This window comes from Halogranum amylolyticum, from assembly GCF_900110465.1.
In the GTDB taxonomy this organism is placed as follows: Archaea; Halobacteriota; Halobacteria; order Halobacteriales; family Haloferacaceae; genus Halogranum; species Halogranum amylolyticum.
This window is the reverse complement of the sequence record NZ_FODV01000001.1, coordinates 444,076-497,590: the sequence shown is the minus strand read 5'-3', so window position 1 is coordinate 497,590 and position 53,515 is coordinate 444,076. Positions and strand designations below refer to the sequence as shown.

At 64.7% G+C, this 53,515-nt stretch carries 63 protein-coding genes and 2 tRNA genes (2 of these 65 running past the window's edge); 14 read left to right on the top strand and 51 right to left on the bottom strand.

Annotated elements, in window-relative coordinates:
* A protein-coding gene (locus tag BSG17_RS02485) for a prenyltransferase (RefSeq protein ID WP_244531467.1) crosses the window boundary here: on the top strand, positions 1 to 754 show its 3' portion. Its footprint begins 80 nt before the window's first position; only the last 754 of its 834 coding nucleotides appear in the window; the start codon falls outside the window, past its left edge; the stop codon is at positions 752 to 754.
* Positions 747 to 1,622 (top strand): bisanhydrobacterioruberin hydratase, encoded by an 876-nt coding sequence (gene cruF, locus BSG17_RS02480; protein ID WP_089820871.1) that lies wholly within the window; start codon positions 747 to 749, stop codon positions 1,620 to 1,622. The genes BSG17_RS02485 and cruF overlap by 8 nt, the downstream gene beginning before the upstream one ends.
* 26 nt (positions 1,623 to 1,648) lie before the next feature.
* On the opposite strand, the gene BSG17_RS02475 is transcribed toward cruF, so the two are convergent.
* The 3 genes from BSG17_RS02475 to BSG17_RS02470 form a co-directional block, all read right to left on the bottom strand.
* Positions 1,649 to 2,602 carry a phytoene/squalene synthase family protein gene (locus BSG17_RS02475; RefSeq protein WP_089820870.1) on the bottom strand — a complete coding sequence of 318 codons (954 nt, stop codon included), beginning with the start codon at positions 2,600 to 2,602 and terminating at the stop codon, positions 1,649 to 1,651.
* Between the two features lie 183 nt (positions 2,603 to 2,785).
* Positions 2,786 to 2,917: an HVO_2523 family zinc finger protein gene (locus BSG17_RS28195; protein WP_280141151.1), complete on the bottom strand. Its 132-nt coding sequence runs from the start codon at positions 2,915 to 2,917 to the stop codon at positions 2,786 to 2,788.
* Positions 2,918 to 3,355: 438 nt separating this feature from the next.
* Positions 3,356 to 6,445 (bottom strand): adenosylcobalamin-dependent ribonucleoside-diphosphate reductase, encoded by a 3,090-nt coding sequence (locus tag BSG17_RS02470; RefSeq protein ID WP_089820869.1) that lies wholly within the window; start codon positions 6,443 to 6,445, stop codon positions 3,356 to 3,358.
* Between the two features lie 382 nt (positions 6,446 to 6,827).
* On the opposite strand from BSG17_RS02470, the gene BSG17_RS02465 reads away from it, so the two are divergent.
* Positions 6,828 to 7,049 (top strand): DUF8029 family protein, encoded by a 222-nt coding sequence (locus BSG17_RS02465; protein ID WP_089820868.1) that lies wholly within the window; start codon positions 6,828 to 6,830, stop codon positions 7,047 to 7,049.
* Positions 7,050 to 7,127: 78 nt separating this feature from the next.
* Here BSG17_RS02465 and trpG read toward each other — a convergent pair whose 3' ends face one another.
* Genes trpG through trpD form a run of 4 tightly spaced genes read right to left on the bottom strand, consistent with a single transcriptional unit; the run spans position 7,128 to position 11,078 of the window.
* Positions 7,128 to 7,754, bottom strand: coding sequence for an anthranilate synthase component II (gene trpG, locus BSG17_RS02460; RefSeq protein ID WP_089820867.1), 627 nt, complete (start codon positions 7,752 to 7,754; stop codon positions 7,128 to 7,130).
* Positions 7,751 to 9,415, bottom strand: coding sequence for an anthranilate synthase component I (gene trpE, locus BSG17_RS02455; RefSeq protein WP_394327942.1), 1,665 nt, complete (start codon positions 9,413 to 9,415; stop codon positions 7,751 to 7,753). The genes trpG and trpE overlap by 4 nt, the downstream gene beginning before the upstream one ends.
* Positions 9,412 to 10,059 (bottom strand): phosphoribosylanthranilate isomerase, encoded by a 648-nt coding sequence (locus tag BSG17_RS02450; RefSeq protein ID WP_089820866.1) that lies wholly within the window; start codon positions 10,057 to 10,059, stop codon positions 9,412 to 9,414. The genes trpE and BSG17_RS02450 overlap by 4 nt, the downstream gene beginning before the upstream one ends.
* Positions 10,059 to 11,078, bottom strand: a complete 1,020-nt coding sequence (gene trpD, locus BSG17_RS02445; protein WP_089820865.1) for an anthranilate phosphoribosyltransferase — start codon at positions 11,076 to 11,078, stop codon at positions 10,059 to 10,061. Before trpD ends, BSG17_RS02450 begins: the two co-directional genes overlap by 1 nt.
* 281 nt (positions 11,079 to 11,359) lie before the next feature.
* On the opposite strand from trpD, the gene BSG17_RS02440 reads away from it, so the two are divergent.
* The 4 genes from BSG17_RS02440 (at position 11,360) to BSG17_RS27445 (ending at position 12,938) form a co-directional block, all read left to right on the top strand.
* Positions 11,360 to 11,434: transfer RNA gene (locus BSG17_RS02440), tRNA-Val, on the top strand.
* Between the two features lie 41 nt (positions 11,435 to 11,475).
* Positions 11,476 to 11,550 (top strand) — tRNA-Val (locus BSG17_RS02435).
* A 248-nt stretch (positions 11,551 to 11,798) separates the two neighbouring features.
* Complete coding sequence (locus tag BSG17_RS02430) at positions 11,799 to 11,996, top strand: hypothetical protein (protein ID WP_244531466.1); 198 nt, start codon at positions 11,799 to 11,801, stop codon at positions 11,994 to 11,996.
* A gap of 6 nt (positions 11,997 to 12,002) precedes the next feature.
* Positions 12,003 to 12,938, top strand: coding sequence for a hypothetical protein (locus tag BSG17_RS27445; protein ID WP_211609042.1), 936 nt, complete (start codon positions 12,003 to 12,005; stop codon positions 12,936 to 12,938).
* A 14-nt stretch (positions 12,939 to 12,952) separates the two neighbouring features.
* Here BSG17_RS27445 and BSG17_RS02420 read toward each other — a convergent pair whose 3' ends face one another.
* Both BSG17_RS02420 and BSG17_RS02415 read right to left on the bottom strand, forming a co-directional pair.
* Entirely contained in the window at positions 12,953 to 13,966 is a 1,014-nt protein-coding gene (locus BSG17_RS02420) for a DHH family phosphoesterase (RefSeq protein ID WP_089820863.1), read from the bottom strand.
* An 811-nt stretch (positions 13,967 to 14,777) separates the two neighbouring features.
* A complete protein-coding gene (locus BSG17_RS02415) occupies positions 14,778 to 15,989 on the bottom strand; it encodes an RNA-guided endonuclease InsQ/TnpB family protein (RefSeq protein ID WP_089820862.1) in 1,212 nt (403 codons plus the stop codon).
* 392 nt (positions 15,990 to 16,381) lie between these two features.
* Between BSG17_RS02415 and BSG17_RS02410 the strand changes: the two genes are divergently transcribed.
* On the top strand, positions 16,382 to 17,524 hold the full coding sequence (locus BSG17_RS02410) for a CBS domain-containing protein (RefSeq protein WP_089820861.1): 1,143 nt from the start codon (positions 16,382 to 16,384) through the stop codon (positions 17,522 to 17,524).
* A gap of 217 nt (positions 17,525 to 17,741) precedes the next feature.
* Here the strand turns inward: BSG17_RS02410 and radB are convergent, their stop codons facing one another.
* On the bottom strand, positions 17,742 to 18,440 hold the full coding sequence (radB, locus tag BSG17_RS02405; RefSeq protein ID WP_089820860.1) for a DNA repair and recombination protein RadB: 699 nt from the start codon (positions 18,438 to 18,440) through the stop codon (positions 17,742 to 17,744).
* Between the two features lie 88 nt (positions 18,441 to 18,528).
* Between radB and BSG17_RS02400 the strand changes: the two genes are divergently transcribed.
* The gene (locus BSG17_RS02400; protein ID WP_089820859.1) at positions 18,529 to 19,314 is read left to right on the top strand and encodes a hypothetical protein; all 786 of its coding nucleotides are present in this window, start codon (positions 18,529 to 18,531) and stop codon (positions 19,312 to 19,314) included.
* A gap of 8 nt (positions 19,315 to 19,322) precedes the next feature.
* Here the strand turns inward: BSG17_RS02400 and larC are convergent, their stop codons facing one another.
* Positions 19,323 to 20,684 (bottom strand): nickel pincer cofactor biosynthesis protein LarC, encoded by a 1,362-nt coding sequence (gene larC / locus BSG17_RS02395; RefSeq protein ID WP_089820858.1) that lies wholly within the window; start codon positions 20,682 to 20,684, stop codon positions 19,323 to 19,325.
* Positions 20,685 to 20,883: 199 nt separating this feature from the next.
* Here larC and BSG17_RS02390 point away from each other — a divergent pair, with 199 nt between their 5' ends.
* Both BSG17_RS02390 and BSG17_RS02385 read left to right on the top strand, forming a co-directional pair.
* Positions 20,884 to 23,109, top strand: a complete 2,226-nt coding sequence (locus tag BSG17_RS02390; RefSeq protein ID WP_089820857.1) for a CDC48 family AAA ATPase — start codon at positions 20,884 to 20,886, stop codon at positions 23,107 to 23,109.
* A gap of 324 nt (positions 23,110 to 23,433) precedes the next feature.
* Positions 23,434 to 23,655, top strand: a complete 222-nt coding sequence (locus BSG17_RS02385; protein ID WP_089820856.1) for a dodecin family protein — start codon at positions 23,434 to 23,436, stop codon at positions 23,653 to 23,655.
* A 185-nt stretch (positions 23,656 to 23,840) separates the two neighbouring features.
* On the opposite strand, the gene phoU is transcribed toward BSG17_RS02385, so the two are convergent.
* The 5 genes from phoU to BSG17_RS02360 form a co-directional block, all read right to left on the bottom strand.
* Entirely contained in the window at positions 23,841 to 24,521 is a 681-nt protein-coding gene (gene phoU, locus BSG17_RS02380) for a phosphate signaling complex protein PhoU (RefSeq protein WP_089820855.1), read from the bottom strand.
* A gap of 135 nt (positions 24,522 to 24,656) precedes the next feature.
* Positions 24,657 to 25,517 (bottom strand): phosphate ABC transporter ATP-binding protein PstB, encoded by an 861-nt coding sequence (pstB, locus tag BSG17_RS02375; RefSeq protein WP_394327945.1) that lies wholly within the window; start codon positions 25,515 to 25,517, stop codon positions 24,657 to 24,659.
* Between the two features lie 18 nt (positions 25,518 to 25,535).
* On the bottom strand, positions 25,536 to 27,161 hold the full coding sequence (pstA, locus tag BSG17_RS02370) for a phosphate ABC transporter permease PstA (protein WP_089820853.1): 1,626 nt from the start codon (positions 27,159 to 27,161) through the stop codon (positions 25,536 to 25,538).
* A 40-nt stretch (positions 27,162 to 27,201) separates the two neighbouring features.
* Complete coding sequence (gene pstC, locus BSG17_RS02365) at positions 27,202 to 28,122, bottom strand: phosphate ABC transporter permease subunit PstC (RefSeq protein WP_089820852.1); 921 nt, start codon at positions 28,120 to 28,122, stop codon at positions 27,202 to 27,204.
* A 102-nt stretch (positions 28,123 to 28,224) separates the two neighbouring features.
* The gene (locus BSG17_RS02360; protein WP_089820851.1) at positions 28,225 to 29,259 is read right to left on the bottom strand and encodes a PstS family phosphate ABC transporter substrate-binding protein; all 1,035 of its coding nucleotides are present in this window, start codon (positions 29,257 to 29,259) and stop codon (positions 28,225 to 28,227) included.
* A gap of 313 nt (positions 29,260 to 29,572) precedes the next feature.
* Between BSG17_RS02360 and BSG17_RS02355 the strand changes: the two genes are divergently transcribed.
* Positions 29,573 to 30,574: a phosphate signaling complex PhoU family protein gene (locus tag BSG17_RS02355; protein ID WP_089820850.1), complete on the top strand. Its 1,002-nt coding sequence runs from the start codon at positions 29,573 to 29,575 to the stop codon at positions 30,572 to 30,574.
* A 64-nt stretch (positions 30,575 to 30,638) separates the two neighbouring features.
* Positions 30,639 to 31,505, top strand: coding sequence for a ZIP family metal transporter (locus tag BSG17_RS02350; protein ID WP_089820849.1), 867 nt, complete (start codon positions 30,639 to 30,641; stop codon positions 31,503 to 31,505).
* A gap of 15 nt (positions 31,506 to 31,520) precedes the next feature.
* Here the strand turns inward: BSG17_RS02350 and BSG17_RS02345 are convergent, their stop codons facing one another.
* The 4 genes from BSG17_RS02345 to BSG17_RS02330 form a co-directional block, all read right to left on the bottom strand.
* Positions 31,521 to 31,982 carry a hypothetical protein gene (locus BSG17_RS02345; protein ID WP_139246543.1) on the bottom strand — a complete coding sequence of 154 codons (462 nt, stop codon included), beginning with the start codon at positions 31,980 to 31,982 and terminating at the stop codon, positions 31,521 to 31,523.
* Between the two features lie 112 nt (positions 31,983 to 32,094).
* Positions 32,095 to 33,405 carry a phosphoribosylamine--glycine ligase gene (locus tag BSG17_RS02340; RefSeq protein ID WP_089820847.1) on the bottom strand — a complete coding sequence of 437 codons (1,311 nt, stop codon included), beginning with the start codon at positions 33,403 to 33,405 and terminating at the stop codon, positions 32,095 to 32,097.
* A gap of 57 nt (positions 33,406 to 33,462) precedes the next feature.
* Complete coding sequence (locus tag BSG17_RS02335) at positions 33,463 to 33,771, bottom strand: DUF8060 family membrane protein (RefSeq protein WP_139246542.1); 309 nt, start codon at positions 33,769 to 33,771, stop codon at positions 33,463 to 33,465.
* Positions 33,768 to 34,778: a DUF7490 domain-containing protein gene (locus tag BSG17_RS02330; RefSeq protein WP_089820845.1), complete on the bottom strand. Its 1,011-nt coding sequence runs from the start codon at positions 34,776 to 34,778 to the stop codon at positions 33,768 to 33,770. Before BSG17_RS02330 ends, BSG17_RS02335 begins: the two co-directional genes overlap by 4 nt.
* 73 nt (positions 34,779 to 34,851) lie before the next feature.
* On the opposite strand from BSG17_RS02330, the gene BSG17_RS02325 reads away from it, so the two are divergent.
* Positions 34,852 to 35,253, top strand: coding sequence for a universal stress protein (locus BSG17_RS02325; RefSeq protein ID WP_089820844.1), 402 nt, complete (start codon positions 34,852 to 34,854; stop codon positions 35,251 to 35,253).
* A gap of 11 nt (positions 35,254 to 35,264) precedes the next feature.
* On the opposite strand, the gene BSG17_RS02320 is transcribed toward BSG17_RS02325, so the two are convergent.
* From BSG17_RS02320 to BSG17_RS02170, 31 genes are all read right to left on the bottom strand, one after another.
* A complete protein-coding gene (locus BSG17_RS02320) occupies positions 35,265 to 35,591 on the bottom strand; it encodes a hypothetical protein (protein WP_089820843.1) in 327 nt (108 codons plus the stop codon).
* A gap of 135 nt (positions 35,592 to 35,726) precedes the next feature.
* Positions 35,727 to 37,010, bottom strand: a complete 1,284-nt coding sequence (locus BSG17_RS02315; protein WP_089820842.1) for an ornithine cyclodeaminase, nickel-pincer nucleotide-dependent — start codon at positions 37,008 to 37,010, stop codon at positions 35,727 to 35,729.
* A gap of 102 nt (positions 37,011 to 37,112) precedes the next feature.
* Positions 37,113 to 37,553: a hypothetical protein gene (locus tag BSG17_RS02310; protein ID WP_089820841.1), complete on the bottom strand. Its 441-nt coding sequence runs from the start codon at positions 37,551 to 37,553 to the stop codon at positions 37,113 to 37,115.
* A 104-nt stretch (positions 37,554 to 37,657) separates the two neighbouring features.
* Positions 37,658 to 38,617 carry an alpha/beta hydrolase gene (locus BSG17_RS02305; RefSeq protein WP_089820840.1) on the bottom strand — a complete coding sequence of 320 codons (960 nt, stop codon included), beginning with the start codon at positions 38,615 to 38,617 and terminating at the stop codon, positions 37,658 to 37,660.
* Complete coding sequence (locus tag BSG17_RS02300; RefSeq protein ID WP_089820839.1) at positions 38,614 to 38,991, bottom strand: DUF8159 domain-containing protein; 378 nt, start codon at positions 38,989 to 38,991, stop codon at positions 38,614 to 38,616. The genes BSG17_RS02305 and BSG17_RS02300 overlap by 4 nt, the downstream gene beginning before the upstream one ends.
* A 137-nt stretch (positions 38,992 to 39,128) precedes the next feature.
* Positions 39,129 to 39,476, bottom strand: a complete 348-nt coding sequence (locus BSG17_RS27720) for a hypothetical protein (RefSeq protein WP_089820838.1) — start codon at positions 39,474 to 39,476, stop codon at positions 39,129 to 39,131.
* Positions 39,477 to 39,581: 105 nt separating this feature from the next.
* Entirely contained in the window at positions 39,582 to 39,779 is a 198-nt protein-coding gene (locus BSG17_RS02290; RefSeq protein WP_089820837.1) for a SymE family type I addiction module toxin, read from the bottom strand.
* Positions 39,780 to 40,002: 223 nt separating this feature from the next.
* Positions 40,003 to 41,478, bottom strand: coding sequence for a preprotein translocase subunit SecY (secY, locus tag BSG17_RS02285; RefSeq protein WP_089820836.1), 1,476 nt, complete (start codon positions 41,476 to 41,478; stop codon positions 40,003 to 40,005).
* A gap of 191 nt (positions 41,479 to 41,669) precedes the next feature.
* Complete coding sequence (locus BSG17_RS02280; protein WP_089820835.1) at positions 41,670 to 42,158, bottom strand: uL15m family ribosomal protein; 489 nt, start codon at positions 42,156 to 42,158, stop codon at positions 41,670 to 41,672.
* On the bottom strand, positions 42,158 to 42,622 hold the full coding sequence (locus tag BSG17_RS02275) for a 50S ribosomal protein L30 (protein WP_089820834.1): 465 nt from the start codon (positions 42,620 to 42,622) through the stop codon (positions 42,158 to 42,160). The genes BSG17_RS02280 and BSG17_RS02275 overlap by 1 nt, the downstream gene beginning before the upstream one ends.
* Positions 42,619 to 43,272 (bottom strand): 30S ribosomal protein S5, encoded by a 654-nt coding sequence (locus tag BSG17_RS02270; protein WP_089820833.1) that lies wholly within the window; start codon positions 43,270 to 43,272, stop codon positions 42,619 to 42,621. Before BSG17_RS02270 ends, BSG17_RS02275 begins: the two co-directional genes overlap by 4 nt.
* Positions 43,269 to 43,823, bottom strand: a complete 555-nt coding sequence (locus tag BSG17_RS02265) for a 50S ribosomal protein L18 (RefSeq protein WP_089820832.1) — start codon at positions 43,821 to 43,823, stop codon at positions 43,269 to 43,271. Before BSG17_RS02265 ends, BSG17_RS02270 begins: the two co-directional genes overlap by 4 nt.
* Complete coding sequence (locus tag BSG17_RS02260) at positions 43,824 to 44,285, bottom strand: 50S ribosomal protein L19e (RefSeq protein WP_089820831.1); 462 nt, start codon at positions 44,283 to 44,285, stop codon at positions 43,824 to 43,826.
* The gene (locus tag BSG17_RS02255) at positions 44,282 to 44,995 is read right to left on the bottom strand and encodes a 50S ribosomal protein L32e (RefSeq protein ID WP_089820830.1); all 714 of its coding nucleotides are present in this window, start codon (positions 44,993 to 44,995) and stop codon (positions 44,282 to 44,284) included. Before BSG17_RS02255 ends, BSG17_RS02260 begins: the two co-directional genes overlap by 4 nt.
* Positions 44,996 to 45,532 (bottom strand): 50S ribosomal protein L6, encoded by a 537-nt coding sequence (locus BSG17_RS02250; protein WP_089820829.1) that lies wholly within the window; start codon positions 45,530 to 45,532, stop codon positions 44,996 to 44,998.
* Between the two features lies 1 nt (position 45,533).
* Complete coding sequence (locus BSG17_RS02245) at positions 45,534 to 45,926, bottom strand: 30S ribosomal protein S8 (protein WP_089820828.1); 393 nt, start codon at positions 45,924 to 45,926, stop codon at positions 45,534 to 45,536.
* Positions 45,927 to 45,928: 2 nt separating this feature from the next.
* Positions 45,929 to 46,105: a 30S ribosomal protein S14 gene (locus BSG17_RS02240; RefSeq protein ID WP_089820827.1), complete on the bottom strand. Its 177-nt coding sequence runs from the start codon at positions 46,103 to 46,105 to the stop codon at positions 45,929 to 45,931.
* Complete coding sequence (locus BSG17_RS02235; RefSeq protein WP_089820826.1) at positions 46,102 to 46,626, bottom strand: 50S ribosomal protein L5; 525 nt, start codon at positions 46,624 to 46,626, stop codon at positions 46,102 to 46,104. The genes BSG17_RS02240 and BSG17_RS02235 overlap by 4 nt, the downstream gene beginning before the upstream one ends.
* Positions 46,623 to 47,354, bottom strand: coding sequence for a 30S ribosomal protein S4e (locus BSG17_RS02230; RefSeq protein WP_089820825.1), 732 nt, complete (start codon positions 47,352 to 47,354; stop codon positions 46,623 to 46,625). Before BSG17_RS02230 ends, BSG17_RS02235 begins: the two co-directional genes overlap by 4 nt.
* The gene (gene rplX, locus BSG17_RS02225; protein WP_089820824.1) at positions 47,351 to 47,707 is read right to left on the bottom strand and encodes a 50S ribosomal protein L24; all 357 of its coding nucleotides are present in this window, start codon (positions 47,705 to 47,707) and stop codon (positions 47,351 to 47,353) included. Before rplX ends, BSG17_RS02230 begins: the two co-directional genes overlap by 4 nt.
* Position 47,708: 1 nt before the next feature.
* Positions 47,709 to 48,107, bottom strand: a complete 399-nt coding sequence (locus BSG17_RS02220; protein ID WP_089820823.1) for a 50S ribosomal protein L14 — start codon at positions 48,105 to 48,107, stop codon at positions 47,709 to 47,711.
* Positions 48,107 to 48,508, bottom strand: a complete 402-nt coding sequence (locus tag BSG17_RS02215) for a 30S ribosomal protein S17 (RefSeq protein WP_089820822.1) — start codon at positions 48,506 to 48,508, stop codon at positions 48,107 to 48,109. The genes BSG17_RS02220 and BSG17_RS02215 overlap by 1 nt, the downstream gene beginning before the upstream one ends.
* Positions 48,499 to 49,029: a ribonuclease P protein component 1 gene (locus tag BSG17_RS02210; RefSeq protein WP_089820821.1), complete on the bottom strand. Its 531-nt coding sequence runs from the start codon at positions 49,027 to 49,029 to the stop codon at positions 48,499 to 48,501. Before BSG17_RS02210 ends, BSG17_RS02215 begins: the two co-directional genes overlap by 10 nt.
* A 3-nt stretch (positions 49,030 to 49,032) precedes the next feature.
* Complete coding sequence (gene rpmC / locus BSG17_RS02205; RefSeq protein ID WP_089820820.1) at positions 49,033 to 49,239, bottom strand: 50S ribosomal protein L29; 207 nt, start codon at positions 49,237 to 49,239, stop codon at positions 49,033 to 49,035.
* On the bottom strand, positions 49,239 to 50,183 hold the full coding sequence (locus BSG17_RS02200; RefSeq protein WP_089820819.1) for a 30S ribosomal protein S3: 945 nt from the start codon (positions 50,181 to 50,183) through the stop codon (positions 49,239 to 49,241). The genes rpmC and BSG17_RS02200 overlap by 1 nt, the downstream gene beginning before the upstream one ends.
* Positions 50,184 to 50,642 (bottom strand): 50S ribosomal protein L22, encoded by a 459-nt coding sequence (locus BSG17_RS02195; protein ID WP_089820818.1) that lies wholly within the window; start codon positions 50,640 to 50,642, stop codon positions 50,184 to 50,186.
* Positions 50,643 to 50,645: 3 nt separating this feature from the next.
* Positions 50,646 to 51,068 carry a 30S ribosomal protein S19 gene (locus BSG17_RS02190; protein ID WP_089820817.1) on the bottom strand — a complete coding sequence of 141 codons (423 nt, stop codon included), beginning with the start codon at positions 51,066 to 51,068 and terminating at the stop codon, positions 50,646 to 50,648.
* Positions 51,068 to 51,799 (bottom strand): 50S ribosomal protein L2, encoded by a 732-nt coding sequence (locus BSG17_RS02185; protein WP_089820816.1) that lies wholly within the window; start codon positions 51,797 to 51,799, stop codon positions 51,068 to 51,070. Before BSG17_RS02185 ends, BSG17_RS02190 begins: the two co-directional genes overlap by 1 nt.
* Before the next feature lie 3 nt (positions 51,800 to 51,802).
* Positions 51,803 to 52,054 carry a 50S ribosomal protein L23 gene (locus BSG17_RS02180; RefSeq protein ID WP_089820815.1) on the bottom strand — a complete coding sequence of 84 codons (252 nt, stop codon included), beginning with the start codon at positions 52,052 to 52,054 and terminating at the stop codon, positions 51,803 to 51,805.
* Positions 52,051 to 52,797, bottom strand: coding sequence for a 50S ribosomal protein L4 (gene rpl4p / locus BSG17_RS02175; protein ID WP_089820814.1), 747 nt, complete (start codon positions 52,795 to 52,797; stop codon positions 52,051 to 52,053). The genes BSG17_RS02180 and rpl4p overlap by 4 nt, the downstream gene beginning before the upstream one ends.
* A gap of 3 nt (positions 52,798 to 52,800) precedes the next feature.
* Positions 52,801 to 53,515, bottom strand: partial view of a 50S ribosomal protein L3 gene (locus BSG17_RS02170; RefSeq protein ID WP_089820813.1) — the 3' portion only. 302 nt of this gene lie beyond the right edge of the window; only the last 715 of its 1,017 coding nucleotides appear in the window; its start codon lies off the right edge, out of view; its stop codon occupies positions 52,801 to 52,803.

The following is a 53,515-nucleotide window of genomic DNA, read 5'->3' as shown; positions in this document are numbered from 1 at the left end:
CGCCTTCGCCGCCGAGCGACCCGAAGAGCTGTTCGTCCCCGAAGCCCTCACGCTGTTCGCCTACTTTCTCCTGCCGGCAAACGTTCTTCTGTACGGCGTCAACGACATCTTCGACGCCGACGTCGACGCGGCGAACCCGAAGAAAGACGAGAAAGAGGTTCGGTATCGGGGCGACCGTACCGTCGTCGCCGCCGTCGTCGTCAGCGGGCTGCTCGGTCTCGCGACGTTCGCGCTAACGCCGTCCGTCGCGTGGCCGTGGCTGGTCGGGTTCTTCCTCCTCGGTGTCGAGTACAGCGCCCCGCCGCTGCGGTTCAAGACGACGCCGTTCCTCGACTCGCTGTCGAACGGGCTGTACATCCTGCCCGGTGTCGCCGCCTACGCGACCGTCGCGGGTGCGAATCCGCCGCTGGCCGCCGTCGTCGGCGGGTGGCTCTGGACGATGGGGATGCACACGTTCTCGGCCATCCCCGACATCGACCCCGACCGCGAGGCGGGCATCCAGACGACCGCGACCTACCTCGGCGAGACGCGCACCTACTGGTACTGTGCGCTGACGTGGCTGCTCGCCGCCGTCGCCTTCGGGACGCTCGATCTCCGACTCGGGGCGCTCATGCTCGCCTACCCGGTCGCCGTCTTCGGCATCACGCGCTCCGACATCGACGTCGAACGCGCCTACTGGTGGTATCCGGTGCTCAACACGGCTGTCGGGATGCTGCTGACGCTGGGTGGCCTCTTGGAGGTCGTCTATGGCTGACCTGACTGCCTTCGAGTCGGTCCCGGAGACGCGACGAGAGGCTGAGGCGTGGCTCGACCGTCTGATTCGAGAAAACCGCTTCACCGTCTCGGTGTTCTTCCCGCTGAACGGGGCAGTGTTGCTCGTCGCGAGCGCGATGGGGTGGCTCCCCGACCCGCTTTCGTTCAACCCCCTCCTCGTCCTCTTCGGGACGGTCGTCATGCGCGCGCCGCTCGTCGCCGGCGTCGTCCCGACGATGGGGAAGAAGGCGCTCGCCGGGGTGCTCGCGCTCGTGGGTTACGCTTACGCCATCGAGTACGTCGGCGTCCACACTGCGTGGCCCTACGGCGAGTTCTACTACGGCGTCGAGCTCGGCCCAACGCTCGGCGGGATTCCGCTGGCGCTCCCGGTGTTCTTTCTCCCCCTGGTGATGAACGCCTACCTGCTCTGCTTGCTCCTGCTCGGTTCGCGAGCGGACCGAATGGCGGTTCGACTGCCGGCCGTCATCGCCACCGTCCTGCTGATGGACGTCGTACTCGACCCCGGCGCGGTCGCACTCGGCTTCTGGGTCTACCCCGGGGGTGGAGCGTTCTACGGCGTCCCGCTGTCGAACTACGCCGGGTGGGTACTGAGCGCGACGGTCGCCGTCGTCGTCCTCGACCGAACGTTCGACCGCGGCGGCCTGCTCGCGAGACTGTCGAGCTGTGAGTTCATGCTCGACGATCTCGTGAGCTTCGTCATCCTCTGGGGCGGGATCAACGCCTGGTTCGGCAACTGGGCGGCCGTCGCCGTCGCCGCTGCGTTCGGCGTCGGGCTCGTCCGGACCGAACGGTTCGACTCGCGGCTGTTCCGGCTGCCGTCGCCGCCGACGTGGTGGCGGAGCGAGTGACGAGCGCTGCGACGGACCCGAGTCGGCTACCGCGTCGGCAGCCGTTCTGCGGGTTCCGGTCCGCTCGGTCGAGCGTCGTGATACGAGAGGGAACTCACCTTACGGAACACCGTCTCGGGGTCTTTGTTGAACTGCCAGTGGAGCCACGTCTTCGCGCCGAGAAACGCCTTCCGCGTGGTGCTCAGCTGTGGCGTCTTCGAGAGGACGTCGTAGCCGCGCTTGCGGATCAGCCGGTGGTGGTCTGCGTAGAGCACCGCCGCCAGAAGAACGGCGAACTGGCAGTCCTCGGGGAGATATCTGATGCCGGCGACGCCCTCCTCGTAGAGACGCTCCGCGCGGTCGAGCTCGGTCCGCATGACGGCCACGAACCGGTCGCTCATCTCGAAGTTCCGGATCTGCTCGTTCGTGACGTCGTACTTCTCGAGTGTCGTCTGCGGCAGGTAGATGCGGTCACGCTCGACGACGTCCTCCCGGACGTCCCGCAGGAAGTTCGAAAGCTGGAACGCTTCCCCGAGCGCCGTCGCGTGCGGGAGCGCTTTCTCGGCCTCGTTGGGGTCCATCACGGCGGTCATCATCCGTCCGACGGCGGCCGCGGACCCGTCCATGTACGTCTCGAGTTCCGCGTAGCTCTCGTAGCGATGCTTCGTGATGTCGGTCAACATCGCATCGATGAACACGTCGACGTCCTCGTCGTCGATGTCGTACTGATCGCGCATCTCGGAGAACGCCGCGAGGACGTCGTCGTCGCTCTCCTGTCGCCCCAGTGCTTCCGCTCGGAGGCGTTCGAGCGTCTCGCGTTGGTCGCCGGGCGCTACGCGGTCGGCGTCGTCGACGACCTCGTCTGCGACGCGGAAGAACGCGTAGAGCACGTAAGTCGCCTCTCTGACTCGCTTCGGGAGTAGTCGTGTGGCGAAGTGGAACGTCTTTCCCGTTCGCTGCTGGATCTCCTTGCTCCGCGCGATCTGATCCTCGTCTACCATGGCGGAGAGACCGGCGGCACTCTCGATGGTCGAGTCATGTCAATCCCGCGCATATTATGTACAGTCTCTAGGGGTGGCTCCGACATAACGTTTCGCGCCACGGCGAACGAGAAATCGAGAGCGGGAGACGCCCCCGTACCCCCTCGTTCCAACTCACCGACAGTCAGTGAACCGCCTCGCTCGTCAGTAGAACGTGTCCGAACAGTCGTAGACGACGCCGTGTTGCGGGCAGACGTACTTGCAGTGGCGGTGATACATCGGCTCCTCGCACATCGGACAGGGGCGACCGCCGTGTTCGACCGTCTCGTCGCTCACGCTCGGGAGTCGGCGTCGGGACGACAAAGAGGTTTCCCACGCGACGGGCGCCGGGTGCCGATCGAGAAGGAGGTCGCCGCCCTCCAGTCGGTCAGATCGGGAGCGACCCCCAGAACCCCGAGTACGGGACGACGACGACGGCGAGGAGGACGACCGGGAGCGTCAGTACCAGCATCATTATCGAGTAGCCGAAGATGTCACGCACACGCATGTCGGTGATGGCTCTCGACTGCCCCGTCCACTCGAAGCCGGTTCTCCGGTGCGGTCGCCCCCCGTGTCGACTCGAGGTGTGTCATAGATTGCCGGGGTGTGCAAACGAGTTCCCTGAAAGCTTGGGGGCCGCCGTGTCGACTCGTGACGACTCGGAAGGGAGCGCCACGGAGTAGAGAGAGGGAAATAGAAGAGAGGAGAGTCGGTAGCCGACCGAAGCGAACTACCCTAACACTCCGACCAGCCGCAGGACTCGCAGGTCTTGCAGCCTTCCGAGAAGTACAGCGTCATGTTGCCACACTCGGGACACTCGGGGCTCTCGCCCGCCTCGAGGAGGTCCTGCGTCGCGTCGTCGGAAAGGGCGGCCGTCGCCGCGCCGCCGTCCGGCTCGGGCGCGTCGGCGACGTCGGTCGCCTCCTCCTCGATCTCGGTCAGGCTCTGCTGTTTCGGGTACGGCTTGTCGATCTCGCCGTCGAGGTAGCGGCGCATGGCGACGCCGATGGCGTCGGGAATGGAGTTGATCTGTTCACCCTTGTCCCAGGCGACCTTCGGGCTACGGATCCCCTGCAGGTCGCTGGCGATCTCCCGCGGGTCGACGCCCGAGCGCAGCGAGTAGCTGATGACTTTCGCGAGCGCCTCGGTGAAGGAGTTGGTGAACCCACCGGAGTTGCCGATGGTGGCGAACAGTTCGAACGGTTCGCCCTCGTCGTCCTCGTTGATGTTGACGTACATCTTCCCGTAGCCGGTGTCGATGCGCTGGGTGACGCCGTGGAGCACGTCGGGACGCGGTCGCTCCTGTGCGTAGGCGTCGCCGGTGCGGTCCTCGAAGCTGAACTCGTCGCCGAGTGCGGCGCGGACCTCCTCGTTGTCGAGGAACCCTTCGATGCCGCCGAAGACCTCCTCGATCTGGGCGACGAGCGTCTCCGCGGCCTCGCCGTCGTCGGCGAAGTCGGCGTTCTTCGCACGCGTCGTCAGCACCTGCTTCGAGCGGGTGCCGTCGCGGTAGACGGTGACGCCCTTCCCGCCGTGGTCGTAGATGTAGCGGTAGACCTCGTCCATGTCCTCCACGGAGGCAGAGTTCGGGAAGTTGCAGGTCTTCGAGATGGCGGAGTCGACGCCCTGCTGGCAGGCGCACTGGACGGCCGCGTGCTGTTTCCCGGTCAGGTCGCCGGTGACGACGAACAGTTCGGAGATGGCGGCCGGCACCGAATCGAGCGAGTCGACGCCGTCGAACTCGTTGTTCGCCATCTGGTCCTGTGCCTCGCGCTTGACGGCCTCGGCGTCGATATCGTTTGCCTCCAAGACGCGCAGGAAGTAGTCGTCGAACTCGACGAGCATCTCGTCGCCCTGCACGTCGTCGGAGACGTTCTTGTAGTAGGCGACGTTGTAGATGGGTTCACAGCCACCCGTCGTGTTGCCGACCATCGATGTCGTCCCTGTTGGGGCGATGGTGGTCGTGTTGTGGTTGCGGACCGAGAAGCCGTCTTCCCACTCGTCGGCGTCGAGGCCGGTGTGGTGCTCGAACCACTCGCGGTACTCCGTCGGGTCGGCGTACTTCGAGTCGTCCCAGTCGTTGAACGGGCCGCGCTGTTCGGCGAGTTCGTGGGAGGCCCACTTCGACTCGTGGTTGATGTGGGTCATCACCTGTTCGGCGACTTCGTTTCCTGCATCGCTCCCGTAGCGGATGCCGAGTTGGATGTAGAGTTGGGCCAGCCCCATGACGCCGAGGCCGATCTTCCGCATGTCGCGGACCTTCTGTTCGATCTCGGGCACCGGGAAGTCCGACATCGTGACGACGTTCTCGAGGAAACGGGTGCCGGTCTCGATCCGGTGGTCGAACTCCTCCCAGTCGAGTGCGTCCTCGAGGAAGGCCTCGATGGCCTCGGCCTCGGAGTCGTACTCGTCGCGGTGGGCCTCGGACCAGACGCGCCAGTCGGGGGCGTTCGTCGCCGCGAGCGTCGAGAGATTGATGTGCCCGAGGTTACACGCCTCGTACTCCTCGAGCGGCTGCTCGCCGCAGGGGTTCGTCGCGAGGATGCGGTGGTCGGGGTGCTCCTCGACGTCGAAGGAGTGCTGCTTGTTGACGCGCTCGAGGTAGATGATGCCCGGTTCGCCGTTCTCGTGGGCACCCTCGACGATGTGGTTCCAGAGCTCCTCGGCGGGGAGAGAGAGCACCTCGCCGACCTCGACGTACTCGCCGAGCCCGAACATCTCGTAGAGCTCCTTCGTCTGCGGCGTCGCGACGTGAGGTTCCTCCGTGCGCGGGTTGGTGAAGGTGAACTCCTCCTCCTCGTAGAGCGCCTCCATGAAGTCGTCGGTGACGCCGACGGAGATGTTGAAGTTCGAGAGGTGACCCTCGACGGCGTTGCGCAGATGCTTCGGGACCTTCCCGTCCTCGTCGATGAGTTCGCGCGCCTCGTCGAGCGCGTCGGCGAACTTGGTGTGGGTGAAGTCGTCGGGGTCGTTCAGCCGCAGCGTGTTCGCCAGCGAGACGTCCTTGTTCTTCGCGTGGATGAACTGGATGACGTCGGGGTGGCTGACGCGCATGACGCCCATCTGGGCACCGCGGCGGGCACCGCCCTGTGCGATGGTCTCGCACATCTGGTCGTACGTCCGCATGAAGGTGATGGGACCGGAGGCGATGCCCCCAGTAGAACCCACGGCGTCGCCGTACGGGCGGAGTCGCCAGAAGGCGTACCCCATCCCGCCGCCGGACTGGAACACTTCGGCGGCCTCCTTAGCGGTCTGGTGGATGTCGGTGATGTCGTCGTCCGGCGAGTCGACGAAACACGCCGAGAGCTGTTGGAGTTCGTCACCGGCGTTCATCAGCGTCGGCGAGTTCGGCATGAAGGAGAGGTTCTCCATCAGCCCCTGGAACGTCTCGCGTTTCTCCTCGACGACGGCGCGGATCTCCTCGGGGAGTTCCGGGACGACCGTGTCGTAGGCGAACTTGTTGACGTTGTAGACGGAGAGCGTCGTCTCGATATCGTCGTCGACACTGGTACCCTTGCCGAACACTTCGTCGGCGAGTTCGTCACGGCGGGGGTGGTCGGGCTTCAGCTGGGAGGGCGTGACGGTGACCTCGACGTCGCGCTGGTCGGCCGCGAAGACGGCCTCCGCGAGGGCGATGTTCTTGGCGACGCGCGGGAACAGGTCCTCCTGCGTCTCGGTTAGTTCGCCGTCGGCGTTCTTCCGGAGGTAGCGGGCCGGCAGGATGTTGTTGTACGCGTTGCCGGTCATCCGCTCGGCCAGCGTCTCGCCGTCAGTTCGCTTGATCGGGAGTCGAAGCTCTTCCGCGGAGATGTTCGCGTCGCTCATCTATCGTTCCTCCTCGCCGGCAGCGTGTGCGTGCCGGTCGTTTCCGACGTGTGACGTGGTTCTCTCTACGTTCATTTGTAACGGGAAACTCATACGAAGCCACCCTGATAAACGGTGCGACTTCACTTGTGTTAGTTCAAATACGGTTGCACAAGGACGGCTCTCGGGGGTTCTTGCGTCCACGCGCGGCGGGTACGCTTCGCTCGTAACTAACCGTCCAGCGGATATAATAGTATTCAGACCAGGGTGAAAGTGGTTTTCGACTTCAGGCCGTCGAACGGAGAGCGGGTCTTGCACAGCCCCGCATCGTGGGACTGTTTCGGCGGCGGAAGTGTCTCCTCTCTCCCACAGACTTATCTCATTCGTGGTAGTTAATCTACGTATGATACACCCCGCCCTCGCGAGTGTCCTCCCGGTGTTGCTACAGGCCGGCGGTATCTTCGAGACGCCGCTCGGACAGCTGTTCGTCGTCCTCCTCGGCGTCGGTGCCGTCATCCTCGTCGGTCGACTGCTGCTCCACGTCGCGTGGCGACTCGTCACCATCGCCGCCCTCGTCGTCGGCGTCCTGTTGGTAGTGTCGATGTTCGCCCCTGGACTCCTGTAAGCTCGACGTCGTAACCGAACCGAACGGTCCGACCGCCGACTCGACCCGTTCTCGACCGTGACCGACCGACGAGTAACCTCACTCGGCTTCGACTACGGCCGTCTCGGCGGCGACACACTCGGTGAGAAAGTTGCGGACGACGTCGTGACCGACCGCAGTGAGGACGCTCTCGGGGTGGAACTGGACACACTCGATGGGGTACTCGCGGTGGCGGACGCCCATCACGAGTTCGGTTCCGAAGTGGTCGGTCGTCGCCGACACCTCGAAGCAGTCGGGTACCTCGGTGGCGACGAGCGAGTGGTAGCGTCCGGCCTGGAACCCCTGATCGAGGCCGGCGAAGACGCCTCGTCCGTCGTGGTCGACGGGGAACGCCTTCCCGTGGATCGGTTCGGGTGCGTGGCCGACGGAACCGCCGTACTCGTAGACGGCCGCCTCCAGTCCGAGACAGACGCCGAGCGTCGGAATATCCGGGCTCAACTCACGGAGGACCCCTGCGGTGACGCCGACGTCGCGCTCGTTGGCCGGATGGCCGGGGCCGGGGCTGACGACCAGTGCGTCGGGATCAGTCGCGCGCACCTCGTCGAGCGACGCGGTGTTCTTCAGCACCTCGATGTCGACGCTCCCGCCGTCGACCCGCTGTTCGGAGAAGTACTCGACGAGGTTGTACGTGAACGAGTCGAAGTTGTCGACGACGGTCAGCTTCATGGCTCATCCTCGATTCGGTCGACGGCGGCGAGCACGCCGCGCATCTTCTTTTCGGTCTCCTCGTACTCCTTCGTCGGGTCGCTGTCGGCGACGATACCCGCACCCGCCTGAACGGTGATACGGTCCTCGACGCCCCGGTCGGTCTCGACGCCGTGGTCGATGGTCGCCGTTCGGATGACGATGGCGAAGTCGGCGTCGCCGGTCCACGAGTAGTAGCCGACGCCGCCGCCGTAGAGTCCCCGAGGGCCGCGTTCGAGGTCGTCGATGATCTCCATCGCTCGGACCTTCGGCGCGCCGGACAGCGTCCCGGCGGGGAACGCCGCGCGCGTCGCGTCGAAGGCGTCGACGGACCGCGTCTGTCGATCCGCCGAGGTTCCCTCGGCGACGTCGCAGTCGGCGGCGAGCCTCCCCGTCACCGTCGACTCGATATGCTGGACGTGCGAGTACTTCAGGACGTTCATGAACTCCTCGATGCGGACGCTACCGGCCTCGGAGACCCGGCGGACGTCGTTGCGCGCGAGGTCGACGAGCATCGTGTGCTCCGAGCGCTCCTTGTCGTCGGCGAGCATCTCGCCGGCGAGACGGCGGTCCTCGACGGGGCTGTCGCCGCGGGCACAGGTGCCGGCGATGGGGTTCGAGACGACCCGCCGCCCCTGCACGGAGACGAGCGTCTCCGGACTCGCCCCGACGATAGAGCGGTCGCCGTGCTGTAGGAGGTACATGTACGGTGAGGGGTTGACCGCGCGAAGCGCCTCGTAGAAACCAAGCGTGTCGACGTCGCCGGTCAACTCGCGCTTCCGCGAGATGACGCCCTGGTAGATGTCGCCGTCGAGGACGTGCTGTTTGGCCTGCCGCACTGCCTCCTCGTACTCCGCCTGGGGACCTGCGGTCTCGTCGGTTCGTCGGAACCCGCCGGTCTCCGGTTCGTCGGCGTCGGCGAGCACCGAGGCGACGCGGGCTGCCTCCGCGGCGAGTTCGTCGTAGACCGCCGCCGGATCGTCGTCCGGGTGGACGATGGGCGTACAGACCAACGAGAGGCTCCCGTCGCTCTCGTCGAAGACGAGCGTCCGGGTCGTGAGGACGAACTGGGCGTCCGGCAGACTCTGGTCGACCGGGGTCGACCGCTCGACGCCGACCTCGTCCAACCAGAGGTCGTAGACGGCGTCGTACGCGAGGAAGCCGACGAGGCCGCCGTCGAGATGCTGGCGGTCGGAGTCGGGGAAGCCGACCCGTTCGACGTCCGGGAGCGTCCCGCGGAGACGGTCGAGCACGTCGCCGTCGCCGGGCGAGAGCAGGTCGGTGACGCGGTCGTCGACTGCGTCGACCTCGGTGTCGTCGGGGGTGACGGTGACGACGGCCTCGGGGTCGTAGCCGACGAACGAGAAGCGTGCGTGTCGGTCCGCCGAGGAGGCGTCCGGGGTGAACGCACCGGCCGGGTCGCTGGAGGCGACCTTCTCCGCGCTCTCCAGCAGGAAACTGTGCTCGCTCTCGTCGGCGAGCGCGGCGTAGGCGGTGAGCGGCGCGACGTCGACGTCGAGAGTGGCGGCGACGCGGGCGACCGCCGGCCCGTCCGCCGAGTCGACGAGATCGCAGAACGCCTCCTTCGAGCGGTCGAACGTCACGCTGTCGTGTCGTCGTCCGCGTCCGAGCTCCGACGTCACTGTGTCACCTCCCGATCGCGGCCGGCGTTCGCGACGAACGAGCGGACGGCCTCGGGGTCTTTCACGCCGCCGCTGCGCTCGACGCCGCTTGCGACGTCGACGGCGAACGGCTCGACGACCGAGACGGCCTCCGCGACGTTGTTCGGCGTCAACCCCCCCGCCAGGATCAGCGGCGAGGACAGCGAGCGGGCGAGATGCCGCGTCTGTTCCCAGTCGTGGGTCTCGCCGGTGCCGCCGGCACCCGACTCCGAGGTGGAGTCGACCAGGATGGCGTCTGCGACCTCGTCGTACGTGTGCGCGAGCCGTTCGTCCTCGCTGTCGACGACGGGGACGATCTTACAGTTGGACTCCGCGCGGACGTACTGGAGCTGTTCGGGGTCGAACTCGGCGTGGAGCTGGACGACGTCGGGCTGGACGACCTGCGCGAGGTCGACGGCGTGCTTCGGCGACTCCGGCATCAACACGAGCGTCGTCGTGACGAACGGCGGTGCCTCGGCGGCGAGGTCGGCGGCGACGCTCGGGTCGACGTCGCGCGGCGTGTCGACCGGGACGTCGCTGATGAGGCCGACGGCGTCCGCGCCGGCGTCGACCGCGGCGCGGAGGTCCGTCTCGCGCGTGATACCGCAGACTTTGACCCGGACCATCAGTCGCTCTGGGGGACCTCGACGGCGCCCCCGCGGAGGGTGTCCAGTTTCTCGGCCGCGTTGCCGGAGTCGATGGCCTCGCGCGCCTGCTCGACCCCGGCCTCGAGCGAGTCGGCGAGTCCGGCGACGTAGACGGCCGCGCCCGCGTTGGCGAGGATGATGTCGCGCTTCGGGCCGGTGACGTCGCCCGTCACGATCCCTTCGAGGTCCTCGGCGTTCTCGTGGGGCGTCCCGCCGGCGACGGCCGAGACGGGTGCCCGGTCGAGACCGAGGTCGTCGGGTGTGATCGTGTACTCGTCGATGTCCTCGCCGTCGACTTCGGCGACGACCGTCTCGTCGTGGATGCAGATCTCGTCCATCCCCGACCCGTGGACGACGAGCGCGTCATCGACGGGCATGTGTGAGAGCGCGCGAGCGACGATGGGGACGAGGTCGGCGTCGTAGACGCCGAGTACCTGCGCATCTGCGCCCGCGGGGTTCGTCAGCGGGCCGAGGATGTTGAACACCGTCCGGATACCGAGCTCCTGTCGCGGGCCGATGACGGCCTTCATCGCCGGGTGGAACACCGGGGCGAGCATGAAACCGATCCCGTCGCGTTCGATGGCTTCTTCGACCGCGGGCGGTTCTGCCTCGACGCTAACGCCGGCCACGTCGAGCACGTCGGCACTCCCGGAGGAAGAAGAGACGGAGTAGTTGCCGTGCTTGGCGACCGCCGCGCCCGCGCCCGCGGCGACGATCGCACTCGTCGTCGAGACGTTGATCGTGTCGTAGTCGTCGCCGCCGGTTCCGCAGGTGTCGACGAGCGGCGTCTGATCGGGTTCGATCGTCCGAGCGGCGTCGCGCATCCCCTGTGCGAACCCGGCGATCTCGGTCTCCGTCTCGCCTTTGGACCGCAACGCCGTCAGCAACGCCCCGATCTGCGCGTCCGTCGCGTCCTCGAAGACGATGCGCGCTGCGTCACGCGACTCCTCGAGAGTCAGATCCTCGCCCTCGGTCACCCGCTCGATGTAGTCCGTCATTGTAGCCATCATTGTACGAGTTCGTCTTACGATGTACAAATTCGTACATCAACTTAAGGTTGTCGTCGGGACAGTTTCTCGCGAGAAGATCTCACACAGGGTGCGTGTAGGTTCCACAGGACCAGCGACGGGGCGATCGATCGGAAGAACGACGGACGCGCCGGACTCGCCCCGGCACTTTCGTCGAAATCGCGAGGCAGCGAGGGATTCCGAAAGGTTCAACTACCAATCGGCGGTAGGTGTGAGTGCGCTCAGACGGGGCGTGATGGTAAGCACACACCGGGTTGGTGGTCTAGTCTGGTTATGACACCTCCTTGACATGGAGGAGGCCGGCAGTTCAAATCTGCCCCAACCCACTGGCTTTCTCACCGAACCGTCGAGCGACTGCACGCACACCGGGTTGGTGGTCTAGTCTGGTTATGACACCTCCTTGACATGGAGGAGGCCGGCAGTTCAAATCTGCCCCAACCCATTTTCTGATTCCTCGGACCGACGAGTCGCGTCTCCGGAAACCACGTGAGGCTTCGCGGGTCGTCTTCCCTCTACCCGACCCAGTTTCGCACTTTCACCGACCGGAGAGGTCACGGCTCCCGACAAGCGGGACGTTCGGAACGTCCGTTTAAAACGTCTCTCTGCCTGTCTCCGTCGAGCAACAGCGTTAATCCGCTATGGCGCCTATCACGTTCAGTTATGCTTGAGAAGATGCGACGAGCGAGCAGTGTGACGCGCGTAGAATACAGCCTCATGTTCATCTTCGGGACGCTGTGTATCGCTGCTGCGTTCGCACCCCTGGAAGAATCAATCCGCATCGCGGCCGTCGGTACCCTCTTCGGATTCACCGCGGGAATCTGGGTCTCACACCTCGTTCAGGTCCTCCAGCGTGCTTCCGGCGCGAGAACAGCAGACATCGCAGGGTGATCAACGATGAGCCAGCCAGAAACACACACGAACCAGTCTGAACTCGCCACCGATGTAGAGACCGAATCGACCTTTCTCGACCGTATCGAGTTCCTCACGGGAGAGGATCCCGACCTCGGGTCGTTCCTCCTCGTCGTCGGGATCGTCACCTGCGTGTTCATCGCACTGTTCCAGTTCACGCTCCCGACCCCGGTTGCGTACCTGCTCACGGCAGGTGTGCTCTTCGTCACCGTCCTCAGTGCCATCATCGCGTCGCTTCTCGACGGCTTCGGTTACTTCGGGCAAGATACCACGACCACCACCACCGAGTCAGTCGACCGCGAGACTGCTCCGAAACCGTGGGTCCCCACCGAGAGAGTGTCAGCACCGCTTCCGCCTGTGATCAACTTCGACGCCGAACTCCGGGCCTACGCCGACATGTACGGCGGCGAACTCCCGGCCGAGTTCGACCCGTTCATCCGTGATTACCTCCGGTTGAAGACGAACACGACGAACCGCGCCACCATCGCCAGCGACCTTCGTGCCGGCCTCAACCCGATCGGCGCTCGCTTCGAGGCGGGGTCCGAGGGAGACAAACTCTACGAAGACATCTCTCAACGACTCTTCCGGTACATCAGCAATCGGGGCGGTCACGTCGCCGTGGACCGAATCGCGTTCTACGAGGAGGACGGCACCGAGACCGACGTGAAGGGCCTCAGAGGCCGAGTCGGGCGGGTCGAACTGACCGTCACCAACGAGGGAGAACCCGCCGAGGTCGAACTCACTGTCGAGCTGTACGACAGAAACGGCTCTACCGTCTCCAGTCGTAGCTGTACTGCGGGGGCCGTCGGGTCGGGTGCTACGAAAGTCCTCGACACCGACATCTTCGTTCCCTCGGACGCCGAGCGCGCAGGGACGGCCATCCGCATCTCGGACCCCGGACGGACTGCGACGAGCGTCTGACTGCGACGGGTGAATCAGTCGGCGTCCTCGGACAGATTGAGCGCAGCGACGAGACGGGCGGTGATCACCCGCTCGACCATCGCGACCAGCTGAGCGCTGTCTGCGTAGTCGGCGAACACGCCGAGGGGTACTTCGCCGCCAGCCATCTCCCGATGGCCACCGGCGCTCCCGACAGCCGCGAACGCCTCTCTGAGGAGCGTTCCGACGTGGAGTCGCGCATCGGTCGACCGGGCGCTGAGATGGATCGAGTCGTCGACGATTCCGAACACGATGGCCGTCTGCACGCCTTCGAGGGTGGCGAGGTAGTCTGCGGCCTGCGGGAGGGCGTCCCGCTCGCTGGTACGGCCGACGTGCGAGATGAGAACCGACCCTCGGACGTCGCGGTGCTGGATGGCGTCCGCGATAGCGTCGACGGTGGCACCGCTGACCGATGGCGTCGCCAGCCGGCGAAGCAGGTCGCGGTCGGCCGCTCCGTGGAGAAACCCTGCGGCGGCGTACTCGTCCTCGGTGGCCCCTCGGAGGAAGCCCAGCGTCTCCCGCCGAATAGCGAACAGCAGCGCCGTCGCGAGCGACGTCTCGAGCGACATCTCGAGTTCGCGGACGTACTCTGTGAGAATCGTCGCGGTCGCACCGACCGACTCGCGGTGGTCGACGAACCGTGCGTCGATCTCGTCGGCCGGGTGGTGGTCGATGACGATGTCGATAGATGTCTCCTCGGGGACCTCGTTGTTCGCGCCGGGTCGTGAGTGGTCGACGAACGCGACGAGCGAGTCGTCTTGGCGGTTCGTCACAGCGGCCGCGTCGAACGGGACGAGGTTCATTTCGAGGAGGTTGATGAACGCACGGTTCTGCTGATGGGAGATGTCGCCGCTGTAGAGGATGCGCCGCTCGTCTATTCCGGCACTCGCGGCGATCCGACCGAGTGCGAACGCACTCGCGAGACAGTCCGGATCGGGGTTGTTGTGGCAGACGATGGTCAACTCTTCACCGCCCGCAAGCAGAGACTGCAGTGTCGAGAGGTCGGTCATCGGTCTCTATCTGGGGGTGAGTAGCTACAAAGGTTTGTTCGCGAGGTTCCCTGGCTTCGAGAGGTTCGACCGACAACACGAACGGACCTCGTGTGCCCGAGGCGAGTCGACCGTGGCGTCTCCTGCGATGGAGGCTCTCTCGACCCGCCCGCTGCAGCCACTACTCGAAGAACGTCGACAGTGAACCAGTCGCTCGGCGTGGCGACGTTCGGTACGGATCAGTTACAGATGTGAGCCATCCCCCTCCAACCCGAGGGAAGGAGACAGACGACCACATCCGGCACCACAACGCCGGGACCGGATAGCCACACCCAGTAGGGGGTGTGGCCGAAATCGGTTGTGACATTCCGGTGCTGCCCGTATAACACATACGGGCACACACAGAGAATCTGCTGTGGTATTTTAATGTTCACATTCCCACAAGCGAGACGTAAAAACAAGCGAGGCGCTGACGAGACGAAACAGCCCACACAACTGAAGCGCTGAAAGCGTGAGAACGGCCGCGAAATCGCGGCCGTTCGACGCCGGAATGCCACCGGTCGACCGAGTTCGCTCCGGGTCAAGAAACGAGCTGTCGACCGGGACTAAAGATTCGTCCCACACCCGGATGCCTGTCGTGGTTCGGTGTTGCATCCATCTATATACTACTCCGTCGACCGATCACCGTCGACCGAGCGCGTCTGCGAGTGTGTCCTCCGGCCGTAATCACGGACGTCCGAGCCAGTCTGCGTCCGATCTCGGACGACTGTGTCCGGTCGGCTGGTAAATTGCCTCGGGGTCAAGCCCCGAGGCTTTCGCGTGGACTCCCGTTCTACCCACTCACAGTGGGAGGCGAATACTCGCCGTTCACGTTCAGCGTCCCGCGATTCAAGCGCACATCTACGGGTGCGCCTCCGTCGTTTGCATTTTGCCGACGACGGAGATACTGCAAACCGATATTCTTGGAAGCGTTGTAGTCGGCATGGTTCTCGTACCCGCACTTCTGACACCAGAACGATTCACCCGACCGATTGTCATCGTGGGTAAACCCACACGTCGAACATCGTTTGGACGTATTCCGAGGGTCAACCTGTACGGCTTCCACGCCGTACTCCTCGGCTTTGTACTCGGCATACTCGTAGAGGCGTCGGAACGCCCAGATGTGTTGCCACGTCGCCTCTGGAATGTTCTCCCGAATGTGGGTCAAGTCCTCAAACACGATGTGCGAACAATCACTCTCAACGGCTTCCTCGATGATTTCGTTCGCCACAGAGTGTAGGTATATCTCGAATCGCCCTGTCTCTTTGCGACCGGCGCTTTCGATGTTCTCGTGAGCGTAACGAGAACCACACTGCTGGAGCGACCCACGACGCTTCTCGTACTCCTTACGCCAGTGGTTGAACTCGTCTGCTGACCAGAATCGCCCTGTCGAAGCGACGGCGATGTTGTTGACACCCAAATCCACACCAAGGACTGTTCTGTGCTTGAAATCGGATTCGGGGTCGTCGCTTTCTTCGACCTTCCGCATTGAGGCGTGCAAGTACCAGTCGCCGTCACGGTACTGTAAGTGCGCCATCCGAAACTCGAAGTCCTCGTCGGAGACGTACTTCGTTGGTGGTTTCTCCGAGTCGTCGGGGAGGATATAGTCGCACTCGATTCTGCCGTCTACGGTGGAGAGGGATACGTGATTGCAGTGGAACGTTGCACTCCGCTTGTCATACACCGCGCTGTCTGCCGAGAAGTAGGGTCGTGACGTGTTTTCTCCACGCTTGAGACGTTCAACTCCGCTTTTGACGGCTTCGACAGCCCGCCGAATCCCTTTCTGAACGAGGTTAGCGGTGAGGTCGGTTTCGTCGCGGAGTTGGTCGTAGAGGGCGCGTTCTGCTTTGGCTTTGGATGTGACGTGGTATCCGTCGTCGCCGTGCCAGCACCATTCGCTTGCGGTGTTGGCGCAGTGTTTGAACTGCTCGACAGTCTCACGGAAGAGCGGGTTGGCTCCTTCGGGTGTGTCGAGTTTGATGACGGCGGTGCGACGGTATTCCACTGTATTTCACATATTTGCCTGTAGTTATTTAATAGTAGGGAGTCGGCCTGCTTCGTAGCGTAGTTTGTGTCATAGGTTGCCGGCTTCCTCCCCGAGGTCAAGCCTCGGGGCATCCGCCTTGATTTTTCTGTGAAGTCGCGCCGCCCACCGTCTCGGCGGCCGCAGAACCGCCCGGCCGGGATGGCCGGAAAAAATACCATTCAGTCACCCGAACCGCTAGGTGTGCGACGAATGATCCGCGGTAGGACGTCGTTGCCGACCCCGGTGCCGCGACGGACCGGGAGACAGAACGAGCGACCTACCACCGGTCGTGACGCGTCGACGTGGGTCGAAAACTGCGGTGCGGCGCAAGAACTTTCAAGAGTACGCGCAGAGTAGGTGGACGTTGGACTATGAATATTACTGATATTGCCATACCGGAGCACGTCGAGGTCGAGTCCGACGAGCGCCTGGGCAAGATCCGTTCTATCTTCGAGCGGGACAACCCCAAGGGAATCATCGTCGTCGAAGACGGCGAGTACGCGGGTGTCATCGGTGAGAAACAGCTCATCCAGTCTCACATCGACGACAACACGAAGGCTGCGGCGCTGATGAAGTCCGCCCCGAAGGTCGACCGCGACGAGGACGTCCGCGAGGTCGCGCGGATGCTCGTCGAGGGCGACACGCAGATCGCTCCCGTCTACGAGGGCGAGAAGCTCTGGGGGACGATCACGGGCGACGCCATCCTCGAGGCGGTGCTGGAGAATCTCGACGCGTTGACTGTCGATCAGATCTACACCGAGGACGTCGTCACGGTCACCGAGGAGGACCGCATCGGCAAGGCGATCAACCGCCTGCGCGAACACGGTATCTCCCGGCTCCCCGTCGTCAACGAGAACGGGAGACTGACGGGCGTGCTGACGACGCACGACATCGTCGACTTCGTCGTCCGCAAGATGGACCGTCAGGGGAAGGGCGACCGTCGCGGCGACATCGACCGGATGCTCGATCTACCGGTGTACGACCTGATGACGAGTCCGGTGTTCGCGACGAACCCCGGCGAACAGGTCGACGACGCCGTCCGGAAGATGTTCGACCGTAACGTCGCCGGACTCGTCGTCACGCCCACCGACAGCGACGCCGAGGTCATCGGCGTCCTCACCAAGACCGACGTGCTGCGTGCGCTCACCTACACCGAACAGGAGCAGATGGACGTGCAGGTGACGAACATCGACCTGCTCGATACGATGTCCCGCGAGGCGCTCGTCCAGTCCATTACCGAGGTCGTGGACAAGTACCAGGAGATGCAGGTTCACCACGCTCACGTCCGCTTCCACGAGCACAAAGAGAAGCTCCGCGGCACGCCGCTCATCCAGTCGCAGGTGCGACTCCGCACCAGCCACGGACAGGTCGCCGGCTCCGGCGAGGGCTACGGTGCAGAACACGCCTTCCGCGTCGCCCTCGACAAACTCGAACGTAACGTCCTCGAGATGAAGGGGCTCAACGCCGACGAGGAGTACCGCGGGCAGCTCCTCCGGAAACTCGGCGAGCTGTAAGGCTCCGTCTCTCCGGCTCGGTCGGTCGTCCTGCTCGACGGCCGCTTTCGTCTCGCCTTTTCGACGACCCGGTCGCCCCGAAGTCGGTCGCCTCGAGAGCGATGCGTCGCGACGGGCGCACGGAATCGGAGCCACGAGAGACACGCCACCGTCGACGGGCCGCTGGAGCAGTCGTCCCGAAGCGTGAACCCCGTCCGTCGTCGAGGCCGGTCGTGGATCAGAACTCGTCGGTACCGGTCATCCCGCCGTTCGTTATCTTGAACGTCGTCGACTCGCCGGCGGGTTTCGCACGGTGTTTCTCGAGCGTCGCCCGTCGGTTGCCGCCGCGGAAGCGGTCGAGTCGGAGCACCGCACCGGTCCAGTGTTCGAGCGTGTGTCCGCCGAGCGCGCGCGTGCGGTCGCTGTCGGGGTCCGAGTAGACCTGATTGGTGATGACGACCGCGATGTCGTGTTTCCGCGCCAGCGACAGTAGATGAGTCACCTGTCGGGCGACCCGTCTGAGCGACTCGCCGTCGTCACCCTCACCGGTGCGTTCGAGACGGTAGAAGCCGGTCGCGCTGTCGAGGACGATGACGTCGGCGCGCTCGGCGAACTCGGCGGCGTCGCGGACCGCCTCCTCCTGCTCTTCGAAGTCGTAGATCTCGGTGATGACGAGTCGCGAGGCGATCTCTTCGAACTCCGTTTCGTCGTCGGTGCGAGCCTCGACGAGTTGACGGAAGCGGTCGATAGAGAGCCCCTCGCTGTCGATGTACACCGCGGTTCCACCGGCCGCGGCGACCTCGACGGCCGCCGACAGCGCGAGGTTGGTCTTACCCGCCGCTGGCGGGCCGTACACCTGCGTCACGGTGCCGCGCTCGAACCCGCCGTCGAGGAGGTCGTCGAGCGGTGCACAGCCGGTGGAGATAGACTCGCTCACGGCCGCAGTTGGCGCGTTCTCCGCAAAAAGCCCCCGGTCCAGAGGGCCACCCCGATACGCTTTTTCGCCCACCCGGCGAACGTCGCTCGTGATCGTCGTCGCCACCGATGACTTCGAACTCTACCACGAGGCCGTCGCCGAACTCCGCGAACGGGGTGTCACCTTCACCACGGTCCGCCCCGACGGGGAGCTCCCCGACCAGACGCGGGTCGTCGTCTCCGCGCCGACGGACGGACTCAGTTTCGACGACGTCGTCCACGTCGTCGTCGCCGCCGAGGACGCTCGCCACGGGGTCGAGGAGGCGCTCGCTGCCCTCCGCAGCAGCGACGGACGGACGGTCGTGGGCGTCGACCCCGGTCCCCGCCCCGGCATCGCTGTCCTCGTCGGCGACGTCGTCGTCGCCGCCTTCCACGTGCCGATAGCCGACGCCGTCGACGTGATCCGGCGCGAGATAGCGGACGCTCCCGACGCACTCGTCCGCGTCGGCGACGGCGACCGACTCCAGAGTGCGAAACTGATAAATCAGCTCCAGGAGGCGCGCGTCGAGATGGTCGACGAGACGGGGACGACACCCTACCTCGGCACCGGCGTTCGCGGGATGGGCGACGTGTTGGCCGCGGTCAACATCGCCCGACTGGAGGGCGAAGCCGTCCAGAGTCGCGATATCGAACCGACGGCCGGCGAACTTCAGCGGATCAAAAACGAGTCCCGCGAACGCTCCAGCGACAACCGCACCATCGACGAGACGCTCGCCCGCCGGGTCGCCTCGGGCGAACTCACTGTCGACGAGGCGCTGGCGACGCACCGGAACGGAACAGACGGACCGGACGGCGCCGGAGCCGACGGAGAAGCGGACGACGAACCGGACACGTAACGGGGCGACTACGACGCGGACCGAACCGTCTCCTCGGCTCGCCGCATCACCTCGCGGACCGACAGCCCCGTCTCGAGTGCGACCGCGAGGGCGTCGTCGTACTCGGCGCTGTAGTCGTAGACGTCGGCGGCGGCGTCGCTGGCGACCTTGACCGTGACGTCGTACGCGGCCCCGTCGACGTCGAGCGTCGCCGTCTCGAACGCCCGGGAGGCGATCCAGCGGTGGCCCGCGCCGTGCTCGCGGATGCCGAGCGTCCCCGTCTCCTCGGCCAGCTTACGGGCGACGCGTTCGGCGTCCTCGGGTTTGACGACGACCTTCACCAGATGACCCGGTCGGGACTTCTTCATCGTCGCCGGAATGACCGAGACGTCGCGAGCACCCGCGGCCTTCAGCGTCTCCTGCAGGCCACCGAGCACCTCCGGGGGTGCGTCGTCGAGGTTCGTCTCTAGGACGGTGATCTCGTCGCGAGTCAGTCGGCCGCTCCCGTCGCCGACGAGCGCTCGGAGGACGTTCGGATGGTTCGGGAAGGTGTAACCGCCGGCCCCGTACCCCGAACTGTCGAGCGTGAGCGGCGGGAGGTGGTCGACGCCCTCGGCGAAGTGTGCGAGGATGGCGGCGCCGGTGGGGGTGAGCAGTTCGGCCTCGACGGGACCACCCTTCAGCGACCAGTCGGCCTGCTGTGCGATCTCGACGACCGCCGGCGTCGGTACGGGGTAGACGCCGTGGTCGATGTCGACCTCACCGCCGCCCGTCGCCAGCGGCGTCGTCACGACGCGGTCGACGTCGAGGTCCGCGAGGAGGAGGCAGGTGCCGACGACGTCGGCGATGGCGTCGTCCGCGCCGACCTCGTGGAAGTGGGTGTCGTCCAAGTCAGTGCCGTGGACCGACGCCTCGGCCTCGCCGAGCCGCTCGAAGACGGCGAGCGCGTCGCGTTCGACGTCCGTCGGGAGCCCCATCTCCTCGACGAGTTCGACCACCTCGGCGTAGCTCCGGTGTGGGCCGTGACCCTCCGCGCGCTGGTGGTCGTGGCTCTCCTCGTGGCCGTGAGTCGGGTCACCGTGAGAGTGGTCGTGGCTGTGACTGTGTCCGTCTCCGTGCTCGTGACCGTGACTGTGACCCCCCTCGTGGTCGTGCTCGTCCGTGTCGACCTCGTCGTCTCCGGAGTCCGGCCGCTCCTCGGCGTCCGTCAGTAGAACGTCGACGGTCGTCGCTCGAATCCCGTTTTTCTCCGTCGTCCCGAGCTCGTAGCGGACGTCGAGCGCCTCCTCGACGGGAGCGAGGACGTCGGGGTCGGCACCGGCGGCGACGAGTGCAGCGAGGAGCATATCTCCGCTGGCACCCATCCGGCCGTCGAAGGCGAGTGTGCGCATATCGGAGAAGGCGGTCCCAGCGGCAAAAGCGTCTCCGTCTCACGCCGGTGCATCGCCGTCTCGTCTGTCGAACCCGGTAGGGATTTGTACGCCCCCACCGTATGTGCTAACAGATGACACACAATCGGCGCTCGGTGGGGGGTAGCAAAGCACTTAACCGACACGGAAGCACAGGGCAACGTATCCCCGCAAGTGAACTATGAACGAAGTCCAACTTGAAGTGGCGAAGGCGTACCCGAACGACTCGGGTCGTGGCATCGCCCGTCTTGATCCGGACACACTGCTCCATCTCAAACTCTCGCCGGGAGACATCATCGAAATCGAGGGTGCAGAGACCACCGCCGCGAAGGTGTGGCGTGCGGACCGACAAGACTGGAACACCGACACCGTCCGCATCGACGGGTTCACCCGTCAGAACGCGGACGTCGGCATCGGCGAGCGAGTGACGATTCGGAAAGCCGAGGCCAAGAAGGCCGAGAAACTCGTCCTCGCCCCGCCGGAGGAGGCCAGCGTCCAGTTCGGCAGCGACGCCGCCGGGATGGTCAAACGGCAGATCCTCAAGCGCCCGGTCGTCGAGCGCGACATCGTTCCCGTGATGTCGAGTACGAACCACCCGTTCATGCGCTCGCCCGGACAGGCGATCCCGCTCATCGCCGTCGAGACCGACCCCGAGGGCGTCGTCCTCGTCACCGAGGACACCGAGGTGGAACTCCGCGAGGAACCCATCTCCGGCTTCGAGAAGGCCAGCGGCGGCATCACCTACGAAGACATCGGTGGCCTCCAGGGCGAGATCCAGCGCGTCCGCGAGATGGTCGAACTGCCGATGAAACATCCGCAGATCTTCAAGAAGCTCGGCATCGAGCCGCCGCAGGGCGTGCTGCTGCACGGCCCGCCGGGCACCGGCAAGACGCTCCTGGCGAAAGCAGTCGCCAACGAGACGTCGGCGAGTTTCTTCTCCATCGCCGGCCCGGAGATCATCTCGAAGTACTACGGCGAGTCCGAACAGCAGTTGAGAGAGATCTTCGAGGACGCCAAAGAGGAGTCGCCGTCGATCATCTTCATCGACGAACTCGACTCCATCGCGCCCAAGCGTGAGGACGTCACCGGCGAGGTCGAACGCCGCGTCGTCGCCCAGTTGCTGACGATGATGGACGGACTGGAGACCCGCGGACAGGTCATCGTCATCGCGGCGACGAACCGCGTCGACTCCGTCGACCCAGCGCTCCGCCGTCCCGGTCGGTTCGACCGCGAGATCGAGATCGGCGTCCCCGACGAGATGGGCCGCAAGGAGATCCTACAGGTCCACACCCGCGGGATGCCGCTCTCCGACGACGTCTCGCTGGACTACCTCGCAGACGAGACCCACGGCTTCGTCGGTGCCGACATCGAGAGCCTGACGAAGGAGGCCGCGATGAAGGCGCTCCGGCGCTACCTCCCCGAGATCGACCTCGACGAGGACGACATCCCGCCGAGTCTCATCGACCGGATGATCGTCAAGAAAGACGACTTCAACGGCGCGCTCGCCGAGGTAGAACCGAGCGCGATGCGCGAGGTGCTCGTCGAACTGCCCAAGATCACCTGGGACGACGTCGGCGGACTCGAAGGACCGAAACAGAAGGTCAAAGAGAGCGTCGAGTGGCCGCTCACCGAGCGAGAGAAGTTCTCGCGGATGGGTATCGAGCCACCGGCAGGTGTGCTCCTCTACGGGCCGCCGGGAACCGGGAAGACGTTGATGGCGAAGGCCGTCGCCAACGAGACGAACGCCAACTTCATCTCGGTGCGCGGGCCGCAGTTGCTCTCGAAGTGGGTCGGCGAGTCCGAGAAGGCGATCCGGCAGACCTTCCGCAAGGCGCGGCAGGTGTCGCCGTGTATCATCTTCTTCGACGAACTCGACAGCCTCGCACCCAGTCGCGGACAGGAGATGGGCAACAACGTCTCCGAGCGCGTCGTCAACCAACTGCTGACCGAACTGGACGGCCTCGAGGAGATGGGCGACGTGATGGTCATCGGCGCGACCAACCGACCGGACATGATCGACCCGGCGCTCATCCGCTCGGGGCGGTTCGACCGCCTCGTGATGATCGGATCACCCGGCGAGGAGGGACGCGAGCAGATCCTCAAAATCCACACGACGGGGATGCCGCTCGCGCCCGACGTCAGCCTGCGTGAGATCGCCGAGATCACCGAAGGCTACGTGGGGTCCGACCTCGAGTCGATCGCCCGCGAGGCCGCCATCGAGGCGCTCCGCGAGGACGACGACGCCGAGGAGGTCGAGATGCGGCACTTCCGGAAGGCGATGGAGGCGGTCCGCCCGACCATCTCCGACGACCTGCTCAACTACTACGAGGAGATGGAAGAGCAGTTCAAGGGCGGCGGTCGCGAGCAGATCGGCGAACGTCGCGACGGCCGTATCGGGTTCCAGTAGAACCGTTTTCCCTGTCGTCCGAAAGGCGCACCGCGCCTTTCCGGGAATGTGGCTAGAATCCATAGGACTCTGGCTGCCAACCAGAACACGAGATGTTCTGGTGATGACGAGACGGCTTTGCCGTCTCGAACCACGGGCGGCATACGGCCGCCCTCGGCAAAACGCCCGTCAAAAGTACGGCTCCCTTACCTCAGACGGCTTCCGTCTTCCGTTCGGTCGCCGACCTGGTCGTTCGGTTCTGACGAATCTCACTCGCAGTACAGTGTTCTCGTCACGTCTTTTCACTCACTGAACGACTATATCCGAACGGAGCGTACTGTCTCTATGGCCGTCTCGAAACACGTCACCATCTCGGCGACGAGCACCGACTCGTGGGAAGACGCCGCGCTGAAGGCCGTCGAACGGACAGAGGCGAGCGTCGAACATATCCAAGCGGCCGAGATCGTCGAACAGACGCTCGATTTCTCCGTCGGTGCAGAGCCACGGTTCGAGACGAAAGTCTCCATCGAGTTCCACGTCGAGGAACTGAACGAAGGCGACGACTGAGGAGGAGGCCGTCTCGGAAGTGAGCGAGCACGTCGTGCCGCGAGGCGAGCAGAGCGAGCCTCGCGGCCTCTTCGTTCAGAGAAAGGCGCTTTTCGCCGTTCAGGCCTTCGCAGTTCCACCGCGAAGACCACTTTTTTGCGGGGTTCGATGTCGAAGGCGGCCGAGGACCGCGTCGAAAGAGTGAGTTAGTACAGCAGTTCGTCGTTGTTGTCGATCATGTAGAGCGTCCGTGCGGCGATGTTGACCGCGTGGTCGCCGATGCGTTCGACGTCGCGGATAGTGAGGAGCAGTCGCGACACCTCGCGCATGAGCGACTCGGTGTCGATGTCGGTGTCCTTGTCCAGCGGGTCACTCTCGAGGAGATCGCGGACGACGAGTTCGCTCGCGGCCTCGCACATCGCGTCGACTTCGTCGTCGTTACTCGCGACGTCGTAACAGAGATCGACGTCCTCGCTCCGGTAGGCGGCCATCGACTGCTCGAGCATCTCGATGGTCTCCTCACCGATCCGCTGGATGTCGACGTCGGGGAAGACGTCGTTTTCGGCGGCGATGGCGTACTGGCCGAGGTTCGTCGCCAGGTCGGCGATACGTTCGAGGTCGGTGATGATTTTGAACGACGCGGCGATAAATCGGAGGTCGCCCGCGACCGGCTGTTGGAGCGCCAAGAGGTCGATACAGTCCTGTTCGAGGTCGAGATACATCCGGTTGATCTCGCCGTCGCCCTCAATGACCTCCTCTGCGAGTCGGTTGTCCTTCTGTTCCAGGGCGTCGAACCCCTTTCGGAGTCGTTCGCCGACGACTTCGCTCATGTAGAGGACGTCCTCGCGGAGGTCCTCGAGTCGCTGTTGATATTCTACGCGTGCCATAGTGAGCAGTTGACTGTCCGAACTGTTAAATATGCTGTGTCACCCGACGAGACCGCCCGACGACGGCAGAACGGCCGTCGTCGAGGGACGAGACGAGTGACCGGCGATGCAGCCGTGCTACCGAGTTCGACGCGGTTACCCGAACTTACCGGTGATGTAGTCTTCGACCCGCTGACTCTCGGGGTTCTCGAAGATCTTCTGGGTGTCGTCGAACTCGACGAGCTCCCCGCCGGTGAGGAAGACGGCCGTCTTGTCGGAGATGCGGGCCGCCTGCTGCATGTTGTGCGTGACGATGACGACCGTGTAGTCCTCGGCGAGGTCAGCGATGAGGTCTTCGACCTGCGAGGTGGCGACCGGGTCGAGCGCCGACGCCGGTTCGTCCATCAGGATGACGTCGGGGTCGACGGCGATGGCGCGGGCGATACAGAGCCGCTGCTGTTGGCCGCCCGAGAGGTCGAGACCGGACTCGTCGAGGCGGTCTTTCACCTCGTCCCACAGCGCCGCGGACTTGAGGGCCTGTTCGACCTTCTCGTCCATGTTGTCGGTCTTGCCCTGGATCTTCAGCCCGTAGGCGACGTTCTCGTAGATGCTCTTCGGGAACGGGTTCGGCGACTGGAACACCATCCCGATGCGGCGGCGGAGCGCGACGGGGTCGACGTCGTCGTCGTAGACGTTCTTCCCCTCGAAGCGCAACTCGCCTTCGACCCGACAGGAGGAGATGAGATCGTTCATCCGGTTGATACACCGGAGGAACGTCGACTTCCCACAGCCCGACGGACCGATCATTGCGGTCACCTGCCGTTTCGGGATCTCGATGTCGATGTTCTGTAGCGCCTGCGTCTCGCCGTAGAAGACGTTGAGGTCCCGCGAGGAGACCACAGTCTCGTTTCGTTCGGAGCTGTTCAGCTCGCTGTCGACTACTTCCGACCCGGGTCGGGGCGACGTCTGCGATTCGACGGTACTGTCGCTCTCGGTGTTCGGTTCGGAAGCAGTCATGTTCTTGTTGCTCATTGTTTACGACCTCCGCTCATATTTGTTCCGGATGAGTATCGCTGCGGCGTTCATCGACAGCATCACGGTGACGAGCGCGACGACGCCTGCGGCCATCACGCCGTACTGGAACTCCTGGGACGGCTGTCCGACCCAGGTGTAGATCTGTCGTGGCATCGCGCTGAAGATGTCGAAAAAGCCGTCCGGCGCGCGGAACACCGACGCCGCGGCCCCGATCATCAGCAGCGGAGCCGTCTCGCCGATAGCGCGGCCGAACGCGAGAATACTTCCGGTGAGGATCCCCGGGATCGCCTCGGGGAGGACGACTCGCCGAACCGTCTGCCAGCGGGTCGCACCCATTCCGTAGGACGCCTCTCGGAGCGATTCCGGTACTGCCCGGATCGCCTCCTGTGCCGAGATGATGATGATCGGCAAGATGAGCAGTCCGACGGTCATCCCGCCGACGATGACGATACCGCTGGCGAAGTTGAGCCAGTTGACGAACAGCGCCAGTCCCAACAGCCCGTAGACGACCGACGGGACGCCGGCGAGGTTCGCGATGTTGATCTCGATGAACTTCACGACGACTCCGAGCGGACCGTCGCTCGGGGCGTACTCTTCGAGATACAGCGCCGCACCGACGCCGATGGGGAACGACGAGACGGCAACGACGACCATCATCAGAATCGACCCGATGAGTGCCGGGTAGATGCCGGCTTCTTCGGGGAACCGTGAGTTCGCGTTCGTGAGGAACTGGAAGTCGAGCCACGCTTCGGGCCCGGCGAAGCCGAGCAGATTCACCAGTGCAGCGCCGAGGAGCGTCCCGGCGACGACGACGAGCGGGAACAGCAAGCCGACGGGCCGACCGTCTCTGCGACGGACGACGCCTTCGGCGTACAGCGCCGTGGGAACGCCAGCGAACGTAAAGAGGATGACCCACACGGGCGGCGTGATGCCGGTCGAGGGGTCGATGAACACGCCGGCGGTCACCGTCACGAACAGCGCTGCGAAGGCGAGGAGGCCGGAGCGCTGGTCGCGACGACGGCGGGCGACGACGAGGCCGCCGACGGCCGCCCCGCCGAGACCGAACGTGAGCAAGTAGATGATCCACGCCTGAGGGAGACTCGGGAACGTGGAGACGAACTCGAACGTCAGCGGCGCGAGTCCGAGGAGGGTGATCGCGCCGACGAGGAGTTCCTCGAGGAACGACGCTCTCGACCGGAACCGCCTGTGACCGGCGAGAACACCTCCCGCCACGACGGCGGCGATGACGAACGCGAACCACTCGAAGATGCTGAGTACGTCGATGAACAGCAGCAGGACGCCACTGCCGAGCAGTAGCCCGAACAGCGGAATCCCGAGGGCGGTCGTCCCGACGGTCGCCCCACCGTCGGTTCGCTGCCGGAGATAGCCGAGGAACGCCGTCGACGGGAGAACGAGCGTCAGGAAGAAGACGAGGAACCAGCCGGGGTTCGCGGTGAACGGCCGGATCGCGTCTTTCGTCACGTAGGCGAGCAACCCGGCGACCATCACGATGCCGAACAGCGTCGCCGCGAGACAGACCGCCGCGAACACCTTGCCCGGGAGTCGGTTGATCTGTTCGGTGTCTCCGAACCACTCGCCGGTCTGCTCGTCGTGTCCCGTCGCCATCAGACCGTCACCTCCGCGGACTCGGCGTCACTGTGACGACTCATTTGTACTCCTCCCGGTACCGCGATGCGACGAACGAACTGGTGAGATTCATGGCGAACGTGATCGTGAACAGTGTGATTCCGATCGCGAACATCGCCTTGTAGGCGGTCGACCCGCCGGCGATGTCCGTCGTGACGAGCTGGACCATCGCGGCCGTCATCACTTCGAGCGACTCGAACGGACTCGGGACGAGTCTCGGACGCATCCCGGCGGCGACGACGACGATCATCGTCTCGCCGATAGCCCGCGAGAGCGCGAGGATGAACGAGGAGAAGATGCCGGAGGCCGCCGCCGGGATGACGACGCCGGTCGACACCTCGAGCTTCGTCGCCCCCATCCCGTAGCTCGCCTGTCGCAGCGAGTCGGGGACGGCGCTCATCGCGTCCTCGCTCAGGCTCGACACCATCGGGATGATCATGATCCCCACCATGATCGACGCACTGAGGGCGTTGAACGTGCTCAGCGGGACACCGAGCCACTCGAGTGCGGGCGTGAGATAGACGAGCGCGAAGTAGCCGTAGACGACCGTCGGAATACCGGCCAAAATCTCGAGTGACGGTTTGAGTATCGAGCGTGTCCGTTCACTCGCGTACTCGCTCAGGTACGTCGCCGACGCGACGCCGACGGGGATGGCGATGAGCGCCGAGAGTGCGGTCACGAACAGCGTTCCGGAGACCAGCGGAAGCACGCCGAACTCCTGGTCGATCGACGGACTCCACGTCGTTCCGAGGAAGAACTCCAGCGGCGGAACGCTGAGGAAGAAGTCGACGGCGTCGACCAACAGCGTCGCGACGATCGCCGTGGTGACCGCTATCGAGAGTGCGGCACAACCGAACAGTAGCCACTTGATCCCCTGCTCGCGCGCAGAACGGACGCCCGAACGGCCGACGAAGTCGGGCGGGTTACTTTCCTGGCTCATCTTGTGGTGACTGAGTTGTGTGCCTTCAAAAGCAGCATGGTTCGTGTCGTTCGGTCGTGTGTCGGTGTCGTTGGATGATCTCTAAGACGGGCGCAGACGGCCTCAGTTGCCGCTGTACTGCTTCAGTTTGTTCAGGTTCTCGTCGCGGAGTTTGGTGCTGGACGGGACGTACCCGATACTGCTCACGATGTCCGTCTCGGCCTGGTTGAGGTAGTACTCCATGAACGCGTAGACCTGCTGTTTCTCCTCCAGCGAGGACTGCGCCGCGTAGACGAACAGCGGTCGCGTCATCGGGTAGTCGCCGCTCTTGGCGTTCTCGATGGTCGGCTCGACACAGTTGCCGTCGGCGTTCTCCTTTATTTTGACCGCTTTGACGCTGTCGCTGTTCTCCTGGTAGTAGGCGAAGCCGAAGAAGCCCATCGCGTACTGCGAGCCCTCGATACCCTGGATGATGCGGTTGTCGTTCTCGGTCGGTTCGTAGTCACTGCGAAGCGAGCCGTCCTCGCCGATGACGTTCTCGATGAACCAGTCGAACGTCCCCGAGGAGGACGCCGGCCCGTAGAGTTCGAACTCCTTGTCCGGCCACTCGGAGTTGATGTCGCTCCACATCTGTGCGCCGTCGGGCTTCCAGATCTGGGCGAGCTGGTCGAAGCTCAGACAGTCGACCCAGTCGGCCTCGTTGTTGACTGCGACGGTGAGCGCGTCGCTGGCGACCTGAAACTCGATGGGCTTGACGTCGTTGTCCGAACAGAGCTGTTTCTCGCTGTCCTGAATCGGGCGCGACGCGCCGTTGATGTCGGCGTTTCCGGGACAGAAGTGGTTCTGGAACCCGCCACCGGTGCCGGTCGAGTCGACCGAGACGTTCACCTCGTGTTCCTTCATGAACTCCTCGGCGATCGCCGAGGAGACCGGGTAGACCGTACTGCTTCCCTTGACGACGACCTGGCCGGAGAGGTTGCCGGAGCTTCCGCCGGCACTGCCGTTTCCGGAACTGCCGTTTCCGGAACCACCGTCTCCGGAACTCGCGCCGGGGTTGCTCGTACAGCCCGCGATTCCCATCACGCCTGCCGTCCCTGCACCGGCGAGGAACTTCCGCCGTGATACGCCGTCTTTCGCGTCCGACGTCTGTCGCGTCATCGATTGTTCGTGGCCGACTGAGACATAAGTACCCTGCTATGACAACTATATAGTGGTAGGTATGTGTACGGCTCACGGGTGGATCGACCTCGGTCCGGCTGGTCTCCGGACGGGCGTGTCAGAGATTAAATGCGTATGACGAATCTGTAGGCCCTCTATCGGACGTATGAGAGATCGTTTCACGAATACAGATACTCGACAGAACGGGAGCAACCGCGCCGAGAGACGTACCGCTCGGTCGTCTGACGAGTTCGAGGCGCGATGATATATAGAGATGAGCAGTTTTATTGTGTGCTCCGCACCAACGACTCACATGGTCGAGACACGGAAGGTGCAGGTCACCGGGGGATCGACGTACACGGTGTCGATTCCGAAGGACTGGGCGACCGAGAACGGCGTCAGCGCGGGCAGCCAGGTGGAGTTCTACCCGGAGGGTGACTCGCTCTTTTTGACGCCTCGAAGCGAGGAGGAACGGACCGAGGGGACGCTCGACATCACGAGCCTCGACGGTGACGAACTCATGCGTGCGGTGATGACGATGTACGTCAGCGGCTTCGACATCATCGCCCTCGAGAACTCCCGGATCTCGAACGACCAGCGTCGGACGATCCGCAAGGCGACACAGGGGCTCGTCGGCCTGGAGGTGCTCGAGGAGACTCGCGACCGGGTCGTCATCCGCGACCTGCTCGACTCCTCGGAGCTCTCGATCCACAACGCCGTCACCCGGATGCGTCTCATCGCGCTCTCGATGCTCGAAGACGCCGTGGCGGCGCTCGAAGAGAACGACGATGACATGGCTCGAGACGTGATCCAGCGCGACGACGACGTCGACCGCCTCTGGATGGTCGTCTCGCGTATCTTCCGCACGACCCTCAGAACGCCGAAGGCCGCCGAGGAGCTCGGACTCCCTCGCGAGATCTGTTTCGACTACCACTCCAGCGCCCGGCAACTAGAGCGCATCGGCGACCACGCGACGAAGATCGCCCATCTCACGCTAACGCTCGAAGAACCCATCCCCGACGACGTGCTGCAGGCGCTCGGCGAACTCCACGACGACGCGGCGGACGTCATCGACGGCGGGATGGACGCGCTGTTCACCGACGACAGCGTCGAGGCGACTCGTCTCGCCAACGACGCCCGCGAAGCCGTCCAGGAGATCGACGAACACGCCCGCGCGATCGACGAACTCCTCCGTGAGCTCGACCCCGCCCGCGCACAGATGCTCGGACTCATCGTCGACTCCATCTCCCGGAGCGCCGACTACGGCGGCAACATCGCCGAGACGGCGCTCCAGAAGGCCGCACCCACCCCGTAGACCTCCTCGACGAGTCTGTGACCGCATCGACAACCCTATTAAGCGTAATCATCGAGTTAATAATATGGCACTCACCGACATCGCCGGTAGCTCTCGGAACCTCCGCGAGGTCTCGACGGTCGGTGTTGCGAGCGTGGCCGTCCTGCTCGTCCTCTCTGCGTTCGCCGTGCAGGCCGGTCTCTGGAAGCTCCTCGGGATCTCGTGGGTCGCGTTCGTGGCGATGGCCGGTGCGGGCGTCGTCGCGACGTACACTCGGCAGGACCACGCCGAGTCACTCGTCTGGGGGTACGGTCTCGCCAGCGGCGCGATGATCACGAGCGCGGCGGTCTTCCTCGTCCCGCAGGCGATCGGTGTCTCGGGCGGGATGCCGCAGTACGGCGGGTTCGGCATCGCACTCGGCCTGCTCGTCGGCTTCGGCTCGCACACCGTCGGCCACCGACTCGCGCACATGGATCTCCCGCTCGACCGGACCGTCGCTGAACTCAGCGCCCACTCGTTCTCGGCGGGCGCGATCATCGGTATCATCTACGGCAACATGCCGGAGCTCGGCCCGCTGCTCGGGCTCGCCATCGTCTCTCACAAGGGACCGGCGGGCTATGCGGCCGCGGACAGACTCACTCGCAACGACCACGGGTGGACCGCGCTGCTCCTGCCGGCGGCCGGCGTCGGCATCACCGCGCTCCTCTCGAGCTTCGTCGCCGTCCCGGCGTCCGGTGCGGTCCGGGGCGTCGTCTTCGGCTTCGCCGCCGGCGTGTTCCTCCACGTGGCGATGGATTTCCTCCCACGGTGTGAGATCGGCAGTGAGATCCACGACGTGTTGAAACTCGAAGGAGACGCACACCAACTCCTCGACCAACTCCGACTACACGCCGTCGCGAGCACCACCATCGGCGGTCTCGTCGTCTTCGTCGCGTGGTCGATACTCGCCTGAACCGTCCGTTCTGCGTCAGTTCTCGGCGTTCGATCCGTCTCGACAGCCTTCCAGCCAGAAGTCGTAGCGTTCGACACAGTCCGCCTCGTAGGGGCCGAACTCGAAGCGACCGCCGCCGTCGGCGAGCTGTCTCGAGACGGACTCCGTCCCCTCGCAGGAGACGATCTCCCCGCTCAGCGTCGGCGGATCGGAGACGTTGAGGTCGACCTCGACGACCAGTGACTCCCGTCCCGAGTCGTCGTTCTGGGGGTCGAGGTAGCTGTCGATGGTGACGGCCATACAGTGGGTGGGTCGCGCGGTCTGGACCGTCGCGCTCGCCGTCCCGTCCGCGTCGCCGGCGGCGTTCGAGGCGTTTCCGGTCGACTCCTCGTCTCCGGCGAGGCTGGAGACACTGAGGTCGGAGAGACAGCCGGTGAGAGAGGCAGTCATCGCGCCACAGGTGGCCAACAGTGCCCGACGGGTGGGTTGGGAGGGCATCATCTTCTATCACTCACGCAACTGATTTGTGTCTTTCGGTCAACAGGATTCGGTCGCTATCGAAACGAAATCGTCTCGAGACGACTGTCTGCCCATCCGGTTTCTCCCCGAACTACTGTTGTGGACCGAGATACCCCCACGCCAGCAGTCGGTCGCCGTCGCCGTCGATCCACCGTTCGCCGACGTCGTCCCGGTAGTACATGTTCGGTATCACGATGTCGTTGATGCGGCCATACGCCTGCTCGCGTGCAGCCTGCATCGTCTCTCCCTTCCCCGTGACGACGAGCGGCATCCCGTTGTCGCCCGCGACACGCCATTGCCCGTCAATTTTCTTTGCGTCTTCGAGGTGGATTCCCTCACGGCTCTCGGTCTCGAAGACGACCGCGGCGTTTCGGGAGTTTTCATCGTACGTTTTCTCGTCGTCGAACGGGAACGGTGGCAGAACGACACGAACAGCGATCTGGAACCCGTTGTGAACCTCTACATCGGGTTCATTGCCGTGTGCGAGCTCGTAGAAGAACGCCCCTGTTGAGGACTCAATCGATTCCTCTTGGAGAGCAATCGTGGGGTAGCCGAACCGCGGGGTGAACTCTAAGGGGTAGATTCCATTCTCATTGACGATGCAGTTGATGTCGATGCTTCCGACATACCCCTCGTTGGCGAGCCAATCCTCGATCTTACCAAGCGTCTCTTTGAACAGTTTGTTCTGTCCTGCCCAGAACATCGAGGTTCCCATCTCGCCGGTCGAGGGGCCGATGTTTCCCGGGAATAATTTCTTATGTTCAAAATTAAAATTTACTTGGTCGATGAACTCGTTCCCGTTGAAGAACCCGCAGATAGCGATCTCGACGCCTTCGACTTTCCGCTGCAGCTGGAACCCCTTCATCCGGTGTCCCCACGCTTTTTTGTAGGCGCGAAGGACCTCGACGACGTCACTGCCGTCGTCCTCGTTGCCCACATAGAGCAGTCGCTTGACGTTCTGGACCTCTCCGAGCGGTTTGATCACGTACGGCGCGGGATTCTCTTGGACGTGCTGGATGCCGGCGTCGAAGTCCTCGAAGACGTGGTGCTCGATCGTGTTGACACCGTGCTCTTCGAGGATCTCCATCGCGTAGCCGCGGTCCTCTTCGAGCCGATCGGTGTTCGGGGTGCCACCGACGACGGCCTTTCCTCGCTCGCGGAGTTCCCGTGCGAGCGCGCCGGTGCCGACGTCCGACCCGACCCAGACGTCGTCGAAGACGACGACGTCGGCCCACTCGACCTCCGCCTCCCAGTCGTCGGTCTTGGGGACGAACCCGTCGCCGATCTCTCGGTCGCTCTCGGCCTCGATGTAGTACTTCACGTCGTGTCCCTCCCTGTGGACCTGCCACGCGAGGTCGGTGATCAGGGCGGCGTCGGCGGAGACGAACAGGAAGCGTACCATACCCCATGGCCGACGACGAGGCCGATAAACGCTCGGGTGCGAGCGCTCTCTGAGAGCCTACGATCCGTACAGCCGTCGCAGCTGCAGCGAGATACCCGCGCTGACGACGAGCAGGACGACGAGGTTGAACACGGCCTGGAACAGCGAGCGGTACTCGCGCGTCACCCAGATGTCGATCGCTCGCGACGTGCTGAGGTAGAACTGCAGCGCCGCGACGAGCGCGAGCAGACAGAGCCCCGCGAGGATCGCGTAGTTGACGTACGTCCGCACGTCTCGCGACGACTCGCTGGGGGCCGACTCGACGACGTCGCCACCGTCGGTGGAACCGAGACGGTCGTCGTCGCCGGGAGCGGACGCCGAACTCATCGCGACCACCGCCGAGCGAGAAGCGCACTCGCGGCCAGCGCGGCCACCGCCACACCGACGCCGAAACCGGGCGACTCGGTCTCGGTCGTCGTGCGCGGGCCACCGCCGTCGTCGCCCCCGGCCCCCGAGTCGGTCTCGAAGTCCTCGACGCGGAACTCGACGTCCTCGACGGACTCGTTGACCCGGATGCGTCGCTGGGGGTCGAGGTTGGCCACGCTCTGTGCGGTGTCGACCATCACGCCGTCTTTCCACAGCACCGCGTCGACGTAGTAGTTGTAGTTCGAGGGGACCGTCACCGTCGTCTCGGCGGTGGCGGTCCGGCCCGGGCGGACGGTTCCGACGTCGACGGTCTGGCGGCCAGCGACGAGATTCGAGTCGGCCTGTCGCAACACGAGCGTCACCTGCAGGTCCTCGGAGGGGCCGTCGCCGCGGTTCGTCAGCGACGCGCCGAGCGACAGCGTCGTCCGATTGTCCGCCGTGTCGGCCACCGACACGGCGACTGGCGGCAACACGTCCGAGTCGGTGAACCCGACGCTCGTCCGGGCGTACGCGGGAGTGAGCGCTCCGAGGCCACGGACGGTCGTCGTCCCCGAGTCGACGCGCTCGGTGTCGCGGAAGACGACCGTCTCGATCCGGTAGTCGCCTTCGCGTCGGACCGTCAGGTTCGTCCGGACGACGCGCTCGCCGTCCCGAGTGAGGTTGCCGACGTCGACGATCCGCGTCGTCTCGACGAGACCGGACTCGGCGTCGACGGCGCGGAATCGAACCGTTACGTTGTTTGCGAGGTTCCCCCGGTGGTGGAGTCGCGTCTCGACGTCGAGCGTCGCGGTCTGCCCGGTCACGTTGCTCGGTGCGAGCGCCAGGTCGTCCGCGAGGGTGACGCGGCCCGGCGGGAGCGGCCCGCGGTCGGTCGGATCGGCGAGCACGCCGGGGACGACGGCGGCGGCGAGGAGAGTGACCGCGACCACGACGGCCGCGCCGGCCGTCAGTGTCGTCTCGCGGTTCATGTCATATACGAGAGTTGTCTTCGGCAAATACTTTGTGGAGCGTTTTATATGTGCTCGCCGCACGGTGTGTGGTATGACAACGTTCGTACTCGCGACGAACTCCGTCCACACCAGCGCGCTGCTCTGTGACTACCTCGACGACCGACTGCAGGAAGGCGACGTCGTCCACGCCGTCAACTCCCTGCGCGGCGGTGACGCGACGTCTTCGGCGGACGTCCGCGACGGCGAGGACGCGCTCAACGCCGTCGGCGCCCGATTAGGAGCGACTGCGGATGTCGAGACCCACCAGTTCGTCCGCGAGAACAGCCCCGCCGAGGACATCGTCGGCTACGCGGAGCAGATCGACGCCGACGAGATCGTCCTCGGGGTCAGAAAGCGGAACCCGACGTCGAAGGTCGTCTTCGGAAGCGTCGCACAAGACATCCTCCTGAACGCGAATCGACCGATGGTGGTGGTCCCCCGAGAGGAGGTGTAGCGTCGGCGCCGTCAGGCGAGCGCGTCGGTGTACTGGACGCGCCGACCGTTCGAGTCGACGAGGATGACGTAGAACACTGTCTCTCGTCGTCGGTCGGCGACGTCTCGGAGCGCCGTATGTCGGTCCTGGTCGGCCGATGTATCGGTCTCGACCTCGATGACGCGTCGGGTGCTGCGCTTCGTGGCGACGATGTCGGGGACGTAGCCGTCGATCCGGTCGGGGTCGTCCCATCCCGGGACGGCGGCGGTGACTGTCCATCCAGCACGTTCCAGTTCCTCCGCCTCCCGGGCGACGCCGGTGTCGTGTGCCGTCTCGCGTTCGTCGGAGCGACTGGTCATATCTCGTTCTGCAGCGACACGAGTATAAATCCCATAGAACAGTCACTGACATATCAAATACAACTGACTTGACGGGTGTAGTGAACGTCTCCCGTAGCTATTAGTAGAAGGAAGGTGGTCGAGGGCGTCGGAGTGTCACTCCTCGGCGAGCACTTCGTCCGCGAGCGACGGGACGAACGTCCCGATGTCGGTGACCATCCCGATCGCCTGCGAACTGCCGCGGTCGAGCAGTTGGGTGACGGTCGCGGGGTTGATGTCGACGCAGACGACCTTCGTCGTCGACGAGAGACAGTTGCCGACGGCGACCGAGTGAAGCAGCGTCGACAGCATCAACACCATGTCGGCCTCGTGTGCCTGTTCGCGGATGGCGTTCTGCGCCTCGACGGCGTCGGTGATGGTGTCGGGGAGCGGTCCGTCGTCACGGATCGACCCCGCGAGCACGTAGGGGACGTCGTTCTGGACGCACTCGTACATGATGCCGGAGTCGACGAGCCCCTCGTCGACTGCCTCGGCGATGCCGCCGGCACGGATCACCTCGCTGATAGTGTAGATGTGGTGCTTGTGTCCCTTCCGTGGGTGTTCCATCGTCTCCATATCCATCCCCAGCGACGTCCCGTAGAGGCCGCGCTCGATGTCGTGGGTCGCAAAGCCGTTGCCCGCCGAGATCATGTCCACGAACCCCTCGCGGACGAGCCGCGCCAGGTCGTCGGCCGCGCCGGCGTGGATGAGCGCCGGACCGGCGACGACGAGCACTTTCCCACCGGTCTCCTTGGTCTCGACGAGCGCCTCCGCGACCTGCCGGATGAGCGACTCGGAGGGTCGCTCCGAGGAGACGCCACCCTGCATGAAGCCGAAAGGACCGGAGCTGTCGCGCGGGCGTTCCGGTGGGTCGACGCGGATACCCGCCTCGTCGGTGACGACGAGGTCGCCCGCCTCGATAGCGTTGAGTACCTTCGTGTACGCGCGTGGACCTCCGTCGGCTGCCTCGACAACGTCGCCGGAGCCCTCCGAGTTCTGCTCGCTCGCCGACCCCGGTTCGACGACGATGGCGCAGTCCATCTCGATGTTCTCCACTTCGATCCACTCACCCTCGTAGCGGACCTGCGTCGGGTGGTTCGTCGTCGAGTAGAACCCCTTGGGGACGACCTGGTCTGCCGGAGCCGCGACCAGTTTGGCGTCGACCGGGTCGGTGAGGTTCGCTCCGATCTGGTGGAGTTCGTGGACGATCTCCTGCAGCGTCACCGCGTCGTCCGCGTAGATCTCCATTCGGCAGTACGACTCGTCCTCTTTGTGGACGCCGACGTCGAACGCCTCGACGTTGAAGTTGCCGTCGAGATCCATCACGATACCCATCGCCTGCTGCAACATCCCGGAGTCGATGATGTGACCCTCGAGTTCGACGGTGCGGGAGTGTGTCATTGCTGGAACGAGGATACAACAGGGTATGAGAGTTGTGGACCGTCCCAGTCGTGCGGTTCAGATGTCGACCCCGACGGCGCTCTCCGAGTCGAAAACAGCCGCTCAGAGGAGGAAGCCCTTCAGGACGTTGACGACGGTCCATTTGACCTGTTCGACGAACTGACCGGACTCGCCGGCGACGACGACGTCGCCGTTCGCGACGGCCGAACGGAACGCCGCCGCCGGGTCCGAGTCGGTCCCCTGCTGGACGTCCGTGATCCGGTGGTTCCGGTCCATGGTGAGAGTGTAGCTCGCCCGTTCGTCCCCGTCGATCACGTAGACGTTCGTCGCGCCGCCGAGACTGATCGGACCGAGGTCGACGTCGCCGGCGTGGGCGTTGTAATCGTCGACCATCGACGAGAGCTCTGTGAACAGGGTGTCCTCCCACTCGGGGTCGGAGTCGTCGGCGGACGCGTCCTGTGCGGCGACGCCGCCGATGCTGCCGACCAGAAGCAACGCAGAAAGGACGAGCGCTGCCAGCTGTGACCGCTGAATCGTGGGCATGAGGAAGTAGACGGGCCACAAGATATATAAATATTCACGAGTTTCTGGGTCGAAGATATCGACGGCCGCTCACTCCGTCCGTGAGACGTCGGAGTCGACGCGACTTACTTCACGACCGTATTGAGGAACGCCAGTTGGTGACCCAGCGCCTCCTCGAACGTGTCACCGTCGAAGAAGCCAAAGTGGTCGGTGGGCAGTCGGAGGTAAGTCGCGTCCTGGACGGTCTCGGCCGCCGACTCGATGGCCGACAGCGAGACGATCTCGTCGTCGGTGCCGCCGACGAAGAGCGTCGGGCATCGGACGTCTTCGGCGGACGTGATCGGACGATACCGCGGAATCGCGAGGAGCGTCCGGGCGGGACAGCGGTTCTCCCAGTCGCTCCCCGTCGGCACCAGTCCGAAGACACCCGCCTTCGCGCCGGGTTCGTTGACGACGGCGAACTCCTGGGGGTCGCCGACGATGGGGACGGTGTAGGCGCCGAGGGCGAGCGACTGCAGTTTGTCACGGAGACCAAGCGCCGTCGCCTTCAAGTTGTACTTGATCCCTTTGCTCTTCAGGGCCGCTCGCCCGTCGACGAAGGGGGCGACGGCGACGACGGCAGCGATGCGGGGATCCTCGGCGGCGACGCTCAACGCGTGTCCACCGGCGAACGAGTGTCCCCAGAGCACCACGCGCGACCCGTCGACGCCGTCGAAGTCGCGTGCGGCGGCGACCGCCTCGCGCCAGTCGGCCACCTGTCGACTCGGACTGACGAGGTTCCGCGGTTCGCCCTCGCTGTCGCCGAAGTTGCGGTAGTCGAAGAGGAGGACGGCGTATCCGCCCTCGGCGAGTCGTTCGGCGATCGCCGGATAGCCGAACGTCCGTTCGGCGCCGAGTCCGGGAGCCATCACCACGACCGGCGGGTCGTCCGGCCGGTCCGGCCGGTAGAGCCAGCCGACACACTCGTCGCCGTCGCTGTCGAAGCGGACGCGGACCTTCGAGAACGCCTCGCGAGAGGGGCGTCCGCCCCGACGGTCGTCGGGCGTGGTCGTCCGCTGTCGACTACGGGTGCGCTGCCGGGTCACGCCGACTCCTCCTCCGTGCTGGACGCTGCGGCCGCAGGCTCCGAGAGCGTCCCGAGCACCCGCTCGGAGAAGTCCTCCTCGCTCAGTCGGTACTCGAGCAGCCCCTCGAACCACTTGGGCTCGGCGCGCCAGGTCCCCTGGACGTCGTCCTCGGAACGAATGACCGTCGCTTCGACCGGTTTCGGGTCCCATCGGTCGGCCTTCGCCAGGTCGATGAACACGTTCAGCGCGCGGCCCATCTCCATGTGGTGGACGGTGGGGCCGGGGAAGGCAGTCATGTAGACGAGCTCGACAGTCTCGCCCCGGTCGACTCGCTCGACGCTGATTCCGTTGCTCCGGAGCTCTGCCTCGAGCCCGGTCAACTCGTCTGTCATACTGTCGGATACAAGCGCCGGGGGCTAAACCCTACCGCAGAACGAAGTCGTCAGGGTCGTCGGGGTCGTCGGAGTCGTCGCAGTGGTCACTCCGCAGTCGGGGGGTCAGACACGGAAAACGGAGGAGGTGAGCGGAACTACTGGACCGAGTCGAGCGCGACGGTGTGCGGATAGTCCATCGTGATCCACCGAACTGTCAGGTCCTCTTCGGAGGTCCCCTCGAAGATCGTCACCTCTGTGGGTTCCTCCTCGTCGTCGTAGAGATAGGTCAGCTCGAACTCGGGGAGTTCGTCGAGCACGACACCGTCGGTCGAGTTTGTACGTTCGATAGCGCTCATCGTAGACCACGTGTTCAGTGCGGGCGGTGAACGGACGGACGACGCGAGCGACACACGGAACGGTTCGACCGTCACGTCGACGTCGGAACCTGTCGTGACACGGGCAGGCCACCGTCCGCGCGCCGTCTCGTCGTCTCTGTCAATCACGTCAATCGACCTATCTGTCTATCGGAGGCGACCCTACAAAAAGGTATGGTATGCCATATCACAGACACGGCCGAACCGACCGCCTCGTCGTCCGCGAGACCGACCTCAGAACTCGTGTTCGAGGACCGGTTTCGAGGCTTTCTGGACGACGATCTTCCCGTCGCGGACGCGGACGAACACCTCTTCGCCGACGTCCAACCCCGCGACGGTGAGTTCGTCGGAGTGGAGGTTGAGCGTGACGTTGCGGTATTCACCGTCGCCGTCCTTCGATCCAGTCGGAGAGAGCGTCTTACGTCTGACCATCAGATTGTACCGCACTACGGTCCCGAGTGGAGCTCTGTTACGGTTCTGCAGTTCTGGCCGCAACAGCCCGTCTCGTTTCCGTGTCGGTTACTCGTTGGCAGACCGGCTACCGTCTATACTGTTCCGCTTGTCCCGCCAGGGCCATGAAGTAGGGGTCGGACGACGCAGACCTAACGAGTAGTCGCTAATCGCGAGGCGAGAAAACGAACTCCGTCGGGCGCGGTTAGCTGCCGCCGCCGCCGAACATCTGGCGCATCATCGGATGCATCTCCATCAACTGCTCCTCGGCGATCTCCTCGTACAGCTTGTACGTGATGGAGACCGTCAGCAGCAGCCCCGTTCCGGAGACCGCACCGATGGTGCCGAGCATGTTCGCCGCCACGGCCAGGATTCCGACGAGTGCACCGCCGATGACCGTCACCTGCGGGATGTATCGCTCCATCACCTTCTCGATGACCTGTGGGTTGCGGCGGAAGCCAGGGATCTGCATCCCGGAGTTCTGGATCTGCCGGGCGGTGGCCTCCGGCCCCATGCCGGTCGTCTCGACCCAGAAGATCGCGAAGATGGCGCCGCCGATGACCATGAACGTCAGGTCGATACCGACGCGGATGAGCACCTGCCACGCCTCGGCGGTCGTCTGGGCGGTCCACCACATCCAGTCACCGGGCGACTGGATGGGCGCGAAGTAGTAGAACAGCCCGCCGGTGGGCTGTCCCTGCGCGTTGTAGCTTCCGAGCCACGCGGGCATGTTCTCCAGTTGGCTCGCGAGGATGCGCCCGAGGAACTGGATGTTCGCCTGTAGCGCGCGGACGAGGATCATCGGCAGGACGGACGCGTAGATGAGCTTCACCGGGAAGCGACCGCGCGCGCCCTTCACCCGAGCGTGACTGAGCGGGATCTCCACCCGCACCGACTCGGCGTAGACGACGACGGCGAAGATGAGCACCGTGGTGATCAGCGCGAGCAGTTGCCCCGGCCCCATGAACAGTGCCTGGATCCCCTCGGCGGTGAGCAGCGACGGCATGTCGACGTCACCGGTGAGGATGCCGAACCAGGTCGGGAAGAAACCCGAGACGTTGCCCAGTCCCTGCCAGGCGAACAGCCCGGCGACGAGCTGCTGGCTCACACCGGCAATGATGAACAGCCCGATACCGGATCCGACGCCCCACTTGCTCACGATCTCGTCCATGAACAGGATGAGGATGGCGCCCACCGCGATCTGCGCGAAGATGAGCGACTCGACGCCGAGCATTCCACCGGGGAACGTCTGAGCGAGCTGTTGACTCGCCGGGAGGAAGTCGCTGGCGAACACCATCGGGATCCCCGTCAGACAGATCATCACGAGCACCAGCACCTTCTGGAGTCCCTGGTAGAGGATCTGATCGCGGGGGTCGTTGGTGTCGAGTCCCAAGAGGTCGGCCCCGCCGAGCAGCTGGAGGACGATGCTCGCCGTGACGATCGGTCCGATCCCTAACTGGAGGATCGACCCTTGCGACCCGGCGAGGATCGATCGGAAGTTGCCGTAGAAGTCACCGCTGACGTTACCGAGTCCGAACAGGGTGACGTTCGTCAGGAAGAAATACAGTACCAAGATACCCGCTGTCCAGCCGAGTTTCCGTCGGAAGGGTACGTGACCTTCCGGACGGACAACTGACGGCATACGCGTCAGCACTGGTTCAGCGGCTTCTTTCCATCCCATATACGGACATACTCTACACCGTGGTTTGTAGGTGCTTCGCTTTAGCCCCTTTTCGAGTGTACAGAACTGATGTGTCTCTCAGGGAGAAATAAAACCCGAGAGCGCCCACCGGCGGCTGGCGAACGCTGGCACTGTCCAGTTGTCAAAAAATCGCGAAGTGTGCGAAACGGTAGCGTTCGGCGTGCGACGAGTTACTCGTCGTCTTCGGCCTCGTCGGCCTCGGCTTCCTGCTCTTCCTCGGCGCGCTCCGAGAGGCCGGCGCTGCCGCCGGCCTCCTCGATGAGCTCGACCGCGCCCGCGGTGAACGCGTCGGCGACGATGTGCAGCTCCTGGCGGACCTGCCCGCTGCCGAGCACCTTCACGGCGTCGGCGTCGTAACCGTCCTCGACGACGTCGCGCGCGTCGATGTGGTAGGCGTCGCCGTCCTCCTCGGCGAGACCGTCTGCGGCGAGCAGCGCGGCGTCCTCGTCGAGCTTCTGGACGGTGACCTCGAGGACGGTCGTCTGTGCGTCCTCGGGGCGGCTGAAGCCGTACTTGCCGAGCGGTTCGTAGTTGTGGAACTCGTGTTTGGCGCGACCGGCACGACCACGGCCACCGCGGTGACCGGCACCGCGCCGGTTCTTGTGGGAACCGCCGCCGTGCGTGCGGGAGCCACGCTGACGTCGTTTCTTGTTCGTCATTATCGCATCGCCTCCAAGAGGTCGTCGATCTGCCCGTCGCTGTGCTTGCCGAGCTGACCGCCTTCCTTGGTCGGATGCTTGATACCGTCGTGGCCGCCGCGCGGCGGGTGGAGACGGAGCACCGGGGAGAGGCCCTGCTCTTTCAGCGTGGTCTCTTCCTCGACGAGCGCCTCGGCGAGTGCGCCGAAGTCGTCGTAGTCGGTGTTCTCCGAGAGCCACTCGGCGTCGACGTCTTCCTTGCCCTGGAACGGTTCCGCGCGCTTCTGCAGGAGCGTCTCGACGACGTCGACGCTGGGTTCGCCGTAGGCGACCCAGTCGTTGACCTTCGTCACCATCCCACGGTACGTGTCCGTCCACGGGACGAGCGTACAGTGGTTGACGCGGTGGAGGTTGAGCATGCCGAGCGTGTCGCGCACGTCGGAGCTCTGGTCGATCTCACCGCGGAGCTGGACGACCGCCTTCATCGGTCGCTCACCTCACGCTGCTTCTCGCGGGCGCGACGTGGCGTCCGCGACTGCGAGGCGTTCTGCAGTGCGTTGTATGTCGCCTTCGCGAGGTTGACCGTCGTCCGGGTGTTGCCGTCGGACTTCGTCCAGGCGTCCTGCACGCCGGCGAGTTCGAGGATCTTCCGGACGGTCTCTGCGGCCGCGAGCCCCAGCCCCATCGGGGCGGGGATGATCTCGACGGTGACCGACCCGGCTTTCCCCTTCGCCTTCCGCGTCAGCGAGTGGGTGCCGCCGGGACGGTCCTCCCACGAACCCGAGCCGCGGTCGACCTTGATGATGTTCAGCTTCGCTACCTCGATGGCCTTCTGGATGGCGCCACCGACCTGGTCGTCGCGGGCCTCGGCGTAGCCGAGGTAGCCGTCGCGGTTCCCGACTGCACAGACACAGCGGAACTTGACGCGGCGACCGGAGTCGGTCATGCGCTGGACCATGTTGATGTCGAGCACCTCGTCGTCCAGTCCACCGAGGAGCTGGTCGACGATCTCCGGCTCCTTCAGCGGGAGACCGGATTCGAGTGCCTGGTCCATCGAGCTGATGTCACCGTTCTGTACCTTGCGGCCGAGTCGTGTCCGCGGCTCCCAGCCGTCGTTGTTGTTTCGTCTGCTCATGCGTCCTCCTGAAGTCGCTCGAGCACGTCGTCGAAGTGCTCGGGCAGTCCAGTGGCGTCGAACTCTCCGCTGTAGAGCGGCTCGTCGAGCTGCTCGGCGTACTCGGCGATATGTTCGCCGCGGTTACGCGACCAGTCTGCGAGCACGCTCTCGTTGTGCGGGATGTCGAGCCCTGCGTCGATTGCTCCTTCCTGTACTGCGAACACCTTGTTGCCGGGCGTCGCCGTGTTCAGACCGATGTCGAGGACTGCCTCCTCGAGTCCAGCGTCCAGCGCGCGCTTTCCGGCGAGATAGCCCGTCAGGTACGCACTCGGGAGATTGCCCGTCGGGGCCTCCCAACCGTACTCTGCGAGGTCTTCGCTGGAAGCGGCGGCGTGGATCTCGTCACCCTGCGGTCCGGGAGTAGCCAGCTGCGCCCTGACGTGCTTGTTGCTCACGCGAGCGACAAGGCGGGGCTTGCCCGATTTCAACAGGCGCAACCTCTGGTGGTAATCCGTCCGGACCTCACGGCGGCGCCGCATCGGCACCTTGTATCGTGGTCCAGTTGCCATTTAGTTGTCCTCCAGTTCGATGTCGTAGTTGTTCTGGATGAACGCCTCGAGACGGTCGACGCTGTCGAACTCGCCACCGCTCGCCTTGTTGTAGAGCGTGCGGTACTGCGTTCGGTTCAGCGGACCGTCGTCGCGGAGTTCCTTCAGCCGGCGTCGCTGTGCGCGAATCCGGCTGACCCATTCGTCCTTCGAGTCACGCCGACCGCCCTTCTTCCCTTTGCGGGAGCCCGGGCCCTTGCGGTGACCGTACGCACGCTTGTCTGCGCGCTCTCGAGCGCGGCCGCGAGAGTTGCCTTTCGCGTCCTTGGCACGGATGGTGCCTTGCTCGATGAGTTCGCGGATGTCCTCGCGCGTGATGGCGTCGGCGATCTCGCCCTGTGCTTCGGGGTCGAACCAGACGCGGCTCTTGCCGACGTCGAGTTCGTCCGCGGCGAGTCGTTTCTGTGCTCTCAGGTTGCTCATTCCTCGACCTCCACTTCGACGTAGGTCGGGTTGAGAACGCGGATCTCGCGGTCCTCGGCGACCTCCTCGATGCGCTCGCGCTTGCGAGCACCGACCTTGCTGGCGATGCGGACAGCCTGGGTGTCACCGTCGACGCCTTCGAGGTCGTCCACGTTGTTGACGTAGACCTCCTCGAAACCGCTCGGGTGAAGCCCACGGGCACGCTTCGGCGTGCGGTAGCCGGCCTCGACCATCGGGCCCTTGCCCTTGATCCCACGGCGCTGCTTCGAGAGGTTGCCGCGGGGCTTGCGCCACGAGGTGGGGGTGCGCTTCTTCTTGTGGTAGTCCTGCCGGTTGAACTGCGGCATGCCCTCGCGGTGCTTCTGTGCGAGCGCGCGGGCCGTGTCCGCGTCCAGTTCGGGCGTCTTGTCGGCGTGGCCGCGCGGGCGCAGCTCCGTCTCGACGTCCTCTTCCGGCTCTTCTTCTTCGGCTTCGGTCTCGTCTTCGACCTCTGCCTCGGTCTCTTCTTCCTCTTTGACCTCGAGGCCACCGACGTCGGCCTTCACACGAGCGGCGAGGGCGTTACCGATACCTTCGACCTCGGCCAACTCCGACTGGCTCGCGGCCTTCACGTCCTCGACGGATTCGTAGCCGGCCTCACGCAGTGCCTCGGCCTTCGAGGGGCCGACACCGCTGATGTCTTCGAGTTCCTGAATGTCGTCTTCAGCCATCTAGGCACCTCCTGCGGTGGGCTTCTCTACGATGTAGACGCCGTCCTGGAAGACACGAGTGTCCTTGTCCGAGACGCGCGTCAGCTGTTCGATGTCGGCGGCTGTCTGCCCAACGTCCTCCTTGTTGGGACCGGAGAGCGAGATCTCCTCGCCGTCGACCTGTACTTCTGTGTCGCCGCGAACCTGTGCGCGTCGCGGCGCCTTCTCGCCGAGGAAGTTCGAGATGACGACTTCGTCGCCCTCGACTTTGACCTGCATCGGGAAGTGAGCGTAGAAGACTTCCATCTTGTACTCCCACCCGTCGGTGACGCCGTGAATCATGTTCGCGATATGACTCTCGAACGTACCGATGGTGGAGTTCGTCTTCGCGTTCTCCTCGTCGGAGGCGACGACGACGTGGTCGTCTTCGACGCTCACGGAGACCGACGGATACCAGAGGCGTCGCGTGACGCTCCCGTTCGGTCCCTCCACGGTCAGGTCGAGGTGGTCGACCTCGGCCGAGACGTCTTCTGGGATTTCGATTTCGACTCGACTCATGTTAGTAGACGTATGCGATGACTTGGCCACCGATGCCCTGTTCGCGGGCGTCGTAGTGGCTCATGACGCCGTGGCTCGTCGTGACGATGAGCGTCCCGTAGTCACGGGCGGGGAGGAACCGCTTCTCCCACTTCTCGAACTCGTCTGCACCCGCAGAGTAGCGGGGCTTGACGGCGCCACATTCGTTGATAGCGCCTTTCAGTTCGACCTCGAAGCGACCGGACTTGCCGTCGTCGACGAACTCGAAGCCGTCGACGTACCCGCGGTCGTAGAAGACCTCGAGGACGGAGCCGATCATGTTCGAGGCGGGCTCAACCGTGTGCGACAGATGCCCAACACTCTCGGCGTTGTTCACACCGGAGAGGGCGTTGCTGAGTGGGTCGTTGCCTGCCATTGTTATCGATACTTCTTGAAGCCCATGCTGCGGGCGACCTCGCGGAAGCACTGCCGACACAGATTGATGTCGTACTTGCCGACGAGGCCCTGCTTACGGCCACATCGACGACATTCGTTCTGCTGGCCCGTGCGACGCGTCGCGTGCTCGCCCGTGGCTTCACTTTCGCTTTCGCTCATTCTGAGACCTCCACGTCGAACGTCTGTTCGAGGAACGCTGCGGCGTCCTCGGGTGTCAGGCGGTGGCTCGACGGAACCGAGCGCGCCACCTTGTCACGCTTCGTGATGCGGTAGCCGGGGCGGACCATGTTCACTGTGATGTCCAGCCCGTAGATACCGATCTGCGGGTCGTACTCCTGGCTCGGGAAGTCGGTGTGCTCCTCGAGACCGAAACTGAAGTTGCCGTTGTCGTCGAACTGCGACGTCTGCAGATCGGTGAGCGGCAGCGCCGTCTCGAGGAACTCGTGGGCCGTCTCGCCGCGAAGGGTGACCTTCGCGCCGACGGGCGTCCCCTGTCGGACACCGAAGTCCTGTCCCGCGCGACCGGACTGCGTCCGGACGCTCTGTTGGCCGGTGATCGCTTCGAGGATCTCCTCGGCCTGCGCGAGCGTGCGACCACCCTCGCCGACGCCCATGTGGACGACGACCTTCTCGACGCGCGGCTGGCGCATCTCGTGGAACTCGCTTTCGCTCTCGCTCATTCGTCATCACCCGTCGTGGTGACGGCCTCGTCGTCGTCGCCGGTGAAGTTCTCGTCGATGACGACGACGTAGTCTTCGACCGTCTCGAACTCGCCGTCGTCGGTCTCGACGCGGACGGTGTTCGGACCGCTGCCGGGCGTGACGGTGATCTCGGCGAGCGTGCCGATCTCGCCGGCGTGGCTGCCGGCGACGGCGGTGACGAGCGCACCTTCCTCGTAGGCGAAGTGTGCGACGATCTCCTTGGACTCGTTGTCGACGACGATCGAGTCGTTGCTGCCGTACTCGCTGCCGTCCTCGACGCGGACGTTCGTCCCGTCGTGGAGCTGCAGCTGGAAGGCGCCGCCGGAGACCTGCCGCTTGCCGGCGATCTTGCCGAGTCGGCTCGAGGCCGAGTCGGCGTCGACGGGGGTGAGCGCGAGGCGGCCACCCTCGTCGGGGAAGACGCGGTAGTACTCCTCACGCTTCGTGAACGCCAGGATGTCGAACATCCCGATTGGGCGGCGGTGGTCGACGGACGTCTCCCCGTTGACCAGCACCGTCCCCTCGTTCAGCGCGTAGCGCGCTTCTTTCACGGAGTCGACGTAGCCGAGCACGTCGCGCAGGATGATGACGAGCGGGACGCCCGCCTCACCGTGCGGTCCGGCACCGGCTTTGATCGTGAACGTCGATTCCTTTCGCTCGATCGGCCAAGAGTTCGGAACCGAGAGTCGCTTCTGGTGGTTACTCATTCGTTACCCTCCTCGAGACGCGCCTCCCGGCGGTCGTCTTCTAGGTCGAGTTCGACGACTCGAACGTTCGAGGCGTCGAGCGGCCGCGGCGTCTCCTCGCCGTCGGCCTTCGCGACGGTGACGTCCTCGACGTGGATGACCTCGTTCGCGAGGTCGACCTTGAGGACTTCAGCTTCCGTCCCGGCGTAGTCGCCGCGGAGCACCTCGACGGTGTCGCCGGCGTTGACCCGGACGTTGCGCCGGCCGTACTCCTCGCGGAGGTCGCCGGACAGCGTCGCGCGAACCTGCTTCTGCCGCTCGTGGAGCGGGGCGTCTCGCTTCTGGGTTCGCTGTTTGTGTGGTTGTCGGCTCATGCTATACGATCATCGTTGCCGTGCTGGCGATGCTCCCGAAGCGTTCGGCGACTTCACGCGCGACGGGACCCTTGATCTCGGTCCCGCGAGGCTCCTCCATCTCGTCGATGATGACGGCAGCGTTGTCCTCGAACTTCAGGCGCGTTCCGTCGGGTCGCCGGATGGGTTTGCGCTGTCGGATCACGACGGCCTCCAGCACCTGACGCCGCATCTCCGGCGTCCCCTTGGTGACCGAGACGGTCACCTTGTCGGCGATTCCCGCTTTGGGGTGTCGATTCTTCGTTCCGGAGTAGCCCGAGACGCTGATAACCTTCAGCTGGCGGGCTCCGGTGTTGTCTGCACACGTGATGAGGGAGCCTTTCTCCAGGCCCTGCGTGACGTCGGCCTTCAGTGCCTCCATCAGGCATCACCCTCCGCGACGTCGCTCGACGTGTCCTCTTTGGACTCGTCGGCGTGGGCGGTGTCACTCGGGACGCCGTCCGTGGCAGCTAGTTTCTCGACGACCACGTGCGACTTCGTCTTCGACAGTGGTCGGGTCTCTGCGATACGAACCGTGTCGCCTTCCTGAAGCTCCATGCACGGGGGTGCGTGGGCCGGAACGCGACTACGCCGCTTCATGTAGCGGTCGTACTTGGGAACGCGAACGTCGTATTCGCGTTCGATAACGACGGTTTTGTCCATGTCTGTGGAGGCGACAGTCCCCTCGAGCGTCTGACCGCGCACGGAAAGCGATCCGTGGAACGGACAGTTCGAGTCGGAGCATGCCTCCTCCGGTTCTGGTACGTTCAATCCTAACGCCATTTCGAATCACCTGCGTTCTCGGTGCGGTGGGCGGGTCGTGAGAGCAGTCGTGCGCCATCCACCGTAACGTAGACCACGTCCTCGCAGTCACCGGGCGGAGACGAACGTCGTCCGTCTCCGTCCGGCGAGCCCGTCCGGGTCGAACCAGACTGACCGGGGAACCCCCCGGCAGTTTCCGACTCCCGTTTGAACGTGGACCCTGGGGCCTTGCGGCGGCGTCGAGCGATCGACGGCTCGTCGAGCGATCGACGAGTCCCAGCGGCTTCATCTGTGCACTGATCCGGCGACGGATACACTCCGTCGCCGAACTCCGGCTCACCCGCGGTGAGCGCGAATTCGAGGGTCACCCCTCGCTTCGGCACCTGACGCACCCGAGTCCCGTCGTCGATATGCAGCGTCTGCATGGTCTCGACGACGACACGGCCGGCGATCCCGACGAGGTCGGGGTTCGCGGCGTCGACGACCCGCACCGAGAGGCCGTTGAGTTCGTGTCGTGTGAGAGTCTCGGGTGTCAGTGCCATGGATTACTCGTGGTCGGCTTCTTCGTGCTGGATCGTCTTGATCCGAGCGATCGTCTTCTTGAGCTCCTTGACGCGACCGGGGTTCTCCGGCGCACCACCCGCGGCCTGGACGGCCTTGGTGTTGAGCAGTTCGGTCTCGAGCTCTTCGAGCTCGGCCTCACGCTCTGCGGCCGTCATGTCGCGGATCTCGTCGTTGTAGAGGATCGCCATCAGTTATCCTCCTCCTCGCCTTCGTCTTCGTCGGCTTCCATCTCGGCGACGAGGTCGGCTGCTTCCTGTTCGACCTCCTCGTCGAGTTCGTCGAGCTCTTCTTCGACGTCGAGGTCCTGGTCGTCTTCCTCGTCGACGTCGCCCGTGGCGACCGGCTCCTCGCCGGTCTCCTCGACGACCTCTTCGACGACCTCCTCGTCGATGGCCTCCTCGGGTTCCTCGACGGCGTCCTCGCCGGGCACCTCGTCGGCGTCGTCGCCGACGTCCGGAACCTTCTCGTCTTCGGGTTCGTCGAGGAGCCCCTCGACGCCCTCGGTCTCGGCGACCTGTTCGACGGCCTCGATCTCTGCGTCCTCCGCGACGGCGAAGTCGTCGGGCAGTCTCGCGCCCGGCGGGATGATCTTCACCGTGACGCCGATGGTACCGAGCTTCATCACGGCGACGCCCTGGCCTTCGTCGACGACCTCCTGGGCGGGTTCACCGTTGTGTTTGATGTAGCCACGGTTGAACTTCTCGATACGCGAACGGGCACCGGTGACCTTCCCCGCGAGGACGATCTCGGCGCCGAGTGCGCCCGCGTCCATGATGCGGTCGATGGTCGTGTGACCCGCTTTGCGGAAGTACCAGCCACGCTCGAGCGCGTTGGCCAGTCGGTCCGCGACGATGCGCGCGTTGAGGTCCGGCTCGTCGACCTCTTGTACGTCGATCTGCGGGTCGTCGAGGTCGAACCGCTCCTGCAGTTCGCGCGTGATCTTGCGGATGTTCTTCCCGCCCTTGCCGATGACCATACCGGGCTTCTCGGCCTTCAGGACGATCTGTGTCCCCATCGGGGTCTTGGCGACGTCCATGCCGCCGTAGCCCGCTCGCCCGAGTTCGTCCGCGAAGAACTCGTCGATCTGGGACTTCTGGAGTCCGTCTTCGATGAATTGGTGTTCGTCTGCCATTTATTCGGCCTCCTCGATGATGAGTTCGACGTCACAGATCGGCGTGTTCCACGGGTCTGCACGCCCCATCGCGCGGGGCTTGCGACCCATCCGCTCGCCGGTCTTGTGTGCTGCGACGTGCATGATCTCCATAGCCTCGCCGTCGAAGCCCTGCTCGGTGGCGTTGTTCTTGACGTTCTCGAGCAGTTTGAGGAAGTCCTTGCTGGCCTTGTTCGGGTAGCGACCCGCGTCCCATCCGTCGATGTCGGAACGGTGGCCGACGCCGGAGTTGTGCTGCTTGAACGGGACGGAGCGCTCCTCGTTGATGACCGCGTCGAGGTACTCCTCGGCCTCGGCGACGGTCATTCCCTTGATCTCGCGGGCGATGGCCTTGCTGTGCTTGATACTGATGGGCCGATCTCGGAGCATACCTTTGGCCGTGGTCTCCGGGTCGGCCTCGACACTGTAGTTGATACCCATGGCTTACTTGAGTGGCACGAACTTCGAGGACCGGGTCGCGCCGATGCCGGCCTGGCCGTGGGTGACCGAACTCCGCGTGAGCTGGAACTCGCCAAGGTAGTGACCGATCATCTCGGGCTGGACCTTGACGCGTTCGAACTCCTGACCGGTGTAGACGGCGAAGGTCAGTCCGACGAAGGAGGGGAGGATCGGCATGTCACGCAGGTGCGTGCGCACCGGATCGTTCGCCGTCTCCTCCTCGCTCTTGTCGCGGACCTTCTCGAGCAGCTTCTCGTGCTCGACGCCGAGTCCTCGTTTGATAGTTCGCCGCTGACGTGCGGGGAGCAGTTCTGCGACCTCGTCAAGCTCCATCTCCTGCAGCTCGTCGAGCGTGTGACCGCGGTAGGTGAACTCACCTTCACGGCCGGTTCGGTATTCCGAGCTCATTATTTGTTCCCTGCCTTACCGCCGCGACCGGTGCGCTTCGATGCGATGTCACCGACCTTGCGGCCTGGGGGTGCGTTTCGCGAGACGGACTTCGGCTTGCCGGGGTGCTGGCGGCCGCCGCCACCGAACGGGTGGTCGACGGCGTTCATCGCCACACCACGGACGCGAGGCCACTTCGTCCCGCGGGCCTTCATCTTGTGATGCTTGTTACCTGCCTTGACGAACGGCTTCTCCGTGCGGCCACCGCCGGCGACCACACCGATGGTCGCGCGGCAGTCGGGGTTGAGCCGCTTGACCTCGCCGCTCGGCAGCTTGACGACCGCGACGCTGCGGTCGTGGCTGAGCAGCTGAGCGGAGACGCCCGACGACCGGGCGAACTTGCCGCCGTCACCGGGCTGACGCTCCACGTTGCAGACCGGGACCCCTTCCGGGATCTCCGAGAGTGGGAGCGTGTTTCCGGGTTTGATCTCTGCTGTGACACCGACCTGGATGGTCTCGCCGACGGTGACACCCTCGGGGACGAGGATGAGCCGCTGGTCGCCGTCGTCGAACTCGACGGCGGCGATCGGCGCGCTCCGGGCGGGGTCGTGCTCGATGTCGACGACCGTACCGGAGACGGTGTCCGATTCTTCGGACTTCTTGTGCGACAGTTCGGCCTTGTAGCGGTGCGACGGAGCCCGGAAGGTGGGTCCACCGCGACCACGACGCTGGCCCTGAATGCGACGTCCCATAGATTAGAACACCCCGATTCGCGAGGCGACTTCCTGTGCGTCGTCGTCCTCGCCCAGCGTGACGATTGCTTTCTTCTTCCCCTTCGGGGTGACCTGCGTGTTGACCTTCTGGATAGTCACCTCGTAGCGGGATTCGATCTCCTCGACGATCTCGCCCTTGGTCGCGTCGATGTGGACGATGAACTGGAGCTTGTTGTCGAAGTCCATCTGGTTCATCGCCTTCTCGGTCACGAGGGGGTGCTCGATGACGCTCATCGGTCGGCCACCTCCTCGAGGGCGCTCTCGGTGAAGATCGTCAGGCGACCGGCGTGCGTGCCGGGCGCGAGGTCCTCCGCGCTGACGTTCGCTGCCGTGGCGACGTCGGCACCGGCGAGGTTGCGCGCCGCGCGCGACGGCTCCTCGCTGGTGACGAAGAGGATCGACTTGGGTCGCTTGTACTTGCGACCACGCGTCTTCCCGCGGCCAGCCTTGACCTTCTTGTTCTGGTCGGAGCGCTCGACGTCGGCGTAGACGCCGAGCGTCTCGAGCAGCTCGACGACTTCCTGCGTCTTCAGCAGGTCCTCGAAGTCGTCGGAGACGACGAGCGGCAGTTCGAGGTCGTCGTCGAACTGGTGACCGCGCTCGCTTACCAGCTCGGGGTTCGCCGTGGCGGCGATAGCCGAGCGGACCGCGAGTTTGCGCTCTTTGTCGTTGATCTTCTTGCCCAGTTCCTTCTCGACCTTCGGCGGGTGTGCTTTGCGCCCGCTGACTGCGTGCGGGACGCGTCGAGCGACGCCGTTCTCGCGTGGGTCGTGCGACATCCCGCGGCCGCTTCCCAGCGACTCGGCGGGGGTGCGCAGCCCGGCGAACTCGTCTGCGCCGTAGGCCTGTTTCCGGTTTGCCTGCGCGGCGAGGACGGCGCGCTTGATGAGGTCCGGACGGTAGTGCGTCTCGAAGACCTCCGGCAGTTCAAGCGTACCGGCGTCGTCGCCGTTCAGGTCACGAATTGTTGCCTGCATAGTTTATCCCTGGTTCGATGCGGTTGAAACGTAGCGCACCTCGGGGTCGAGGCGCGGTTGGTCGTTCGGTCGGACGGCCGGTCGGAAGCGGATGAGCCGCTTGTTCGGTCCCGGCAGCGACCCCTTGATGAGCGCGTAGTTGCCGTCGACTTCGCCGTAGTTGACGAAGCCGCCGTCGACGCTCGCGTCGGAGCCTTCGCCGACGTCGATGAGACGCTTGTTGAGCTCCGTCCGCTGGTGGTAGCCCATCTGCCCCTGCTGGGGGACGGTCGAGCGGACGCGGGAGGGGTTCCACGGGCCGAGGTTACCGATTCGGCGCCGCCAGCCCTGACGGGCGTGCTTCCCCTTCCGCTTCTGAACGCCCCAGCGCTTGACGGGACCCTGCGTCCCCTTCCCCTTCGTGACACCGCTCACGTCGAGGTACTCGCCGGGACGGAACACGTCCTCCATCGAGTGTTCGCCGCCCGCCTCGAGGAGTTCGAGCGCGAAGTCCGAACGTTCCTCGAGGGAGCCGCCACCGACGCGTGTCTCCATCACGTCGGGCTTCTTCTTCGGGACGTTCTTGAGCGCACTCGGGACGGTGTGGGTGATCATCCGCACGTCGTCGACCGTTCCGTCGTCGAGGAGTGCGCGCAGTTCGTCTGCGTCCTCGTCGAAGGTACTCTCCGCCGGCAGGTCGAGGGTCCGGTCGAGTTCCTCGTGGAACTCGGTGGTCCAT

Excerpts from the sequence above, each read along its gene's own strand:
- BSG17_RS02275 (WP_089820834.1), bottom strand. The coding sequence starts at position 42,622 with ATGAAGGCGGTCGTCCAGCTCCGCGGTGAGATCGACCAGAGCTCCGAC.
- BSG17_RS02180 (WP_089820815.1), bottom strand. The coding sequence starts at position 52,054 with ATGAGCGTCATCGAGCACCCCCTCGTGACCGAGAAGGCGATGAACCAG.
- trpD (WP_089820865.1), bottom strand. The coding sequence starts at position 11,078 with ATGACGGACTACATCGAGCGGGTGACCGAGGGCGAGGATCTGACTCTC.
- BSG17_RS02215 (WP_089820822.1), bottom strand. The coding sequence starts at position 48,508 with ATGGCGTTAGGATTGAACGTACCAGAACCGGAGGAGGCATGCTCCGAC.
- secY (WP_089820836.1), bottom strand. The coding sequence starts at position 41,478 with ATGGGATGGAAAGAAGCCGCTGAACCAGTGCTGACGCGTATGCCGTCA.
- BSG17_RS02470 (WP_089820869.1), bottom strand. The coding sequence starts at position 6,445 with ATGAGCGACGCGAACATCTCCGCGGAAGAGCTTCGACTCCCGATCAAG.
- BSG17_RS02200 (WP_089820819.1), bottom strand. The coding sequence starts at position 50,183 with ATGGCAGACGAACACCAATTCATCGAAGACGGACTCCAGAAGTCCCAG.
- BSG17_RS02465 (WP_089820868.1), top strand. The coding sequence starts at position 6,828 with ATGATACACCCCGCCCTCGCGAGTGTCCTCCCGGTGTTGCTACAGGCC.
- BSG17_RS02315 (WP_089820842.1), bottom strand. The coding sequence starts at position 37,010 with ATGACACACTCCCGCACCGTCGAACTCGAGGGTCACATCATCGACTCC.
- BSG17_RS02450 (WP_089820866.1), bottom strand. The coding sequence starts at position 10,059 with ATGGTCCGGGTCAAAGTCTGCGGTATCACGCGCGAGACGGACCTCCGC.
- BSG17_RS02185 (WP_089820816.1), bottom strand. The coding sequence starts at position 51,799 with ATGGGACGTCGCATTCAGGGCCAGCGTCGTGGTCGCGGTGGACCCACC.
- BSG17_RS02320 (WP_089820843.1), bottom strand. The coding sequence starts at position 35,591 with ATGACCAGTCGCTCCGACGAACGCGAGACGGCACACGACACCGGCGTC.
- BSG17_RS02420 (WP_089820863.1), bottom strand. The coding sequence starts at position 13,966 with ATGACCGACCTCTCGACACTGCAGTCTCTGCTTGCGGGCGGTGAAGAG.
- rpl4p (WP_089820814.1), bottom strand. The coding sequence starts at position 52,797 with ATGCAGGCAACAATTCGTGACCTGAACGGCGACGACGCCGGTACGCTT.
- BSG17_RS02270 (WP_089820833.1), bottom strand. The coding sequence starts at position 43,272 with ATGAGCAGACGAAACAACAACGACGGCTGGGAGCCGCGGACACGACTC.
- BSG17_RS02335 (WP_139246542.1), bottom strand. The coding sequence starts at position 33,771 with ATGAGTTCGGCGTCCGCTCCCGGCGACGACGACCGTCTCGGTTCCACC.
- BSG17_RS02220 (WP_089820823.1), bottom strand. The coding sequence starts at position 48,107 with ATGGAGGCACTGAAGGCCGACGTCACGCAGGGCCTGGAGAAAGGCTCC.
- BSG17_RS02240 (WP_089820827.1), bottom strand. The coding sequence starts at position 46,105 with ATGAGCGAAAGCGAAAGTGAAGCCACGGGCGAGCACGCGACGCGTCGC.
- BSG17_RS02210 (WP_089820821.1), bottom strand. The coding sequence starts at position 49,029 with ATGGCACTGACACCCGAGACTCTCACACGACACGAACTCAACGGCCTC.
- BSG17_RS02250 (WP_089820829.1), bottom strand. The coding sequence starts at position 45,532 with ATGAGTCGAGTCGAAATCGAAATCCCAGAAGACGTCTCGGCCGAGGTC.
- BSG17_RS02360 (WP_089820851.1), bottom strand. The coding sequence starts at position 29,259 with ATGACGCGACAGACGTCGGACGCGAAAGACGGCGTATCACGGCGGAAG.
- cruF (WP_089820871.1), top strand. The coding sequence starts at position 747 with ATGGCTGACCTGACTGCCTTCGAGTCGGTCCCGGAGACGCGACGAGAG.
- BSG17_RS02230 (WP_089820825.1), bottom strand. The coding sequence starts at position 47,354 with ATGAGTAACCACCAGAAGCGACTCTCGGTTCCGAACTCTTGGCCGATC.
- BSG17_RS02245 (WP_089820828.1), bottom strand. The coding sequence starts at position 45,926 with ATGGCAGGCAACGACCCACTCAGCAACGCCCTCTCCGGTGTGAACAAC.
- rplX (WP_089820824.1), bottom strand. The coding sequence starts at position 47,707 with ATGAGCCGACAACCACACAAACAGCGAACCCAGAAGCGAGACGCCCCG.
- BSG17_RS02280 (WP_089820835.1), bottom strand. The coding sequence starts at position 42,158 with ATGACGAACAAGAAACGACGTCAGCGTGGCTCCCGCACGCACGGCGGC.
- BSG17_RS02345 (WP_139246543.1), bottom strand. The coding sequence starts at position 31,982 with ATGCCCTCCCAACCCACCCGTCGGGCACTGTTGGCCACCTGTGGCGCG.
- BSG17_RS02355 (WP_089820850.1), top strand. The coding sequence starts at position 29,573 with ATGGTCGAGACACGGAAGGTGCAGGTCACCGGGGGATCGACGTACACG.
- rpmC (WP_089820820.1), bottom strand. The coding sequence starts at position 49,239 with ATGGCGATCCTCTACAACGACGAGATCCGCGACATGACGGCCGCAGAG.
- BSG17_RS02330 (WP_089820845.1), bottom strand. The coding sequence starts at position 34,778 with ATGAACCGCGAGACGACACTGACGGCCGGCGCGGCCGTCGTGGTCGCG.
- BSG17_RS02385 (WP_089820856.1), top strand. The coding sequence starts at position 23,434 with ATGGCCGTCTCGAAACACGTCACCATCTCGGCGACGAGCACCGACTCG.
- BSG17_RS02190 (WP_089820817.1), bottom strand. The coding sequence starts at position 51,068 with ATGAGCTCGGAATACCGAACCGGCCGTGAAGGTGAGTTCACCTACCGC.
- BSG17_RS02265 (WP_089820832.1), bottom strand. The coding sequence starts at position 43,823 with ATGGCAACTGGACCACGATACAAGGTGCCGATGCGGCGCCGCCGTGAG.
- pstB (WP_394327945.1), bottom strand. The coding sequence starts at position 25,517 with ATGACTGCTTCCGAACCGAACACCGAGAGCGACAGTACCGTCGAATCG.
- BSG17_RS02260 (WP_089820831.1), bottom strand. The coding sequence starts at position 44,285 with ATGAGCAACCTGAGAGCACAGAAACGACTCGCCGCGGACGAACTCGAC.
- larC (WP_089820858.1), bottom strand. The coding sequence starts at position 20,684 with ATGCGCACACTCGCCTTCGACGGCCGGATGGGTGCCAGCGGAGATATG.
- BSG17_RS02325 (WP_089820844.1), top strand. The coding sequence starts at position 34,852 with ATGACAACGTTCGTACTCGCGACGAACTCCGTCCACACCAGCGCGCTG.
- BSG17_RS02195 (WP_089820818.1), bottom strand. The coding sequence starts at position 50,642 with ATGGGTATCAACTACAGTGTCGAGGCCGACCCGGAGACCACGGCCAAA.
- BSG17_RS02410 (WP_089820861.1), top strand. The coding sequence starts at position 16,382 with ATGAATATTACTGATATTGCCATACCGGAGCACGTCGAGGTCGAGTCC.
- BSG17_RS02475 (WP_089820870.1), bottom strand. The coding sequence starts at position 2,602 with ATGGTAGACGAGGATCAGATCGCGCGGAGCAAGGAGATCCAGCAGCGA.
- pstC (WP_089820852.1), bottom strand. The coding sequence starts at position 28,122 with ATGAGCCAGGAAAGTAACCCGCCCGACTTCGTCGGCCGTTCGGGCGTC.
- BSG17_RS27445 (WP_211609042.1), top strand. The coding sequence starts at position 12,003 with ATGAGCCAGCCAGAAACACACACGAACCAGTCTGAACTCGCCACCGAT.
- BSG17_RS02350 (WP_089820849.1), top strand. The coding sequence starts at position 30,639 with ATGGCACTCACCGACATCGCCGGTAGCTCTCGGAACCTCCGCGAGGTC.
- BSG17_RS02340 (WP_089820847.1), bottom strand. The coding sequence starts at position 33,405 with ATGGTACGCTTCCTGTTCGTCTCCGCCGACGCCGCCCTGATCACCGAC.
- BSG17_RS02310 (WP_089820841.1), bottom strand. The coding sequence starts at position 37,553 with ATGCCCACGATTCAGCGGTCACAGCTGGCAGCGCTCGTCCTTTCTGCG.
- BSG17_RS02255 (WP_089820830.1), bottom strand. The coding sequence starts at position 44,995 with ATGGCTGAAGACGACATTCAGGAACTCGAAGACATCAGCGGTGTCGGC.
- BSG17_RS02300 (WP_089820839.1), bottom strand. The coding sequence starts at position 38,991 with ATGACAGACGAGTTGACCGGGCTCGAGGCAGAGCTCCGGAGCAACGGA.
- BSG17_RS02235 (WP_089820826.1), bottom strand. The coding sequence starts at position 46,626 with ATGAGCGAGAGCGAAAGCGAGTTCCACGAGATGCGCCAGCCGCGCGTC.
- trpG (WP_089820867.1), bottom strand. The coding sequence starts at position 7,754 with ATGAAGCTGACCGTCGTCGACAACTTCGACTCGTTCACGTACAACCTC.
- BSG17_RS02390 (WP_089820857.1), top strand. The coding sequence starts at position 20,884 with ATGAACGAAGTCCAACTTGAAGTGGCGAAGGCGTACCCGAACGACTCG.
- phoU (WP_089820855.1), bottom strand. The coding sequence starts at position 24,521 with ATGGCACGCGTAGAATATCAACAGCGACTCGAGGACCTCCGCGAGGAC.
- BSG17_RS02290 (WP_089820837.1), bottom strand. The coding sequence starts at position 39,779 with ATGGTCAGACGTAAGACGCTCTCTCCGACTGGATCGAAGGACGGCGAC.
- pstA (WP_089820853.1), bottom strand. The coding sequence starts at position 27,161 with ATGGCGACGGGACACGACGAGCAGACCGGCGAGTGGTTCGGAGACACC.